The 56121-nt window shown below is 66.7% G+C and carries 52 protein-coding genes and 6 tRNA genes (1 of these 58 running past the window's edge); 14 read left to right on the forward strand and 44 right to left on the reverse strand.

Annotated features, from left to right (window positions below):
* From CYJ22_RS06445 to CYJ22_RS06485, 9 genes are all read right to left on the reverse strand, one after another.
* A partial coding sequence (locus CYJ22_RS06445; protein ID WP_165782131.1) for a peptidoglycan-binding domain-containing protein occupies nt 1-694 on the reverse strand: 694 nt, incomplete at its 3' end.
* Nucleotides 691-1164, reverse strand: a complete 474-nt coding sequence (locus tag CYJ22_RS06450) for a hypothetical protein (RefSeq protein ID WP_101601967.1) — start codon at nt 1162-1164, stop codon at nt 691-693. The genes CYJ22_RS06445 and CYJ22_RS06450, both read right to left, overlap by 4 nt.
* Nucleotides 1165-1333: 169 nt before the next feature.
* Nucleotides 1334-1690 (reverse strand): chorismate mutase, encoded by a 357-nt coding sequence (locus CYJ22_RS06455; protein ID WP_101601969.1) that lies wholly within the window; start codon nt 1688-1690, stop codon nt 1334-1336.
* 45 nt (nt 1691-1735) lie between these two features.
* A complete protein-coding gene (gene clpX / locus CYJ22_RS06460; protein ID WP_101601972.1) occupies nt 1736-2995 on the reverse strand; it encodes an ATP-dependent Clp protease ATP-binding subunit ClpX in 1260 nt (419 codons plus the stop codon).
* A 245-nt stretch (nt 2996-3240) separates the two neighbouring features.
* On the reverse strand, nt 3241-3885 hold the full coding sequence (locus CYJ22_RS06465) for an ATP-dependent Clp protease proteolytic subunit (RefSeq protein WP_003794993.1): 645 nt from the start codon (nt 3883-3885) through the stop codon (nt 3241-3243).
* A complete protein-coding gene (locus CYJ22_RS06470; RefSeq protein ID WP_007590095.1) occupies nt 3885-4496 on the reverse strand; it encodes an ATP-dependent Clp protease proteolytic subunit in 612 nt (203 codons plus the stop codon). Before CYJ22_RS06470 ends, CYJ22_RS06465 begins: the two co-directional genes overlap by 1 nt.
* Before the next feature lie 200 nt (nt 4497-4696).
* Nucleotides 4697-6016, reverse strand: a complete 1320-nt coding sequence (gene tig / locus CYJ22_RS06475) for a trigger factor (RefSeq protein ID WP_101601974.1) — start codon at nt 6014-6016, stop codon at nt 4697-4699.
* A 217-nt stretch (nt 6017-6233) separates the two neighbouring features.
* Nucleotides 6234-6515, reverse strand: coding sequence for an FMN-dependent dehydrogenase (locus CYJ22_RS06480; protein ID WP_101601978.1), 282 nt, complete (start codon nt 6513-6515; stop codon nt 6234-6236).
* A 48-nt stretch (nt 6516-6563) separates the two neighbouring features.
* A tRNA-Pro gene (locus CYJ22_RS06485) sits at nt 6564-6640 on the reverse strand.
* 99 nt (nt 6641-6739) lie between these two features.
* Here CYJ22_RS06485 and CYJ22_RS06490 point away from each other — a divergent pair.
* Nucleotides 6740-6813, forward strand: a tRNA-Gly gene (locus CYJ22_RS06490).
* A gap of 56 nt (nt 6814-6869) precedes the next feature.
* Here CYJ22_RS06490 and CYJ22_RS06495 read toward each other — a convergent pair.
* The 5 genes from CYJ22_RS06495 to CYJ22_RS06515 form a co-directional block, all read right to left on the reverse strand.
* Nucleotides 6870-7928, reverse strand: a complete 1059-nt coding sequence (locus tag CYJ22_RS06495) for an NAD(P)-dependent alcohol dehydrogenase (protein WP_101601980.1) — start codon at nt 7926-7928, stop codon at nt 6870-6872.
* 81 nt (nt 7929-8009) lie between these two features.
* Nucleotides 8010-8085, reverse strand: a tRNA-His gene (locus CYJ22_RS06500).
* A gap of 91 nt (nt 8086-8176) precedes the next feature.
* A complete protein-coding gene (locus CYJ22_RS06505; protein ID WP_101601983.1) occupies nt 8177-9094 on the reverse strand; it encodes an ATP-grasp domain-containing protein in 918 nt (305 codons plus the stop codon).
* A 53-nt stretch (nt 9095-9147) separates the two neighbouring features.
* Nucleotides 9148-10284, reverse strand: coding sequence for a D-alanine--D-alanine ligase family protein (locus CYJ22_RS06510; RefSeq protein WP_101601985.1), 1137 nt, complete (start codon nt 10282-10284; stop codon nt 9148-9150).
* Nucleotides 10285-10334: 50 nt separating this feature from the next.
* The gene (locus tag CYJ22_RS06515) at nt 10335-11354 is read right to left on the reverse strand and encodes an NAD(P)H-dependent glycerol-3-phosphate dehydrogenase (RefSeq protein ID WP_101601987.1); all 1020 of its coding nucleotides are present in this window, start codon (nt 11352-11354) and stop codon (nt 10335-10337) included.
* A gap of 64 nt (nt 11355-11418) precedes the next feature.
* Here CYJ22_RS06515 and CYJ22_RS06520 point away from each other — a divergent pair, with 64 nt between their 5' ends.
* Nucleotides 11419-12063, forward strand: coding sequence for an AMIN-like domain-containing (lipo)protein (locus tag CYJ22_RS06520; RefSeq protein WP_243390469.1), 645 nt, complete (start codon nt 11419-11421; stop codon nt 12061-12063).
* Here CYJ22_RS06520 and CYJ22_RS06525 read toward each other — a convergent pair.
* The 5 genes from CYJ22_RS06525 to leuC all read right to left on the reverse strand — a co-directional run bounded on the left by CYJ22_RS06525 (nt 12060) and on the right by leuC (nt 17335).
* Nucleotides 12060-12833 (reverse strand): lysophospholipid acyltransferase family protein, encoded by a 774-nt coding sequence (locus CYJ22_RS06525; protein WP_101601989.1) that lies wholly within the window; start codon nt 12831-12833, stop codon nt 12060-12062. The genes CYJ22_RS06520 and CYJ22_RS06525 overlap by 4 nt on opposite strands.
* A 50-nt stretch (nt 12834-12883) precedes the next feature.
* Entirely contained in the window at nt 12884-13828 is a 945-nt protein-coding gene (locus CYJ22_RS06530; protein WP_007590124.1) for a diacylglycerol/lipid kinase family protein, read from the reverse strand.
* Between the two features lie 4 nt (nt 13829-13832).
* Complete coding sequence (gene murA, locus CYJ22_RS06535) at nt 13833-15158, reverse strand: UDP-N-acetylglucosamine 1-carboxyvinyltransferase (protein WP_101601991.1); 1326 nt, start codon at nt 15156-15158, stop codon at nt 13833-13835.
* A 68-nt stretch (nt 15159-15226) separates the two neighbouring features.
* The gene (leuD, locus tag CYJ22_RS06540) at nt 15227-15859 is read right to left on the reverse strand and encodes a 3-isopropylmalate dehydratase small subunit (RefSeq protein WP_007590116.1); all 633 of its coding nucleotides are present in this window, start codon (nt 15857-15859) and stop codon (nt 15227-15229) included.
* A 75-nt stretch (nt 15860-15934) separates the two neighbouring features.
* Nucleotides 15935-17335, reverse strand: coding sequence for a 3-isopropylmalate dehydratase large subunit (gene leuC / locus CYJ22_RS06545; RefSeq protein WP_034497144.1), 1401 nt, complete (start codon nt 17333-17335; stop codon nt 15935-15937).
* A 171-nt stretch (nt 17336-17506) separates the two neighbouring features.
* On the opposite strand from leuC, the gene CYJ22_RS06550 reads away from it, so the two are divergent.
* On the forward strand, nt 17507-18244 hold the full coding sequence (locus tag CYJ22_RS06550) for an IclR family transcriptional regulator (protein ID WP_003793025.1): 738 nt from the start codon (nt 17507-17509) through the stop codon (nt 18242-18244).
* Nucleotides 18245-18322: 78 nt separating this feature from the next.
* Here CYJ22_RS06550 and pulA read toward each other — a convergent pair whose 3' ends face one another.
* The 5 genes from pulA to gltX form a co-directional block, all read right to left on the reverse strand.
* A complete protein-coding gene (gene pulA, locus CYJ22_RS06555; protein ID WP_207760519.1) occupies nt 18323-22447 on the reverse strand; it encodes a pullulanase-type alpha-1,6-glucosidase in 4125 nt (1374 codons plus the stop codon).
* Nucleotides 22448-22568: 121 nt separating this feature from the next.
* Nucleotides 22569-22644 (reverse strand) — tRNA-Glu (locus CYJ22_RS06560).
* Nucleotides 22645-22665: 21 nt separating this feature from the next.
* Nucleotides 22666-22738: transfer RNA gene (locus CYJ22_RS06565), tRNA-Glu, on the reverse strand.
* A gap of 26 nt (nt 22739-22764) precedes the next feature.
* Nucleotides 22765-22836 (reverse strand) — tRNA-Gln (locus CYJ22_RS06570).
* A 198-nt stretch (nt 22837-23034) separates the two neighbouring features.
* Complete coding sequence (gene gltX, locus CYJ22_RS06575) at nt 23035-24540, reverse strand: glutamate--tRNA ligase (RefSeq protein ID WP_101601995.1); 1506 nt, start codon at nt 24538-24540, stop codon at nt 23035-23037.
* Between the two features lie 144 nt (nt 24541-24684).
* Here gltX and CYJ22_RS06580 point away from each other — a divergent pair, with 144 nt between their 5' ends.
* The gene (locus CYJ22_RS06580) at nt 24685-25857 is read left to right on the forward strand and encodes a MalY/PatB family protein (RefSeq protein ID WP_101601997.1); all 1173 of its coding nucleotides are present in this window, start codon (nt 24685-24687) and stop codon (nt 25855-25857) included.
* Nucleotides 25858-25944: 87 nt separating this feature from the next.
* On the opposite strand, the gene CYJ22_RS06585 is transcribed toward CYJ22_RS06580, so the two are convergent.
* From CYJ22_RS06585 to CYJ22_RS06600, 4 genes are all read right to left on the reverse strand, one after another.
* Nucleotides 25945-26742 carry a purine-nucleoside phosphorylase gene (locus CYJ22_RS06585; RefSeq protein WP_007589541.1) on the reverse strand — a complete coding sequence of 266 codons (798 nt, stop codon included), beginning with the start codon at nt 26740-26742 and terminating at the stop codon, nt 25945-25947.
* Nucleotides 26739-28184 carry a purine-cytosine permease family protein gene (locus CYJ22_RS06590; protein ID WP_082632882.1) on the reverse strand — a complete coding sequence of 482 codons (1446 nt, stop codon included), beginning with the start codon at nt 28182-28184 and terminating at the stop codon, nt 26739-26741. The genes CYJ22_RS06585 and CYJ22_RS06590 overlap by 4 nt, the downstream gene beginning before the upstream one ends.
* Before the next feature lie 103 nt (nt 28185-28287).
* The gene (locus CYJ22_RS06595; protein ID WP_101601999.1) at nt 28288-29055 is read right to left on the reverse strand and encodes a fumarylacetoacetate hydrolase family protein; all 768 of its coding nucleotides are present in this window, start codon (nt 29053-29055) and stop codon (nt 28288-28290) included.
* 116 nt (nt 29056-29171) lie between these two features.
* Nucleotides 29172-30656, reverse strand: coding sequence for an alanine/glycine:cation symporter family protein (locus tag CYJ22_RS06600; protein ID WP_007589571.1), 1485 nt, complete (start codon nt 30654-30656; stop codon nt 29172-29174).
* 255 nt (nt 30657-30911) lie between these two features.
* Between CYJ22_RS06600 and CYJ22_RS06605 the strand changes: the two genes are divergently transcribed.
* On the forward strand, nt 30912-33665 hold the full coding sequence (locus tag CYJ22_RS06605; RefSeq protein ID WP_101602001.1) for a DEAD/DEAH box helicase: 2754 nt from the start codon (nt 30912-30914) through the stop codon (nt 33663-33665).
* Here the strand turns inward: CYJ22_RS06605 and CYJ22_RS06610 are convergent.
* From CYJ22_RS06610 to CYJ22_RS06645, 8 genes are all read right to left on the reverse strand, one after another.
* The gene (locus tag CYJ22_RS06610) at nt 33646-34269 is read right to left on the reverse strand and encodes a TetR/AcrR family transcriptional regulator (RefSeq protein ID WP_101602003.1); all 624 of its coding nucleotides are present in this window, start codon (nt 34267-34269) and stop codon (nt 33646-33648) included. The genes CYJ22_RS06605 and CYJ22_RS06610 overlap by 20 nt on opposite strands.
* 34 nt (nt 34270-34303) lie before the next feature.
* Complete coding sequence (locus CYJ22_RS06615) at nt 34304-34867, reverse strand: NAD(P)H-dependent oxidoreductase (protein WP_007589486.1); 564 nt, start codon at nt 34865-34867, stop codon at nt 34304-34306.
* Nucleotides 34868-35044: 177 nt separating this feature from the next.
* Nucleotides 35045-35473 (reverse strand): bleomycin resistance protein, encoded by a 429-nt coding sequence (locus CYJ22_RS06620; protein ID WP_007589492.1) that lies wholly within the window; start codon nt 35471-35473, stop codon nt 35045-35047.
* 53 nt (nt 35474-35526) lie between these two features.
* Nucleotides 35527-36210, reverse strand: coding sequence for a Pr6Pr family membrane protein (locus CYJ22_RS06625; RefSeq protein ID WP_034496886.1), 684 nt, complete (start codon nt 36208-36210; stop codon nt 35527-35529).
* Between the two features lie 37 nt (nt 36211-36247).
* The gene (locus tag CYJ22_RS06630) at nt 36248-36553 is read right to left on the reverse strand and encodes a type II toxin-antitoxin system YafQ family toxin (RefSeq protein ID WP_431768515.1); all 306 of its coding nucleotides are present in this window, start codon (nt 36551-36553) and stop codon (nt 36248-36250) included.
* The gene (locus CYJ22_RS06635) at nt 36537-36815 is read right to left on the reverse strand and encodes a type II toxin-antitoxin system RelB/DinJ family antitoxin (RefSeq protein ID WP_034496870.1); all 279 of its coding nucleotides are present in this window, start codon (nt 36813-36815) and stop codon (nt 36537-36539) included. The genes CYJ22_RS06630 and CYJ22_RS06635 overlap by 17 nt, the downstream gene beginning before the upstream one ends.
* A 151-nt stretch (nt 36816-36966) precedes the next feature.
* Nucleotides 36967-37476, reverse strand: a complete 510-nt coding sequence (gene ybaK / locus CYJ22_RS06640) for a Cys-tRNA(Pro) deacylase (RefSeq protein WP_101602005.1) — start codon at nt 37474-37476, stop codon at nt 36967-36969.
* A 19-nt stretch (nt 37477-37495) separates the two neighbouring features.
* Nucleotides 37496-37885 (reverse strand): YccF domain-containing protein, encoded by a 390-nt coding sequence (locus tag CYJ22_RS06645; protein WP_070834543.1) that lies wholly within the window; start codon nt 37883-37885, stop codon nt 37496-37498.
* A gap of 115 nt (nt 37886-38000) precedes the next feature.
* On the opposite strand from CYJ22_RS06645, the gene CYJ22_RS06650 reads away from it, so the two are divergent.
* Both CYJ22_RS06650 and CYJ22_RS06655 read left to right on the forward strand, forming a co-directional pair.
* Nucleotides 38001-38699, forward strand: a complete 699-nt coding sequence (locus tag CYJ22_RS06650; protein ID WP_007589477.1) for a YggS family pyridoxal phosphate-dependent enzyme — start codon at nt 38001-38003, stop codon at nt 38697-38699.
* Nucleotides 38700-38746: 47 nt separating this feature from the next.
* Nucleotides 38747-39367: a MarC family protein gene (locus CYJ22_RS06655; protein WP_101602007.1), complete on the forward strand. Its 621-nt coding sequence runs from the start codon at nt 38747-38749 to the stop codon at nt 39365-39367.
* A 78-nt stretch (nt 39368-39445) separates the two neighbouring features.
* Here CYJ22_RS06655 and CYJ22_RS06660 read toward each other — a convergent pair whose 3' ends face one another.
* Both CYJ22_RS06660 and ilvD read right to left on the reverse strand, forming a co-directional pair.
* Nucleotides 39446-40495 carry a lipoate--protein ligase family protein gene (locus CYJ22_RS06660; RefSeq protein ID WP_101602009.1) on the reverse strand — a complete coding sequence of 350 codons (1050 nt, stop codon included), beginning with the start codon at nt 40493-40495 and terminating at the stop codon, nt 39446-39448.
* A gap of 23 nt (nt 40496-40518) precedes the next feature.
* Complete coding sequence (ilvD, locus tag CYJ22_RS06665; RefSeq protein WP_101602011.1) at nt 40519-42366, reverse strand: dihydroxy-acid dehydratase; 1848 nt, start codon at nt 42364-42366, stop codon at nt 40519-40521.
* A 322-nt stretch (nt 42367-42688) separates the two neighbouring features.
* Here ilvD and CYJ22_RS06670 point away from each other — a divergent pair, with 322 nt between their 5' ends.
* The 6 genes from CYJ22_RS06670 to CYJ22_RS06695 all read left to right on the forward strand — a co-directional run bounded on the left by CYJ22_RS06670 (nt 42689) and on the right by CYJ22_RS06695 (nt 48312).
* Complete coding sequence (locus CYJ22_RS06670; RefSeq protein ID WP_101602013.1) at nt 42689-43882, forward strand: cobalamin-independent methionine synthase II family protein; 1194 nt, start codon at nt 42689-42691, stop codon at nt 43880-43882.
* Nucleotides 43883-44207: 325 nt separating this feature from the next.
* A complete protein-coding gene (locus CYJ22_RS06675) occupies nt 44208-44831 on the forward strand; it encodes a hypothetical protein (protein ID WP_101602015.1) in 624 nt (207 codons plus the stop codon).
* A gap of 24 nt (nt 44832-44855) precedes the next feature.
* On the forward strand, nt 44856-45899 hold the full coding sequence (locus CYJ22_RS06680; protein WP_101602018.1) for a hypothetical protein: 1044 nt from the start codon (nt 44856-44858) through the stop codon (nt 45897-45899).
* Nucleotides 45884-46516, forward strand: coding sequence for an ABC transporter ATP-binding protein (locus tag CYJ22_RS06685; protein WP_101602020.1), 633 nt, complete (start codon nt 45884-45886; stop codon nt 46514-46516). The genes CYJ22_RS06680 and CYJ22_RS06685 overlap by 16 nt, the downstream gene beginning before the upstream one ends.
* Nucleotides 46513-47586: a hypothetical protein gene (locus tag CYJ22_RS06690; RefSeq protein WP_101602022.1), complete on the forward strand. Its 1074-nt coding sequence runs from the start codon at nt 46513-46515 to the stop codon at nt 47584-47586. The genes CYJ22_RS06685 and CYJ22_RS06690 overlap by 4 nt, the downstream gene beginning before the upstream one ends.
* 33 nt (nt 47587-47619) lie before the next feature.
* Nucleotides 47620-48312, forward strand: a complete 693-nt coding sequence (locus CYJ22_RS06695) for a type 1 glutamine amidotransferase (protein WP_101602024.1) — start codon at nt 47620-47622, stop codon at nt 48310-48312.
* A gap of 215 nt (nt 48313-48527) precedes the next feature.
* Here the strand turns inward: CYJ22_RS06695 and manA are convergent, their stop codons facing one another.
* From manA to CYJ22_RS06715, 4 genes are all read right to left on the reverse strand, one after another.
* Nucleotides 48528-49745 (reverse strand): mannose-6-phosphate isomerase, class I, encoded by a 1218-nt coding sequence (gene manA / locus CYJ22_RS06700; protein WP_101602026.1) that lies wholly within the window; start codon nt 49743-49745, stop codon nt 48528-48530.
* 80 nt (nt 49746-49825) lie between these two features.
* The gene (gene cydC / locus CYJ22_RS06705; RefSeq protein WP_101602028.1) at nt 49826-51589 is read right to left on the reverse strand and encodes a thiol reductant ABC exporter subunit CydC; all 1764 of its coding nucleotides are present in this window, start codon (nt 51587-51589) and stop codon (nt 49826-49828) included.
* Nucleotides 51586-53187: an ABC transporter ATP-binding protein/permease gene (locus tag CYJ22_RS06710; protein ID WP_101602031.1), complete on the reverse strand. Its 1602-nt coding sequence runs from the start codon at nt 53185-53187 to the stop codon at nt 51586-51588. Before CYJ22_RS06710 ends, cydC begins: the two co-directional genes overlap by 4 nt.
* Before the next feature lie 161 nt (nt 53188-53348).
* On the reverse strand, nt 53349-54497 hold the full coding sequence (locus tag CYJ22_RS06715; protein ID WP_007589497.1) for a branched-chain amino acid aminotransferase: 1149 nt from the start codon (nt 54495-54497) through the stop codon (nt 53349-53351).
* A gap of 198 nt (nt 54498-54695) precedes the next feature.
* Here CYJ22_RS06715 and CYJ22_RS06720 point away from each other — a divergent pair, with 198 nt between their 5' ends.
* On the forward strand, nt 54696-55193 hold the full coding sequence (locus CYJ22_RS06720; RefSeq protein WP_007589496.1) for a hypothetical protein: 498 nt from the start codon (nt 54696-54698) through the stop codon (nt 55191-55193).
* A 119-nt stretch (nt 55194-55312) separates the two neighbouring features.
* Here CYJ22_RS06720 and CYJ22_RS06725 read toward each other — a convergent pair whose 3' ends face one another.
* Both CYJ22_RS06725 and dnaG read right to left on the reverse strand, forming a co-directional pair.
* Nucleotides 55313-55792, reverse strand: coding sequence for an S-ribosylhomocysteine lyase (locus CYJ22_RS06725; protein WP_101602033.1), 480 nt, complete (start codon nt 55790-55792; stop codon nt 55313-55315).
* A gap of 3 nt (nt 55793-55795) precedes the next feature.
* On the reverse strand, nt 55796-56121 hold the final stretch of the coding sequence (gene dnaG / locus CYJ22_RS06730; protein WP_007589531.1) for a DNA primase. It continues 1648 nt past the right edge of the window; only the last 326 of its 1974 coding nucleotides appear in the window; its start codon lies beyond the right edge, outside the window — the gene reads right to left on this strand; the stop codon is at nt 55796-55798.

Genomic DNA, 56121 nt, shown 5'->3' on the forward strand with positions numbered 1-56121 from the left:
GCAGGCGCACAGTCACGGAGTTTCCGACGACGCCGAGGGCCTGGTCGGAGAGCTTCAGATTCGCGGAGATCACCTGACGCGACGACGAGGCCGTAAACAGTTCCGTCTCCATCGTCGCGTTATCGCCGACGCGGGCTTTGAGTGCTCCGATGCGCAGGTCTTCGGGGGCGAAGAGGACGGTGCCCAGCGGCAACGTACCGTTCTGGGTTAGGGTGAGGGCCTTCTGCCACTTCTTGATGGCCGCAATCGTGTTCCAGTCGAAGTGGGCGTTGGGGGTGGCCTCGAAGTAGCCAAGCTCGGACAGCGCGGTCTCCAGCTGGGTGACGTCCTCGCCGTCGCTCATGCCCTCCTCGAACGCGCGCCAGGCGGGGGTTGCGCCGTGGAGCAGGTAGGTGTTGTTGCCGGCGACCGTGTACACGTGCGATCCCTGGGTGAGGGACGTGCCGGGCGTGGGCAGGGCGGTGACGACGCCTTCGAAGGCGCTCTTGAGGGTGTAGGAGTCGGCGTAGTGGAGGGTTCCCTGGACGGTGGTCTCCCCCACCAGGTCGCCCTTCGTGACGGTCGCCGTCGCACCGTCAAAGGACTGGGGAGCTTGGGCTTCTGCGTCGGTACCGGAGCATGCCGACAGGGTCAGCGCCCCGATCGCGAGGATCGCAAGCGCAGCCGCGGGGCGTGGGGTTTGCGGACGCTTCACTTGGCGGCCCCCGCCTGCTGGAAGCACTTGTTGAGCACGTCCTCGGGGATGTCCTTGACGCTGATGCCTTCGCCGGCCTGCGGGTCCTTGACGTCGTATCCGGCCTCACGCAGGCACTGGGCTGCCTTGACCATGGTTTCACGTGCCGCCGGGTCGTTCGCGATGTTGTCGTCACCGGCAATTCCTGGCATCTTCGCCATGCACTCGTTGATCGCGGCGTCGAAGGCAGGGTTGTGGTCGTTGAGCTGATCGGGCGTCAGGCCGGTGTCGGGCACATCGAAGCCCTTCTCGCGCATGCACTGGGCGAAGAGGAGGTTGGCATCGCCTTCAGCCGCCGAGGCCGGGCTCTTCGAGCTGGACGGAGACGAGGCGGACGAGCTGGACGATCCGGTCGATCCGCATGCGCTGAGGGCCGCTGCCAGGGTGATGGCGATGACGGCAAGGGCGCGCGTCTGTGCGCGATTCTTCATCGAAAACTCCTTGAGGACTGCTTATCGGCAATGGTTCGCACTGCCTGTATAGATTACAGTCCACAACCCTGAAAGCTACCTGAAAACTATCGGGGAGCCTGCGCAGAATTTCATCAGACAACCCTGAGAGTTCACGAGGACGGGGCTCGACACTCCCCCAGCGCGCAGTTTAGAGGCACGAACCCTCGTCGTACTCGGCCTTAATGTCCTCGTGGTGGCGGATGACCTCGCGGACCATGAAACCCAGGAACTTCTCGGCAAAATCGGGGTCGAGGCCGGAGGAAGCCGCCAGGGTACGCAGGCGCTCGACCTGGCGAGCCTCGCGATCCGGGTCGGCGGGAGGCAGGTCGAGGCGGGCCTTGATGTGCCCGACGCGCTGGGTGCATCGGAAACGCTCAGCGAGGATGTGCACGAGGGCAGCGTCGATGTTGTCGATCGTTGCGCGAGCCTCCGCCAGCTCGGCGGGAATGCCGCTCACACCCCGGTCCGCCGAAGCGGCCACCGAGGCCTCGTCACGATGTGCCATTGTTCCCCCCTAAGGTCTCAACTGACCTCAGTGTAGCGGGCGGACTCAGGCGCTGCGCTTGCCTTCCGAGGAGCGTTCCGGGTAGAGCTCGGCGGGGCCGACGCCCTCGACGAGGTCGCGGGTGATGACCACGCGGGCAACGTCGTCGCGACTGGGCAGATCGAACATAAGGTCCGACAGGGTCTGCTCCATGATCGAGGACAGGCCACGGGCGCCCGTCTTGCGCTCGTTGGCGCGCGCAGCGATCGCCAGCAGCGCCTCGTGCGTGAACTCCAGGTCCATGTTGTCCAGCTCGAAGAGGTGCTGGTACTGGCGCACGAGCGAGTTCGACGGCTCGGTGAGGACTCGAACGAGGTCCTCCTCCGTCAGCTCCTTCGTGGAGGTCAGGATGGGCAGGCGGCCGATGAACTCGGGGATCATGCCGAACTTGTGGAGGTCCTCGGCGGACACGGCCTCGTAGAGGTCGCCCATCTCGGAGGTGCTCTTCAGCTCGGAGCCGAAGCCCGTGGAGCGGCGGCCCAGGCGGGCCTTCACGATGTCCTCGATGCCCGCGAAAGCACCGGCGGCGACGAACAGGATGCCGGAGGTGTCGATCTCCAGGAACTGCTGGTGGGGGTGCTTGCGTCCACCCGTGGGAGGCACGGACGCGACCGTGCCCTCGATGATCTTGAGCAGGGCCTGCTGCACGCCCTCACCCGACACGTCGCGGGTGATGGAGGCGTTCTCAGCCTTGCGGCCGATCTTGTCGATCTCGTCGACGTAGATGATGCCCTTTTCGGCCTTCTTAATATCGCCGTCGGCCTCCTGGATGAGGCGCAGGAGGATGTTCTCCACGTCCTCGCCCACGTAGCCGGCCTCGGTCAGAGCAGTCGCGTCCACGATCGCGAAGGGCACGTCGAGGAGACGGGCGAGGCAGCGCGCCAGGTGGGTCTTGCCCGTGCCCGTGGGGCCGAGCAGGAGGATGTTGGACTTGGTACCCAGCATGTCCTCAGCGTTGCCGGCCTCGCGAGAGCGCACGCGCTTGTAGTGGTTGTACACGGCCACCGACAGGGCGCGCTTAGCACGGTCCTGGCCGATCACCCACGTGTTCAAGAATTCGTTGATTTCACGCGGCTTTGGCAGCGGCGTCGTCGACGAGGAGGGCTGCTGTGAACCGAGTTCCTCTTCGATGATCTCGTTGCACAGCTCAATGCACTCGTCGCAGATATACGCGCCGGAGCCACCGATGAGCTTACGCACCTGCTTCTGGCTCTTCCCACAGAAAGAGCACTTGAGCAGTTCCGCGCCATCAGTCAGACGAGCCACGAGACCTCCAAGGTGTTGAACGTTTTGCCGTTCGGTCGGATGCGCTTTCGCACTTACTAGCAAACAACGTAGTGCACGCGGGCCAGTTTTCCGCGTAGCCACGCCTATTGTTATGAAAAGTTCACCCTCAGCCGACAATTGTCAACGCGACAACCGCCTGACCGGTCACATAAACAACGAGGCCGCGGCACCCACCGCACGCACACGCGCGGGGAGGCCACGGCCTCGTCAGTGACGAAAAGACGTCACAGAGCCTTGCGAGACTCCAGCACCTGGTCGATCAGGCCATACTCGGCGGCCTGCGGGGCGGTGAGGATCTTGTCGCGCTCGATGTCGCGGCGCACCTGCTCCACCGGCTTGCCCGAGTGCTTCGAGATGGTGTCCTCGAGCCACGCGCGCATGCGGTCGATCTCGTCGGCGACGATCTGAATGTCCGAGGCCTGTCCCTGCATGCCCTCCATCGCCGGCTGGTGGATGAGGACGCGGGCGTTGGGCAGCGCCAGACGCTTGCCGGGCGAACCTGCGGCCAGCAGCACGGCGGCAGCCGAGGCGGCCTGGCCCAGGCACACCGTCTGAATCTGCGGCTTGATGTACTGCATCGTGTCGTAGATGGCGGTCAGCGCCGTGAAGGAGCCGCCGGGCGAGTTGATGTACATAGTGATCAGCGAATCGGGATCCTGTGACTCCAGGACCAGCAGCTGAGCCATGACGTCGTCCGCGCTGGCGTCGTCCACCTGCACGCCCAGGAACACGATGCGGTCCTCGAACAGCTTCGTGTAGGGGTTCTGACGGCGGAAACCGTAGGCCGTGCGCTCCTCGAAGTCGGGCAGCACGTAGCGGGCCTGGGGCATCTGGCGGGCGACCGCCTCAAAGTAGGGCTGGGTGCTCATCAGTTCTCTCCTCGCGTTCCGATCTCCTGCGGGGTGTCGATCACGCGGTCGACGAAGCCGTACTCGAGGGCTTCCTGCGCCGTGAACCAGTGGTCGCGATCGCCGTCGGCCTCCACCTGCTCGACGGTCTTGCCCGTGCGGGACGCGGTGATGGCAGCGAGTTCCTTCTTCATGCCCAGGATCAGGTCCGCGTTAATGCGGATCTCCGTCGCGGAGCCGCCGGCTCCACCCAGGGGCTGGTGCAGCAGCACGCGGGTGTGGGGCGTGATGTAGCGCTTGCCGGGGGCGCCCGCGGTGAGCAGGAACTGGCCCATCGACGCGGCCAGGCCCATGCCGACCGTCACGACATCCGGCTTGATGTACTGCATCGTGTCGTAGATGGCCATGCCGGCCGTCACCGAGCCGCCAGGCGAGTTGATGTACAGGTAGATGTCGCGGTCTGGATCCTCGGCCGCGAGCAGCAGCAGCTGCGCGCAGATCGCGTTCGCATTGTCATCGCGAACCTCGCCGCCCAGCCAAATAATGCGCTCCTTGAGCAGGCGCTGGTAGACCGAGTCGCCCAGTCCCAGCTGCGAGCCTTCGCCGGCAGCCCCGGTATTGTGCACGCTCACGCGTACCTCCTCGTCTGTTCGCGGGCCCAGTCGGCCCCATTGCTGTCAACCGTACCCGCTGTGCGCCCGCTCGTGCGCGCGCCGGGCCGTCGTTTCGCTGTCGGCACATGCGCCAGACAGATGCACTGAGGGGGTGAGGCTCGCGCCCCACCCCCTCAGCCAAGAGTTAGTCACTCGTCAGCGGGCTCACCCGCCGCGGTTCACTCCTGCTCGTCGGCAACCTCGGTGATGATCTCCGCGCCCTCTTCGGTGGCGGGATCGGTGCCGAAGAACTTGCTCAGGTCGACGTCGGCGCCGTTGGTGTCCTTGACGGTGACGACCTTCAGGGCCTCGATGAGGGCCTTGGAGCGACCCAGGTCGGCCACGACGTTGGCCATCTGCTGGGAGGAGGAGAACAGCTGGTTGATGTCGATGCCGAAGTTCTGCGACATCTGGATCGCGTAGTCGATCAGCTCCTGCTGGGAGACCTGCACGTCGAACTTCTTGCCCAGGGCCTCGGAGAGCAGCTCGGTGCGGATTTCCTTCTCGACGGCCTCGCGGGCTTCCTTCTTGGCCTTGGGCTTGGCGTCCTCGCCGACGCGGTGCTCGACCTGGTGGTCGACCGCGGACTCGGGCAGGACGATCTCGACCTTGTCCAGGAGGAGGTCGATGAGGGCGTCGCGCGCGGCGAGGGCCTGCTGGGACTCCTTGGACTGGGCGGCCTGCTTCTTCAGGTCTTCCTTGAGCTCGTCGATGGTGTCGAACTCGGAGACCATCTGAGCGAAGTCGTCGTCAGCCTTGGGCAGCTCGCGGGTCTTCATAGCCTTGATGGTGATAGTCACCTCGGCCTCTTCGCCCTCGTGCTCGCCACCCTTCAGCTTGGAGGTGAAGGTGACCTCTTCGCCGGCCTTGGTGCCGCGCAGGGCGGTGTCCTGGCCGTCGAGCATGGAGCCGGAGCCGATCTCGTAGGAGACGTCGGAGGCGGAGTCAACCTGCTTGCCGTCGATGGTGGCGACCAGGTCGATGGTCGCGAAGTCGCCGGTCTTGGCCTTGCGGTTGATGGTCTTGAGGGTGGCGAAGCGGCCGCGCAGGTCCTCGAGTTCCTTCTCGACGTCCTCTTCGGTGACCTCGGTGGGCTCGACCTCGACGACGAGCTTCTCGTCGATCTCGGGCAGCTCGAAGTCGGGGACGACGTCAACCTCGGCGGTGAAGACGAGCTGGCCACCCTGCGCGCCAGTCACGTTGGGGATCTCGGTGACGTCGACGGTGGGCTGGGCCAGGGGACGCAGGTCATTCTCGCTGACGGCGTCGGAGTAGTGGCCGGGCAGGACCTGGTTGACGACCTGCTCGATGACGGCGGCGCGGCCGAAGCGCTGGTCGATGATGCGCGGAGGCACGTGGCCCTTACGGAAGCCGGGGATGTTGACCTGTCCGGCGATCTCCTTGTACGCCTTGTCCATTTCGGACTTCAGTTCCTCGTAGGGAACCTCAACGGTCAGACGAACCTTGGTGGGCTCGAGGGTTTCAACGGTGCTCTTCACGTGCGTACGCTCCGTAGTCTACAAATCGGGGGAACGCCCATTTCGGGCGCATAACAACTCGCTTAGTGTACGCCACGACCCCGCTGATGTCCTCATTCGCGGGCAGTAAGTGGGCATATCCACCCCTCTACGGGCGCTTCGAGTGCGCAACGCCACACGGGTGCACTCCGCTCCCCCTCTGGGACGAGGCCGGAGCCGCCCACGCTGCCGGGTGCACTCAGGGGGCGAGGTAGTGGGAGCGCCCTCGCACGACGGCTGCCAGGCGGGCGCGGGGCACGTCGGCGACGAGGCGCACGGCGGCGGTGATCTCGCGGTGAATGGCTCGGGCTTCGGCGTCATCTGTCGCGGTAAAGCGCGCGGTGACGCGAGGCTGGCCGGAGGCGATGGCGATGTCCCAGGATTCGAGCCGGGTGACGGAGCGGGACGCGGCCTCGACTTCTTCGGGGGCCCGTCCGGGTGCCAGAGTCGTGACCGTCATGATGGTGCGATAGGACGGCATGGACTCCCCCGGGTTTGTATGAAAAAACCGCGGCGCTATGGCCGCGGTTGGTCGGGGTGACAGGATTTGAACCTGCGACCCTCTGCTCCCAAAGCAGATGCGCTACCAAGCTGCGCTACACCCCGTTGGACTGGTGTCCGGTGCCCCATCATACGGGAGGCGCGTGTAAATGTCGCGCACGTGGACAATACCCGCTAGGATCTTCGTGTCCCCTTCGGGGGTACGCGGATGTAGCTCAATGGTAGAGCCTCTGCCTTCCAAGCAGATCACGCGGGTTCGATTCCCGTCATCCGCTCCAGAACTGGGAAAGCCCCGGGCCACTCGGCCCGGGGCTTTCCTGTTAGTCGCTCACGCTCACGCAATCTCGGGGAACGTGGAGGTGTCGATGACGTAGCGGTAGCGCACGTGGGAGGCGACGATGTTGTCGTAGGCCTGCGTGATCTCCTCGCCGGTGATCATCTCGACCTGCGGGATGACGCCGTGCGCGGCGCAGAAGTCGAGCATCTCCTGGGTTTCAGCGATGCCGCCGATCTGGGAGCCCGCAAAGGACTTGCCGCCGTTGACGAAGGCGCGCAGGGGCAGAGAGACGGGCTCGGTGGGCAGACCCACGTCGACGAAGACGCCGTAGGGGCGCAGGGCGGCCATGTAGCCGGCGTAGTCGAGGCCGTCGGCGGACACGGTACACAGGATGAGGTCGAAGGAGCCGCGCAGGGACTCGAGCACGCCCTCCTCGCTGGTGGCGTAGAAGTGGTCGGCACCGAAGCGGCGGGCGTCGGCTTCCTTGGAGCGGCCGTGGGAGATGACGGAGACGTCCGCGCCCATGGCCTTGGCGATCTGCACGCCCACGTGTCCGAGGCCGCCCATGCCGAGGATGGCGACGCGCGAGCCGGGGCCAACGTTGTAGTGCTTGAGCGGCGAGTAGGTGGTGATGCCGGCGCACAGGAGGGGCGCGCAGGCGGAGAAGTCGAGGGATTCCGGCACGTGCAGCGCGAAGTCCTCGCGCACCGTGAAGCCGCGCGAGTAGCCGCCGGTCGTCGGGTTGCCCTCGGCGTCGGCGCGGTAGGTCCACAGGGTGCCGGGCGTCGAGGTGCACCACTGCTCGTAGTCGGATTCGCACATCTCGCACGTGCCGCAGGAACCCACCATGCAGCCCACGCCCACGCGGTCGCCCACCTTGAACTTGGTGACGCCGGGGCCGACCTTAGAGACGGTGCCGACGAACTCGTGGCCGGGCACGAGCGGGTAGGACACGGGGCCCCACTCGCCACGGGCGGCGTGGATGTCGGAGTGGCAGATGCCCGCGTAGGCGACGTCGAAGTAGATCTCCCCCTCGCCTGGTTCGCGAATGTCGATCTGCAGGGGGCGGAACTGGGTGGTGGCATCGTCGCAGCCGTATGCGATCACGCTGGGCATGAGAACTCCTTTGTCCGGTCAATTGGGCTGCTACAAGCATACTCCAGAAACAAAAACCCCGGCGCATAAGCGCCGGGGCGGTGGGGTGGCTGACGGGACTCGAACCCGCGACGTCCTGGACCACAACCAGGTGCTCTACCAACTGAACTACAGCCACCATCGCGTCGCCGTGAAGGCAACGGGTAGAGCTTAGCACTACCCACCCGAGCTTGGAAAATCGAGCACTACCCTCACGGCGGTGGCGTGCGTCACCAGTGGGCGCGAGCGGAGATGGCGTCGGCGAAGTTGCCGAGCGCGCCGGGGGTGGCGCCCAGGTAGAGGTCGGCGTCCACGAGGGAGACCTCCATGACCAGGAAGGAGCCCTTGCCGTCGGGGACCAGGTCCACGCGGTTGAAGAGGAACTGCTCGTCGTGGCCCAGGCGCGAGCGGACGTAGCCGTGCAGGACGCGGCGGATCTCCTCGCCCCATTTCCACGCGACGGAGTCGGCGGCCTCGGCGGTCACCACGGCCTCGTGGACGGCAGCATCACTGACCGACGCGGGGTGCAGGGCGGAGCGCTTCTCGACGGCGTGGGACACCAGGCCATTGAAGAAGACGAGCGAGATCTCGCCGTGCAGGTCGATCTCCTCGACGTAGCGCTGGATCATGACCGAGCGGCCCTCGCCCAGCAGGCCCTGGACCTGGCGCATGGCGGCCTGGCGCTGGCGGGTGTCGACGGTCGTGTAGCGACCGATGTCGCGCACGCCAGAGGACACGGCGGGCTTGACGACGAACTCGCCGAAGGCCGGAAAGCGCGTGTGGATCTGATGCTTGGACAGGTTCTGCTCGGGCTCCAGCCAGTTCGTGGGAATCGTGGGCATACCCAGGGCCGCCAGTTCCTTGAGGTAATGCTTATCCGTATTCCAGTTCAGCACGTCCGCAGAGTTCTGCACACGACGCAGCTGCTTCGTCCACTCCAGGAACGCCTGGCGGTCGCTCGCGTAGTCGGACACAGAGCGCACGACGACCATCCCGGCCTCGGACCAGTCGACGTCGGGGTCGTTCCATACCTTGATCTGGGGGTCGCACCCGCGCGCCGCCAGCTCGTCGAGCAGACCTTCCTCGCCTTTGAAGAGGTTGGGCATGGACTTGCAGGTCACCAGGGTGACTTTGGGATGGGCCGTCATAGTTATCTTTCTATCGTGGGAATTAGTTGATTAACGAGGCATTGGCTGGGTTCTCAGCGCAGGCCGAGCGGGCGCTGAGCGGCCTCGGTCAGCAGTTCGGTCAGCAGCTCCGGGTAGGACAGGCCTGCGGCGGCCCACATCTGCGGGTACATCGAGATGGGCGTGAAACCGGGCATCGTGTTCACTTCGTTGATGATGACGGTGTCGCTGGCCTCGTCGAGGAAGAAGTCGACGCGCGCCAGGCCCTCGCACTCGAGGGCGTCGAAGGCACGCCACGCGGTCTCGCGGATGCGATCGGCGTATTCGGGGGCGACGTCGGCCGGGCAGGACAGGCCGACCACGTCGTCCACGTACTTGTGCTCGTAGTCGTAGAACTCGCCCTCGGGGACGACGATCTCGCCCAGGGGCGCGGTGCCGCTGCGCCAGTCGGAGCGCGAGCCGAGGACGCCGCACTCGACCTCGCGGCCGGAGATGGAGGCCTCGACGATGATGCGCGGGTCGTGGTTCGCGGCCTCCTTGATGGCCACGGGCAGTTCCTCGCGGCAGGTGACGCGCGAGATACCGACCGAGGAACCTGCGCGGCAGGGCTTGACGAAGACGGGGAAGCCGAGGCGCTCGATGCGGTCCATGCAGGCGGTGGCGTCGGCGTCCCACTGGCGGGCGGTGACCAGCTCCCACTGGCCCACGTCGATGCCGGCGGCGGCCAGGACGGTCTTGGTGAGGTGCTTGTCCATGGACACGGCCGAGGAGGTGACGCCGCAGCCCACGTAGCGCACGCCGGCCATCTCGAAGAGCCCCTGGATGGTGCCGTCCTCGCCGTAGGGGCCGTGCAGGAGCGGGAACACGATGTCCACGTGACCCAGGTCCTCCACGCCAATGACCCGTGAGTCCGGGGCATCCGGGTCGCCCTCGTAGGTGAGCTCGACGAGGTTGCCCTCGCCAGGGGTGAGCGCGACACGGGTCGATCCGGCGGTGACGGACTGGCCCTTCCCATCCTTGAATTCCAACGCCGACGGGTCATCGGCGACGCGCACCCACTGGCCGTCGCGCGTGATACCCAGCGGGATCACGTCCCACTTGGTGCGGTCGATAGCGGTCAGGATACCGGCGGCCGTCGAGCACGAGATCTCATGCTCGGAGGAGCGTCCACCGAAGACGATGAGGACGCGAGGACGAGAAATTGCGGTCATGGGTCCAAGACTACCGCGCGGGAGGCTTTTCACGCCCACGTGCGCGGCGTTTAGACCAGCTCGATCTTCCAGCCGTCCATCTTCTGCGGGCGTGCGAGCAGCATGCGACCCATGTCCTCGATGCTGGCGCGTCCCTCGACGACCTCGACGACGGCGCCCGTAATCGGCATGTCGACGCCGACGGAGGCCGCGACCTGGAGGATCGGCGAGGCCGAGGCGACGCCCTCGACGACGCCCGGGGACAGGGCCAGGGCCTCGGCCAGTCCCATGCCGGAGCCCAGGCGGTGGCCGAGGGAGAAGTTGCGCGACAGGCGCGAGGAGCAGGTGGCCACGAGGTCGCCGATGCCGGACAGTCCCGCGAAGGTTGCGGGGTCGGCGCCGAGCGCGGTGCCCAGGCGCGTCATTTCCGCCAGGCCGCGGGTGATGAGGGTCGAGCGCGTGTTGATGCCCAGGCCCATGCCCTCGGCGGCGCCGATCGCGACCGCGATGACGTTCTTGGTGGCGCCCGCCATCTCCGTGCCCACGACGTCGGTGGACACGTAGGGGCGGAAGTAGGAATTGTGGCAGGCCTTCGCGATCTCCTTGGCCAGCTCCACGTCGGTTGCAGCCACGACCGTGGCCGTGGGCTGGCGCTCCGCGATCTCGCGCGAGAGGTTCGGGCCGGACAGGACGGCGATACGGCTACTCGGCACGCCCGAGGCCTCGGCGATGATCTCGTCGACGCGCTTGAGGGAGCCGAGCTCCAGGCCCTTGGCCAGGGACAGCAGGGCGACGTCGGGGGCGAAGGACTCGCGCGCGGCGCTCAGGGTGGCACGCACGGCCTTCACGGGCACGGCCACGACGACGAGCTCGCGGCCGGCGACGGCCTCGGCAATGTCCGTGGTCGCGCTGATGCGCTCCGACAGGGCGATCCCCGGAAGGTAGGTGGGGTTCTCTCCCCCATTGATGAACGCAATCGTGTCGGCGTTACGCCCCCACATCGTCACGCTCACGCCCGCGTCGGCGAGCACCTGCGCGAACGTCGTTCCCCACGCGCCCGTTCCCAGGACCGCTGCTGTTGTCATACTCATCGAGACCTCCCTGTCGAGGCCATTCTACTAGGATCGAAACAACCGACCCGCACCAGGAGGAACTGTGTCTCACCGTCGAGCCCTCGCCGCGAGCGCGGCCGCTTCCCTACTCGTGTTGGGTGCGTGCGCGCCCGGAGCCCCAACGGACACGCCTCAGTCAGCCGCGGCCTCGCCGAGCTCCTCCTCCCCCACGGCGTCTCCGACCGCGAGCGCGGCGCCGGAGGCCACTCCGACGTCCGAGCCCGGTCTGGACGCAACCAAGCCGATCAACGCCGACAACTGGATGTCGAGCGTGGAGGGGTTACCTCCGGTGCGCTCGGATGACCCGGCGAAGGCCCTGGCACTGACGGGAATTCGCGCGGCGACGCACGACGGTTTCACGCGGGTCGTGCTCGAGTTTTCGGGCGAGGGTACGCCGGGGGTGTGGCGTGCGGCCTGGACGGATGAGGCCGTGGAACAGGGCCGTGGCCTGCCCATCCAGGTCGACGGCGAGGCGGTCCTGGATCTGGTCATCGACGGCACGCCGATGACGGCGACCGAGACTCCCTACCCGGGCGGGACTCACACGCGTGCGGGTGACCTGGACGTCGTCTCGGACGGCACCTTCGAGGACAACACGCACGTCGTCATCGGGTCGCCGACCTCGCGCCAATTCCAGATCGGATTCTTGTCCAACCCGGTGCGCATGGTGATCGATATCCGCGATTAACCCTTCTTGCGGGCCTTCTTCGCCTTCTTGGCCTTCTTCGCGAGCTCTTCTTCCCACCAGGGGCCGGCCTGCGTGGTGGGGTCCCACACCTGCTCGGGGACGGGCAGTCCGCGCAGCTTGCCCACGCCCGCGCGCACGGCGTCGCTAATGCGCTTGGTCGCCTCGTTAACAGCCTCGTGATCCTCCGACCCTGCGGGGCTCATGAGGTCTGACAGGTCGACGGGCTCGCCGAAGTGGTAGGCGACGGGACGCCCCGGGCGCATGTCAATGCCCTTGGCGTTGTAGGGAGCCATGATGTCCTGCGGTCCCCACTGCGAGACGGGAATGACGGGCACGCCCGTGTCAAGGGCCAGGCGGGCGGCACCCGACTTGAATTCCATCGGCCACTGGTCGGGGTCACGCGTGAGAGTGCCCTCCGGGAAGATGCCGACAACCTCGCCGGCTTTCAGGGCCTCGCGGGTGGGTGCAAGGACGGCCGAGGGGTTGGAGTCGCGGTTGACGGGGATCAGCCCCATGCCCTTGATGATCCAGCCGAACACCGGCACGGAGAACATCGACTTCTTCGCCAGGAAGCGCACGGCGGTGTCGCGCTTCATGAAGTACCAGCACAGGCACAGCGGGTCCACGTTGGACAGGTGGTTGGGCACCAGGAGAAAGCCACCCTCGGCGGGCAGGTTCTCTTCGCCCGTCACGGTGAACTTGATCCAGGGCGTCATGATGGGCGTCAGCACGCCCTTCGCGAAGGTGTAAAAGCCGGAGACAGCACTCATGGCTTCATTCTACGGGGACCGCTCCGTCGGCGCGCTGGCCCACACGGACCTCACACCAGGACAGACACGACCCCGGGGGCGACATCGACGGTGAAGGGGATCGAGGCGATGCGGTCACCATCCGCCATGGCGATCATGCCGGCGGGGGCAGCGAAGGAAACGACGCGGGCGCTCTCCACCTCAATGGCCGGGTGTGCCTTCGCGCGTCCGGCGACGACGCGGGCAAGCACCGGCAGGGCGCGAGACAGCGACAGGGGGCCGACGTGGCACACCTCGAGGACGCCGTCACTCATGTCGGAGGATTCCACCAGGGTGATGCCGCCGCCGAAACGTCCGGAGTTGGACACCGAGGCGATCCACCCGCTCATGTTGCGCTCGACCCCGTCCACGGTCGCCACAATCTCGGTGGGTTCGTGCGAGGCCAGGGCCGCGAAGGCGCCATACCCGTAGGCCAGCGGACCCGAGGTGAGAGAGGATTCGTTCGCGAGAATGTTCGCTCGTGCGTCCAGGCCGATCGAGACGATGCCGAGAGCCAGTCGCACGCCCTCGCGCGAACGCACCCACATGCCGTCCAAGGGACGCACCCGGGAGGCCAGCCAGTCCGAGGAGTCCGCCCCGGCCTCGTCGGAAGAAAAGCCCAGCGGAGCCAGGGAACGCGCGCGCACCAGCGGGTCCGTGCCGATCCCCAGCGCGCGACACAGGTCGTTGCCGCGACCGCCCGGCATGGGAACGAAGATCGCGTCGGACTCGTGACACCCGCGCGCCACGGCGCCCAGGTACCCGTCCCCGCCCAGGGCCGCGACGAAGGATCCGGACGCGACCTCGCCGGCAATCGCCGCAGGGTCGTCGCCGGGCGTCGTCAGGCGAACCGCGACCTCCCAACCGCCGCCGCGCAGGATGCGCACGATGCGCGGCCCCAGACGCACGCTGCGCCCGCCCGCCGACATCGACGAGACGAGCAACAAAATGCTGCGGCGCACGCCCGATGCGGCCATGATCTCAGGCGTCCAGGTAGCGCACGCGAGCATCCAGCTGGTGGAGCTTGCGCGTGAAGTGCTCGTAGCCGCGCGAAATCACGTCGATACCCGACACGGTGGACGTGCCCGACGCCGCGAGAGCCGCAATCAGGTGGGAGAAACCGCCGCGCAGGTCCGGAACCTCGATATCCGCGCTGTGCAGCGGGGTCGGGCCCGAGATGACCGCCGAGTGGTAGTAGTTCTTCTGACCAAAGCGGCAGGGCGTCCCACCCAGGCACTCGCGGTAGACCTGGATGTTCGCGCCCATCTTGCGCAGTGCCTCGGTGAAGCCGAAACGGTTCTCGTACACGGTCTCGTGCACGATCGACAGGCCCTCGGCCTGGGTGAGTGCCACGACGAGGGGCTGCTGCCAGTCCGTCATGAAGCCCGGGTGCACGGCCGTCTCCAGGGCGATCGAGTGCAGCGGCTCGCCCGGGTGGTAGAAACGGATGCCGTCGGCGTCGATATCGAAGGCACCGCCCACCTTGCGGAAGGTGTTGAGGAACGTCGTCATGTCGGGCTGATGAGCGCCGCGCACGTAGATGTCGCCGCGGGTAGCCAGGGCTGCCGCGGCCCACGAGGCCGCCTCGATGCGGTCCGGCAGAGCCGTGTGGCGGTAGCCGCTGAGCTTGGCGACGCCCTCGATGCGGATCGTACGATCCGTGTCCACCGAGATGATCGCACCCATCTTCTGCAGGACGTTGATGAGGTCGAGGATCTCCGGCTCGATTGCCGCGCCCTTCAGGGTCGTGATGCCCTCGTTACGCACGGCCGTGAGCAGCGTCTGCTCGGTCGCGCCCACGGACGGGAAAGGCAGCTCGATGATCGCGCCGTGCAGGCCGGAGGCGGGGCGCTTGATGTGCACGCCGTCGGGCTGCTTGTCGACGATCGCGCCGAACTTGCGCAGCGTCTCCAGGTGGAAGTCGATGGGACGCCCACCGATCGCGCAGCCGCCCAGCTCAGGAATAAAAGCCTCGCCCAGCTGGTGCAGCAGCGGGCCGCAGAACAGGATCGGGATGCGCGAGGCGCCCGCGAGCGTATCGATGTCAGAGCGCGAGGCAATCTTGACGTTGGAGGGATCCATGCGCAGCGTGCCGCGATCCTGATCGAAATCGATCTGGACGCCGTGCAGGCTCAGCAGGTCCGAGACCACGTCCGTGTCGCGGATGAGCGGCACGTTATAGAGCTCGGAGGGGGTGTCCGCAAGCAGCGACGCAACCATCGCTTTGGGGACGAAGTTTTTCGCTCCGCGCACCGTGATTTCACCGCGCAGCGGATGGCCGCCCTCAACCTGAAGGATCGATGACATGAGTGCTCCTCACTATGACGTAACTGGCCCCTACTCTAGCTAGGTAGGGGCCAGTATGCGCAGTGCTTTCAGTCGCGAGCGGACACAACTTCTTCCTTGGGCAAGAATTTCGCCGGGAGCGTGCGCGGCTTGAAGGACGGGCGCGCGGCCTCGTAAGCCGCGATCTCGTCCTCATGACGCAGAGTCAGGGCGATGTCGTCCAGGCCCTCCATGAGGGTCCAGCGCACGTAGTCGTCAATCTGGAAGGTGCCCGAGATCGCACCGGCGCGCCACGTCTTGTCCTCGAGGGAGACGGTGATCTCGGTGCCAGGCTCGGCCTCGAGGAGCTTCCACAGAGACTCGCAGTCCTCCTGGGAGATGATGCCGGTGACCAGGCCCTGCTTGCCGGAGTTTCCGCGGAAAATATCGGCGAACTTGGGGGCCAGGACGACGCGGAAGCCGTAGTCCTTGAGCGCCCACACGGCATGCTCACGCGAGGAACCGGTGCCGAAGTCGGGGCCCGCGATCAGGACGGAGCCGTTCTTGTACGCGTCCTGGTTGAGGACGAACTCCGGGTCGCCACGCCAGGCGGCGAAGAGGGCGTCCTCGAAGCCCGTGCGGGTCACGCGCTTGAGGTAGACGGCGGGGATGATCTGGTCGGTGTCGACGTTGGAGCGGCGCAGCGGGACGCCGATGCCGGTGTGGGTGATGAACTTTTCCATGGGTGGTTGAGTCTTTTCTTCCGTGGGGGACGAGGCCGGGGCCCTCCCCCGCTGTCGGGTGGCGGTGGGCGGGCCTCAGAGGTCGGCCGGGGAGGACAGGGTGCCGCGCACGGCGGTGGCGGCCGCGACCAGCGGGGACACCAGGTGCGTGCGGCTGCCCTTGCCCTGGCGGCCTTCGAAGTTGCGGTTGGAGGTGGAGGCCGAACGGTCTCCCGCGTTCATCGTGTCGGGGTTCATGCCCAGGCACATGGAGCAACCGGCGTTACGCCATTCGGCGCCAAAGTCGGTGAAAATCTTGTCGAGGCCCTCGGCCTCGGCCTGGAGGCGCACGCGGGCGGAGCCGGGCACGACCATGACGCGCACGCCCTCGGCCTTGCGGCGGCCCTTGAAGATGCCGGCTGCGGCGCGCAGGTCTTCGATGCGGCCGTTGGTGCAGCTGCCGATGAAGACGGTGTTCACGGCGATGTCGCGCATCGGGGTGCCGGCCTTGAGGTCCATGTACTCCAGGGCGCGCTCAGCGGCCGCGCGGGCAGTCTCGTCGGTGAAGTCCTCGGGGGCGGGGACGCTCGCGGACAGCGGCACGCCCTGGCCCGGGTTGGTGCCCCAGGTGACGAAGGGCTCGATGTCGGCGGCCTCGAGGATGACCTCGGCGTCGAAGACGGCGTCCTCGTCGGAGGCCAGCGAGGACCAGTATTCGACGGCGCGATCCCAGTCCTCGCCCTCAGGGGCGTGGGGGCGGCCCTTGATGTAGTCGAAGGTCGTCTGATCGGGCGCGATCATGCCGGCACGGGCACCGGCCTCGATCGACATGTTGCAAATCGTCATGCGGCCCTCCATGGAGAGCTCGCGGATGGCCTGGCCGCGGTACTCCAGGACGTAGCCCTGGCCGCCGCCGGTACCAATCTTGGCGATGACGGCGAGGATGATGTCCTTGGCCGTCGACCCCTCGGGAAGGGAACCGTTGACGGTGATCGCCATGGTCTTGAAGGGGGCCATCGGCAGCGTCTGGGTGGCGAGCACGTGCTCGACCTGGCTGGTGCCAATGCCGAAGGCCAGCGCGCCGAACGCGCCGTGGGTGGAGGTGTGGGAGTCACCGCACACGATCGTCATGCCGGGCTGGGTGAGGCCCAGCTGGGGGCCAACCACGTGGACGATGCCCTGGTCGGCGTCGCCCAGGGAGTGCAGGCGCACGCCGAACTCCTCGGCGTTCTTGCGCAGGGTGTCAATCTGGGTGCGGCTGGTGATGTCCGCGATCGGCTGGTCGATGTTGACCGTGGGCGTGTTGTGGTCCTCGGTCGCGATCGTCAGGTCGGGGCGACGCACCTGGCGTCCGGCGAGGCGCAGGCCCTCGAATGCCTGGGGGCTCGTCACCTCGTGCACGAGGTGGAGGTCGATGTAGAGCAGGTCGGGGGCGCCGTTTTCCCCCTTGGACACGATGTGGTCGCGCCACACCTTTTCTGCCATCGTTCCGCTCATTGTTCCTCCTCTGATCCCCACTTTGGAGACACGGTGTCATTCATGCTTCGCCATCAATGGAACCGCCTTATCCGCCATGCGACCCGCTGATCTCACGTCTCGGACGCCGCTTTGACCTGTTTCACTATCCGACAATTTGCCATCTCAAAAGCTGAGATATTAAATAGTTGTATGGAAGAGCAAACATCCAGTGGCGTTGGCGTTCTCGATAAGGCTGCGTTGGTTCTCAGCGCTCTCGAGGCGGGACCCGCCACCCTCGCCCAACTCGTTTCCAGCACGGGGCTTGCTCGCCCCACCGCCCATCGACTGGCCGTCGCTCTCGAATATCACCGCATGGTCGCCCGCGACATGCAGGGACGTTTTATCCTCGGCCCCCGCCTCCAGGAACTCTCCTCCGCCGCCGGCGAAGACCGCCTCCTCCAGGCCTCCATGCCGGTCCTCCAGGCTCTTCGCGACCACACGAAGGAATCCTCCCAGCTCTTCCGCCGCCAGGGCGACTACCGCGTGTGCGTGGCCGCCTCCGAACGCGAGATGGGCCTGCGCGACTCGATCCCCGTGGGCGCCACGCTCTCCATGAGCGCCGGCTCCGCCGCCCAGGTCCTGCTGGCCTGGGAGGAGCCCGACCGCCTGCACCGCGGCCTGTACGGCGCCTCCTTCAACGCCACCATGCTCTCCGAGGTGCGCCGCCGTGGCTGGGCACAGTCCGTGGGTGAGCGCGAGCCGGGCGTCGCCTCCGTGTCCGCCCCCGTGCGCGGCCCCTCTGGCCGCGTCCTGGCCGCCCTGTCCATCTCCGGCCCCATCGAGCGCATGGGTCGCCAGCCCGGACGCCAGCACGGCCCCTCCGTCATGGCGGCCGCCAACAGGCTCACGGAGTTCCTCTCCACCGTCGAGGACGCCGCCGACCTGTAAGGCGCGACCTGAGACAAGATAAACGGGTGGGCCGGGACGATTGAATCGTCCCGGCCCACCCGTTTGCGCAGCGATCCGCTAGGCGACCCAGCGGCCCGAACCATCAAAGGTGTAGGCGGTGCCGCCGATAACGACACGTCCAGTCGCCATGGCACCCGACGGGTGGCAGAAGTACCAGCTGCCGCCGTCCTTCACCCATCCGATTGCCATCTGGCCGGATTCCGTGAGGTAGTACCACTGACCACCCACGACGGCCCAGCCGGTGGCCATCGAGCCATCGCTGTTCAGGTAGAACCAGGCGCCGCCCAGGTTCACCCAGCCACTCGCCATCGCACCACTGGCGTTCAGGTAGTACCAGGTGTCGCCGTCCTTCAGCCAGCCGGTGGCCATGGCTCCGGTGTCGGGATCCAGGTAGTACCAGGTGCCGCCGACGGCGGTCCAGCCGGTCGCCATCGCGCCGGACGGGGCGTAGTAGCGCCACGCGCCGTCCTCGACCTGCCAGCCGGTCTTCATCCAACCATTCGCATCGAAGGAGTACGTGACACCGTCACGGACAACACGCTCGTTGGCCGGGTAGGTCCCATCCGGGTAGCGAAGCCACCAACGACCATCACCCGAGGCAACCCACTGCGCGGCAGCCGGATCCGGCTCCGGGGTGACGGTGGGATCAATGCGATCGCCCGCGGCCTGCGTGAAGACGGCGACCGTGCGAGCGGGAACCGTGACGGAGCCCGTCTTCGCGTCGAAGGACGCGCCCTTGACGGTCTCATCCGAGCCGTTCGCCTGGGCCTCGTGCAGCTTGAAGACGCGACCCGACAGGCCCTCGACCGCGGTGGTCACGGACTCCCCCGTCGCGTTGAAGACGACGAGAGCACCGTCGAGCTTCGCGTCGATGTCATTCCCGGCCCCAGCCTCGTCGTTGATGAGCATGACGATCGTGCCGTCCACGGCGCCCTCACCCGAGTTGGGGAAGGTCACCTTGGAGCGGACCAGATCCGCGCTGCCCAGCGTGAACAGGCGCGAGGAGGAACGCACGCGCAGGAAGTCCATCGCGATTTCCGAGGAGGTGTCGATCTGCTCCGGGGTCGGCTTCAGATCGGGGTTCTCCAGCAGCGGGCGCATGTGATCCCAGGCCGCGCCATTCTTCGACTTCACCGGCAGGCCACGGCCAAAACCGTTGTCGCGCATCGACCAGTCGATCGCGTTGAAGTGATCTCCGGAGTTGTAGGAGTCGCGGTCCAGGGACTTCGAGCGCAGCATCTCCGTGCCCGAGGCCCAGAAGGAAGGCGACTGCGACAGGGCCACGGAGGCCTGGCTGATCAGCGACATGCGCACGCGGTGATCCATTGGAGCATCCGCCGGCATCTTGTAGGTGACCAGGTCGAAGAGCGTCTCGTTGTCGTGGGCATCTACGTAGTTGACGTTCTCGGCGGGCTGGGAGGCGAACCCGGCGCCCTGGCCGTTGTAGTCCAGCTGCGCGCCCGACACGGTCTTACCGTCGTAGGTGGTGAGCGTGTAGTCCTTCAGGTTGCCCGCCAGGCCCAGCTTCACGAGGTCCACACGGTGCAGATAATCGGCGCGACGATCCGCCTCGGAGCGGGTATCAAGACCGTTGAAGTCCGAGAACGCACCCGAGCCAAAGCCCTGCAGCACGCGGTGGTCCTCGTCGAAGGGGCCGCCACCGTGCACGGCGTCGCGCAGGCGGTCATTGAACGCACCAATGCCGGTGCCATCCAGCTGTCCCTGCGTGGCCTGGGTGAACAGCGCGTTGTTCGCGACCTCACCGAAGTTCCAGCCCTCGCCGTAGATGTACAGGCGCGAGCCGTCCACGCCGTCCTTCTCCAGGGTGAGGGAGGACAGGGCCGCCTTCGCGCGCTTCATCTCCTCAGCCGGGTGGTGGCCCATGAGGTCGAAGCGGAAACCGTCGACGTGGTAGTACTTCGCCCAGTGGATCATCGAGTCGATCATGAGGTGCTCGCTCATCGCGTTTTCCGTCGCGACGTTGGAGCAGCAGGTCGAGGTCTCGACACCGCCGGTGGCGTTCAGGCGCTGGTAGTAGCCGGGCACGACGCGGTCAAGCACGGAGTGGGCGGACTGACCCGCCGCGGGCGTGTGGTTGTAGACCTGGTCGAGGACGACCTGCATGCCGATCGAGTGCAGACCACCCACCATGGAGCGGAATTCACGCACACGCCCACCGCCGTTCTGCTGAGACGAGGTCGCATAGGAGCCCTCGGGGGCCATCCAGTGCAGCGGGTCGTAGCCCCAGTTGTAGGCGTCCTGGTCGGCCACGGCCGCAACCGCCGCCTGCTGCTCCTCGGACGCCGGGCCGGCATTCTCGGGGATCGCGGGCGTCTTCTGGTCTGCGCGCTTCTCGGGGATGGTCGCGATGTCGAAAGTGGGCAGCAGGTGCACCGTGTTCATGCCGGCGCGCGACAGCTCGGCCAGGTGGCGCATGCCGTTGGACTGGAACTGCGTGAAGGCCATGTAGGTGCCGCGCATGTCCTCGGGCACCGACGTGTCTGCGGCGGAGAAGTCGCGCACGTGCAGCTCGTAGATGGAGCGCTGGGCGTCATCTGCGATGACGGGGGCCTTCGAGTCCGTCCACAGCGAGGGGGCGATCGACGGATTGTCCATGTTGACAGCCACGGAGCGCGTGGAGTCAACGGTCAGGGCCACCGAGTAGGGGTCGGTGACGAGGTTCGTCTCAACCTTGCCCGTCTCAGGCACGTAGACGCTGACCTCCCACAGGTACTGGGCGCCCTCGTGGATGTCGCCGGCGGCGTTGTCCACGCTCCAGCGACCGTCCTCGCCGCGCACGGCGGCGGTACGCAGGCCGTCCCCCTGCACGTCGGCGTCGGAGCCGCGCGGGGTCGAAGTGTTCCACGACAGCAGGGTCACGTTCTTAGCGGTCGGCGCCCACAGCGCGAACGTCGGGTTACCCGCCTCGTTCCAGCCCACGCCGTACGAGGCCTGGGTGGCCTTCGCCGCGTAGAGCGAGTCGAGGACGGGTGCGATCTGCACGCCGGTGAAGGCGTTGATGCTCTCCCCCGACTTCTGGGCGACCGCGATCTGGCCGGTGAGGGCCTCGCGGGCTCCGGCCTCGTCGAGGGAGGCCTTCAGGGCGATGTATCCGTTGAGGTTCGGGTGGGCCGCGGTCACCTCGGCGGGCAGGTCGCCCGCGACGGTCAGGGCGCTCGTCGAAGCGCCGGTGACGGCGCCATCCGCCAGGCCGGCGCCGCCCTCGGGGGCGGTCACCAGCTCATAGGAGAGCTTCGCGGAACCGTCGAGAACCTGCGCGCGAGTCACACCCTCGGGCAGCAGCGAGGTCGGCCACGCGAGAATGTTCGAGGTCACCCAGTAGGCGCGCTGCTCGCCAGCGCCCGCGACCGGGGCGTCAGCGCTCGCGATGTTGACCTTGTGCGTCTGAGAATCGTAGGTGAAGGTCACGAGCTTGTTCGCTTTCGTCGCAAACTGGTAGTTGGCACCGCCGATGGCGCCATCTTGCCCGTAATTCTCGTTGTCGGACCCGCCGATGGCAACCTTGAACTCGTAGTTGCCCTCAGGCAGCGCGGTGGTGGCGTAGGTGTAGGTCCCGTCCCCCACCGGCTCCATGAGGGGTGCCAGGCATGCGGGCTTCCAGTTATCAGTGCAGCCCAAGGACTTCTGGAAGGAACCCGGCAGCGTCACCATCTGGTCGGTCGCGGTGTTCCACACGCGGTGCGTCGCGCGGTTGTAGAAGAAGGTGACGGACGTCGTTTCGCTCAGGGTGTAGGAGATGTTTGCCCCTCCCGCAGCGCCCCCGGCACCAAACGACGTGTCCCACGAGCCGCCCTCGGCGACCTTGTACTGGTAGTCGCCGGCCGGCAGCGTGAACGTGGCGCTGTACACGCCCGTCGCGTCGCGCGTGAGCGCAGCCTTATCGCAGCCGGGCGCCCAGTCGGCGTCGCATCCCATCGCCATGTTGTGGTTACCGGGGATTGTCACCAGCACGTCGGCGGCGGCGCCGGCAGCTCCCGCGTCGGCAGCAGTCGCATCGTTACCCAGGTTTGACGTTCCTGTCTCGGGCGCGGCCCACGCGGCTGGAAGTACACCTCCCATCAGCGCGATAGCAGCGCCAACGCCCAGCGTTCGGCGCAGCATTGTCCTATTGAGTCGGTATGTCACGACAGACTCCCTCGTCCAAAAGCGGTCCCCTCCCATGGGGGCTGCTCCTAGGTTAGACACACTGCAACGGTTCCGAAACTTTTCTGCAAAGCACAAGCGAAAACGCGGACCGAGTGGTTAACAAAAAACCTCGCCACCGCTCAGGTGACGAGGTCATTGGTACCCCCAACCGGATTTGAACCGGTGTTAACGCCGTGAGAGGGCGTCGTCCTAGGCCGCTAGACGATGGGGGCCTTGATTCACTTATGAATCCGTACCCCCAACCGGATTTGAACCGGTGTTAACGCCGTGAGAGGGCGTCGTCCTAGGCCGCTAGACGATGGGGGCCTTGCTGAAACTTACGCTTCAGACCGCTGGGGTACCAGGACTCGAACCTAGAATGGCTGAACCAGAATCAGCTGTGTTGCCAATTACACCATACCCCATTGGGTATCACCTGCTTCGCTTTCACGTCGCTGGCGACAGGAGATAACTGTAGCGGACCGACGCCCTCATGCCAAATCGAAGGCTAGTGGTCCCGATCACCCACCACCTCTCCCCCACGAAGGAAACACCTCCAGGCACGACGAAGCCCCGACCTCGTCCCTCAAACAGGGCGACGAGGCCGGGGCTGGTCGCAGAGATCAGGCCAGGGAGGCGCGCAGGGCGCGCAGGCGGGTCAGCGAGGAATCGCGGCCCAGGATCTCCATGGACTCGAACAGCGGCGGGGAGACCTGACGGCCGGTCACGGCGACGCGCAGCGGGCCGAAGGCCAGGCGGGGCTTGACGCCCATCTCGTCGACGATGCGTGCGCGCAGCGACTCCTCGAGCGCCGCGGTCGTGAACTCGGTCAGACCCTCGACAGTCTCGATAGCGGCGTCCAGGACGTCCACGGCGTTGTCCTTCAGCTTGGAGACGGCCTTCTCATCCATCTCCAGGGCGTCGTCGGCAACGAAGAGGAAGCCGAGCATGCCCGTGGCCTCGCCGAGGAGCTGGATACGCGTCTGGATGAGCGGCGCGGCCTCAGTGAGGATCTCGCGCTCACGATCGGTCAGCGCCTCAAAGGAGTCGGCCGAGACGACCTCATCGCGGTGCAGGAAGGGCACCAGGCGGTTGCGGAAGTCCTTGCCGTCCAGCAGACGGATCTGCTCAGCGTTGATCGCGATGGCCTTCTTCTGGTCGAAGCGCGCCGGGTTCGGGTTCACGTCCGAGATATCGAAGGCGCGCGCCATCTCCTCCATGGAGAAGATGTCGCGGTCCGCGGCAATCGACCAGCCCAGGAGGGCCAGGTAGTTGTTGAGGCCCTCGGGGATCATGCCGGCAGCCTTGTGCAGCAGCAGATTCGATTCGGGGTCGCGCTTAGACAGCTTCTTATTGCCCTCGCCCATGACGTAGGGCAGGTGGCCGAAGCGCGGCATGAACTTGGCGACGCCGATGGCCTCAAGCGCGCGGTACAGGACGATCTGGCGGGGCGTCGAGGAGAGCAGGTCCTCGCCGCGCAGCACGTGGGTGATCTCCATGAGCGCGTCGTCGATCGGGTTCACCAGCGTGTAGAGCGGGTGGCCGTTGGCACGCACGATGACATAGTCCGGCACCGAGCCGGCCTTGAAGGTGATCTCACCGCGGATCAGGTCCGTGAACGTGATGTCCTCGTCGGGCATGCGCAGGCGCAGGACGGGCTGGCGGCCCTCGGCGCGGAAGGCGGCGATCTGCTCCTCCGTCAGGTTACGGTCGAAGCCGTCGTAGCCGAGCTTGGGATCCTCACCCTTGGCGCGGTGACGCTCCTCGATCTCCTCGGGGGTCGAGTATGACTCGTAGGCGTACCCGGCCTCGAGCAGGCGGGCGGCCACGTCACGGTAGATGTCCATGCGCTCGCTCTGGCGGTAGGGGCCGTGCGGGCCTCCCTTACCGACGCCCTCGTCCCAATCGAGGCCCAGCCACTGCAGGGACTCGATGATCTGGTCGAAGGACTCCTGGGAATCGCGGGCGGCATCCGTGTCTTCGATGCGGAAGACGAAGGTTCCTCCCGTGTGACGGGCGTAGGCCCAGTTGAACAGGCACGTGCGGACCATACCGACGTGAGGGGTTCCTGTGGGCGAGGGGCAGAAGCGGACGCGAACGTCGGCACCGGTGGCAGTTGTTTCACTCATGATTCCTCCATCCTACTCCAGCGGTGGCTGTTGCATTTGCTTGATGGGTGGGCGCGCTGCGACGCGCGCCGGGGGCGCGGATAGGCTGGTTGCATCACCGGGATCGGCCCGCGCCGCATCCACCGACTCATCCAGGAGGACACCGTGTCCGTTCGTCTCTTTTCCGACTCCCACCTCTACCGCACCGGCTCCCTGAAGTGGACCGGTATCACGACCGCGAGCGGTGAGCCGACGATCGGCGCGTGGGTGGCGGAAATGGACTTCGGGACGGCCCCGGAGGTGGCCGACGCGATGAAGGGCGCGATCGACGACGGCCTGCTCGGCTACCAGCCGACCTGGCTGGAGCCGCGCATCGCGGGCGCGACCGCCGAGTTCCAGAAGCGCCGCTTCGGCTGGGACGTGGACGCCTCCCATGTGCGCCTCGTGGCCTCGGTCCTGCCCGCCCTCGAAGCGACGATTGAGCACCTGGTGCGCCCGGGCGCGCCGATCATCGTGCCCACCCCCGCCTACATGCCTTTCCTGACGATCCCGGGCAAGTTCGACCACCCCGTCATCGAGGTTCCCTCGCTGCGCGGCACGCGTGCCGGCGGACGAGGTTGGGCGCTCGACCTGGAGGGGATCCGCGCGGGGCTCGAGGCCGGGGCCGGCCTCGTCATCCTGTGCAACCCGTGGAACCCGGTCGGCCGAGTCCTGCGCGAGGACGAGCTTCGCGCCCTGCACGACGTGATCCGCGAGTACGACGCGCTCGTGTTCTCCGACGAGATCCACTCCTCCCTCGTGCTGGATGAGTCGATTCCTTTCGTTTCCTACGCGTCGCTTGGCCCCTCGTTCGCATCCCACACGGTGACCGCGACCGCCGCGTCGAAGGGCTGGAACATTGCAGGCCTGCCCTCCGCGCAGGTGATCCTGCCCGACGAGGCGCTGCGCGAGCGCTGGGACGTGTTCGCCGCCGACGTGCGCCACGATGCCAACGTCATCGGCACGGTCGGCGCGATCGCCGCCTACGAGCGGGGCGATGCCTGGCAGCGCGAGGTCAAGGACCTGATCCGCTCGAACGTGGACCTGGTCGAGCGCGCGCTGGCCGACACCCCGATCAACTTCGTGCGCCCCGAGGGCACGTACCTGACCTGGTGGGGCTTCGAAGGCGTGGACCTGGGCCCCCTCTCCCCCGCCGCGACGCTGCGCGAGCGCGCCCGCATCGCCGCCAACGAGGGCCGCACCCTGGGCGCCGACTACGCCTCGTGGGCGCGCATCAACCTGGCATGCGCCCCCGACGTGGCCTCGCGGATCGTGGAGAGGGTCCTCGGCCTGCTCTGATCTTCATCTCACGCGAGACGAGGCCGTGGCCGGGAGATGGGTCACCATCTCCCGGCCACGGCCTCGCGTGTGTCTGATTCTGTGCGCTTATGCTCCCAGGGCCGCCTCGATACCAGCGACCACGGTCTGGCGCGCCGCCGAGGCAGCCTCGACAACAGCAGTCGGATCCGTCGGGGCGTCGGCAAAGGACAGGTCGGAGACGACCGACATGCCGGCGACGCGCACGCCCAGGGCATGCAGCGTGATGGCCTCCATGACGGTCGACATGCCCACGCAGTCCACGCCCAGGCTCGCGAGGATGCGGGTCTCGGCCATGGTCTGGTACTCGGGGCCGCGCAGGATCGCGTAAGTACCCTCGCGCTGGCACACCCCGCGCAGCCCCTGCGTCATCTGGGCATCCCACACTGCCGACACGTCCAGGAAGAGCGGCCCATCGAAGGGCGAGGTGCCACTGAAGTTCACGTGGTCGGTGATCGCCATGACGTCGCCTAGGTTCCAGGGCTTCAGGCAGCCGTTCGCGTTCGTGAGGACCGCGCGGCTGATCCCCGCCGCAACGGCACCGCGGGCCAGGGCCGTGACGGGGCGGGCGCCCAGCCCCTCGTAGAGGTGCGTGCGGCCCGTGGCCACGAGGACCACTCCCCCGCACGCCTCGTAGGCGCGCAGCTCGCCACCATGCCCGTCCGCAACCGGCGCGACGACGCCAGGGATATCGCCCAGCGGCACGGTGGCCACGGGGGCTCCCCAGGCCTCGTCGAGAGCCTCGGCCAAGCCGGACCCAAGCACTACGAGCGCATCCGGGCGTCCCGCAAGAGAGGTGAGGACCCGGGCGCCGGCCACGGCCTCGTCGTCGAGGAGAGCGGTGGTGAAGCGCGGGTCGACGCTCACTGCTCGTCCTCGCCCGCGCCCTCGGCATAGGTGCGCGAGGGCAGCTTCTCCTGCGCGCGCACGCGGCCCGCGCTGGTCGCCCAGTAGCCGACGAAACCGACGACCATCGCCAGGAGGATGCCAATGTTGGCGCCCGCCCAATCACCCTCGCGGCCGCCCAGGGGGCCGAGGAGGTAGCCCTGCCAGGACAGCCAGGAGGCGCTCGCGTTGACGACGAGGCCCCAGCCCACCAGCGAGCCGACGATCAGGGAGGCGACCGCACCCCAGTTCACCGAGCCGTAGCGGCCCGAAGGAGTGAAGAGCGAAGGCTCGTCGTAGTCCTTGCGGCGCAGCGCGATGTCCGCCAGCATGACGCCGCCCCACGCGGCAATGACGACGCCAAGGGTCGTGAGGAACGCCGTGAAGGGGGTCAGGAAGGAGTCCGCGAAGAACACGACGACGATCGTGCCGACCGTCATGATCGTGCCGTCAATCGCGGTGGCGACCGGACGCGAGACGGGCACGCCCGTGGCCAGCAGCGACAGGCCCGAGGAGTAGATGTCCATGACGATGCCGCCGATAAGGCCCAGAATCGCAACCAGCGCGAAGGGGATGAGGAACCAGGTGGGCAGCAGCGTGGTGAGCGCGCCGATCGGGTCGCCGCCGATGGCCTCGGAGAGGGACTCATCGGCTGAGCCAACCAGGAGGATGCCGAAGAAGACGAGGATGACCGTGGGCAGCGCCGCGCCCACCGTCGTCCAGCCGACCACGCCCTTCGTCGAGGCGGCGCGCGGCAGGTAGCGCGAGTAGTCAGCAGCCGCGTTAATCCAGCCGAAGCCGAAGCCCACGAGGAGCATGCAGCCCGCACCCAGGACCGCCGTCAGGGGCGCCGAGGGGCGCGAGGAGAGGACCGCGAAGTCGATCGTCGGCGCGACCAGGACCAGGTAGACGATCGTCAGGGCCGCGGTGGCCCAGGTGATCCACGTCTGGACCTTCATGATCGCCTCGAAACCGAGGATGCCCGAGCCCGCCGCCAGCACGACGACGAGGATCAATGCGATGATCTGGGCGACGACGTGGTTGGTGAAGCCGAGCGCCCCCATCACCGTGGCCGTGGCCTGGACGGCCATGATCGCCAGGAAGGTCTCCCAGCCCACCGTCAGGATCCACGAGATCGCAGCGGAAATACGGTTGCCGTTAAAGCCGAAGGCCGCGCGCGACAGGACCAGCGTCGGGGCGGAGCCGCGCTTACCGGCGATGGCGATGAGGCCGCAGACCAGGAAGGACAGGGCCACGCCGACGACGGACACGACGACCGCCTGGGCGAGGGAAAGCCCGAAGCCGAGGACCCAGGAGCCCCACGAGATACCCAGGACCGAAATGTTCGCCGCGAACCACGGCATGAACAGGTCGGAGGGTTTTCCCTTGCGATCGGATTCGGGGATGACGTCCAGGCCGGCCATTTCGACGGCCAGCGCGCCCGATGACTGGGGTTCGCTCACGGTGTGCTCCTATGCGACGGAGATATTGTCAGAACGACGTAATCCTATCACACAGGTCACACAGTTAGGCTCGGACAACGGGATTCGTCAGTCTTCCAATCCCCTCGATCTCGATTTCCACGCGATCACCGGCGTGAACGATCTCGGCACCCGCGGGCGCGCCCGTGGCGATCACGTCGCCGGGCAGCAGCGTCATCTGATGAGACACGTAGGACACCAGCTCGAAGGGGTTCCAGATCATGTGCGCGGTCGAGGAGTCCTGAGCGATCTCACCGTTCAGGTACGAGCGAATCGCCAGGTTGGTCACGTCAAGGGCGGGGTCGACCGTGATCCACGGGCCCAGCGGGCACGCTGAGTCGAAAGACTTTCCGCGCGACCAGGGGCCGCCCGTCATCGCGTCGCGGGCGGTGGCATCGTTGGCGATCGTGTAGCCGAGGATCATCTGCGGCGCGTCCTCGACGCTCACGTCCTTAGCCAGGGACTTGATGACGATCGCGAGCTCACCCTCGAAGGCCACCGCGTTCGACCAGGCGGGGATCACGATCGGGTCGTCGGGGCCCACAACAGAGGTGTTGGCCTTCAGGAAAATCGGCGGCTCGGGGCGCTCATCAGCCGGAATCGGGGTGTCCGAGTAGTTGTCGCCAATGCCCACAACCTTCGAGCGCGGGATCACCGGGGAGAGCAGGCGCACCTCGTCCAGCTCGTAGATCTGGCCGGAGGGTTCCACGGGCGAAAACAGCGGGTCACCCTTGAGCCCCACGATCCTCGTCGAGCCCTCCTCAAGGGCGCCGTAGACCGGGCTCGTACCATCGGAAAAACGTGCGATTCTCATGCCGGTAGCCTAACGCAGCCTCGCGTGCGCCGCGGCGAGCAGCGCCGACAGACACGACGCCGGGTGCGCGAGGCACGAGACGTGCCCGGCACACCCGGCGAGGTGGTCAGCAGCTATTACTTCTTCTTCTGCTTGGGGCGCTTCCACACACCACCCGGAACATCGCCGGGCAGCAGCGGGTTCTTCTCACCCACGAAGACGGGCTCGGCGACGCCATCGCGACGCTGGGCCTCGTAGTCGCGCAGCGCGCCCAGCACCCAGCGGGCCAGGAAGACCAGGGCCACCAGGTTCGTGATCGTCATGACCGCCATCGCGATGTCAACGGCGTTCCACACGACGTCCAGGGTCAGCAGGGCACCGATCGTTGCCGAGGCCACGCACACGACGCGCACGGTCCAGCTCGCCCAGCGGGCATCCCCGAAGACGAAGGACATGTTCGTGTCGGAGTAGACGTAGGCGGCGATAATCGAGGAGTAGGCCAGGACGAAGATGAGGATCGCCATGGGGACGATCGTCCACGCGCCCAGCTCGTGGGCCACGGCCAGGGTCGTCAGGTTCGAGGGGTTCACGTCCGCGCCGCCCCACACCTTCTCGCCTGCGATGAGGATGACGAAGGCGGTCGCAGTGCACACGACGATCGTGTCGATGAAGACGCCCAGGGACTGGATGAGGCCCTGGCGCACCGGGTGGGACACGGTCGCGGTCGCGGCGGCGTTAGGAGCGGTGCCCTGGCCGGCCTCGTTGGAGAAGAGGCCACGCTTGGTGCCGTTGATCATCGCGGCGATGATGCCGCCGCCCAGGCCGCCGACGGTGGCGTCGATGGAGAACGCGGAGGTGAAGATCTGACCCAGAACGGTGCCGAACTGCGTGATGTTCATGAGGCAGACGATGGCGACCATGATGACGTAGACGGTCGCCATGATCGGGGCCATCCACTCGGTGACGCGGGCGACGGTGCGGATACCGCCGAAGATGACCATCGCAGAGAAGACGAAGATGAGGCCTGCGACCGTGAGCTGCGCAGCCGAGAAGCCGCCCGCGCCGGGCAGGGGCTGCTTAGCGGCCTCACCGAAGGCGCTCGTGAGCGTGCCCGCGATGGCGTTGGACTGCACGGAGGTGATGACGATGCCGCAGGTGACGACCGTGATGACGGCGAAGACGTTGGCCAGGACGCGGTTCTTCATACCGCGCTTGATGTAGTAGGCCGGGCCGCCGCGGAAGGAGCCGTCGGAGTGCTTGACCTTGAAGATCTGGGCCAGCGTCGCCTCGAAGAACGCGGTCGCCATGCCCACCAGGGCCACGACCCACATCCAGAAGATCGCGCCCGGGCCGCCGAACATGAGCGCCGCAGCCACGCCGAACACGTTTCCGATACCCACGCGCGCGGCCAGCGAGATCGCGAACGCCTGGAACGAGGAGATGCCGCCGTCGGCTCCCTTGCGCGAGCCGAGGACCGTGCGCACCATCTCCGGGAACAGGCGCAGCTGCACGCCGCGGGAGACGACCGTCAGGACGAGGCCCACGCCGATCAGGATGACAATCGTCAGGTGCATCGTGATCCAGTCAGCAATCTGCTGCTCGATCTGGGCAATGTGTTCCACAGGAGCCTCCCGGGGTGTCAAAAGACGAGGCCGGGTGAAGTGCGCCGAGCCTCGCGCGCTGTCGCGGGACGCACCCGCGCGTTGTAATGGGACCCGTTCATCTTGCCACAGGGCTCCTCACCCGGCAGGCGACGTCTCGCCACGCGCACGCCCGCGCTGTTTCCGGACGAGGCGCCCCGGCCTCGTCGATGAGCTGCGGGAAGAGCCCGGCGGTGCGGGGACGCAGACGTGGGCGCACTCTGGGACAATGGGAGCATGAGCGCGACTTTGAACGAGATCCTGGACGACCTGGAGGACGAGGGCCGTCTGGGCGACGACGATGCCCTGTACGAGGCCTTCGTGTCCTGGGCCGAGGGCACCGGGCGTCCGCTCTACCCCCACCAGGAGGAGGCCCTGGTGGAGATCCTCGCGGGCAACCACGTGATCGCTGCGACCCCCACGGGGTCGGGCAAGTCGATGATCGCGCTCGCCGCGCACTTCACGTCGATGGCGCACGGTGGCCGCTCCTACTACACGGCGCCACTCAAGGCCCTGGTGTCGGAGAAGTTCTTTGACCTCGTGTCCCTGTTCGGCGCGGACAACGTCGGCATGGTGACCGGCGACGTGTCTCTCAACGCCGACGCGCCCATTATCTGCTGCACCGCCGAGATCCTTGCGAACCAGTCGCTGCGCGAGGGGCCGACGCTGGACGCGGACATGATCGTCATGGACGAGTTCCACTTCTATGGGGATCGTCAGCGCGGCTGGGCGTGGCAGGTGCCGCTCCTGGAGCTGAGGACCCCGCAGGTGGTCGCGATGAGCGCGACGTTGGGCGACACGACGCGTTTCGAGCGCGCGTGGAAGGAACGCACCGGGCGCGACGTGTCCCTCATCGACGACGCGGAACGCCCCGTGCCCCTCGAGTTTGAGTACGTCGTGGACCGCCTGCCCGACACGGTGGAGCGGCTGCTGGGCGAAGGCCGTTGGCCCGTCTACATCGTGCACTTCTCCCAGCGCGACGCGGTTGCTACCGCGCAGTCTTTCGACCGTTCCTCGCTGATTTCTCCCGAGCAGAAGAAGGCGATCGCCGCGCAGCTGGCGGGCGTGTCGTTTACGAAGGGCTTCGGGCAGACCCTGAAGTCGCTGCTCGCGCAGGGCATCGGCGTGCACCACGCGGGCATGCTGCCTCGCTACCGCCGCCTCGTCGAGCGCCTCACGCAGGCGGGCCTGCTACCGATCGTGTGCGGCACGGACACCTTGGGCGTGGGTATCAACGTCCCGATCCGCACGGTGCTGATGACGTCGCTCGTGAAGTACGACGGTCGGCGCATGCGCCACGTGAGCGCGCGCGAGTTCCACCAGATCGCGGGCCGCGCCGGCCGCGCCGGCTTCGACACGGTCGGTTTCGTGCGCGTCCTGGCCCCCGAGCACAAGGTCGATGCCGCCCGTGAGCGCGCACGCCTGAGCGCCGCGCAGGAGGCCGCACGCGACGCCCGCGAGGCCAAGCGCGCGGCGAAGAAGTCCGCGAAAAAGCGCAAGGGGCCAGGCGAGGGCGAGATCTCGTGGACGCGCTCGACGTTCGAGCGCCTCGTGGATGCGGCTCCCGAGCAGCTCACGAGCCGTTTCGAGATGACGCACGCGATGGTCCTCAACGTGCTGGCCGGTGCTCCTGCGGCCGGGCGCGACCCGGGCGAGCACCTCGTGTGGCTGGCGCGCAACAACGACGATCCGCCCACGGATCGCAACCCGCACCTGCGCCGCCTGGGTGAGATCTACACGTCGATGAAGCAGGCGGGCGTCGTCGAGCACGTGTCTTCTGCGCAGGCCTCGGCGTCGGGTGAGCCTCGCCTGCGTGCGGCCACGGACCTGCCGGATGACTTCGCACTTAACCAGCCGCTCTCCCCCTTCGCGCTGGCCGCACTCGATCTGTTGGATCCGGAGTCCCCGACCTTCGCCCTGGACGTCGTGTCGGTCATCGAGTCGGTCCTGGAGGATCCGCGCCCGCTCCTGTTCGCGCAGGAGAAGGCGGCACGGGCCGAGGCCGTGGCAGCGATGAAGGCGCAGGGCATGGAGTACGACGAGCGCATGGCCGCCCTGGAGGAGGTCACGTGGCCGCGCCCGCTGGCCGATCTGTTGGGCGACGCGTTCGCGGTGTATCTGCACGCGAACCCGTGGATCGAGGATCAGGAGATTTCCCCGAAGTCGGTCGTGCGCGAGATGATCGAGAACGCGCTGACATTCACGGGGATCGTGGGCCGCTACGACGTGGGCCGCTCCGAGGGCATTGTGCTGCGCTACCTGACGGACGCGTACCGCGCGCTGCGCCAGATCGTGCCGGACGAGCTGATGACGGACGAGCTGCGGTCGATCATTGCGTGGCTGTCGGCGCTGATCCGCGCGGTTGACTCCTCGCTGCTGGACGAGTGGGAGGCGATGTCCACGGGCCAGGCCCTCTCCCCCGCGTCCGAGGGCGACGGCACGGAGGGCGCGGAGCTGGCGTTTGGCGCGCGGGAGGACGGGACCGTTCCCTTCAGCGCGAACCGTCACGCGTTCCGCACGGCGATCCGCTCGGCCCTGTTCGAGCGCGTGGAGGCGATGAGCCGCGACAACGTCGAGGCCTTGGCGCGCCTGGACGAGGCCTCACGCACCCCGGTGGTCGCCCCGTGGGGCGAGGACGAGTGGGACGCGGTGCTTGAGCGCTACTGGGCGGAGCACGAGTGGATCGGCATCGATCAGCGTGCGCGCGCCCTGTCGCTGTGTTCCCTAAACGAGGCCCCGACCCGCGAGGACGTGCTGGAGCTGGCTCCCGCTGTGGTTTCGTCGGATGTCGAGCGCGCCCAGGTGGCGCGCATCGAGGCGATCGCGGACGCGGTGGATCAGGCTGCGGCGGGCACGTTCTGGCTGGCTACGCAGATCCTGTTCGACTCGGAGGAGGACATGGACTGGCGCATCGTCGCCCTCGTGGACGTGCCCGCCTCGGACGAGGCGAACCGCGTTGCCCTGGCCACGGTCACCGTCGGGGCGCGGTAGATCCTTCATCATTCGAGGAACCAGGCGCGTCATGCAGTGAATACATAGCCTCCGCGCGTCCTTTCCCGAGAAATCCAAGGATCTCATCCGACAAGACTCTTTCGCCTTCCCACAGACGCAGCGACAGCACGAGGTTCATCAACAAACCGTGGGAGAGGAAGAGCCTAGCCTGTTCAGCATCCATCCCGACGTCTTCTCGCAGGACGCGGTACACACGTGCAAAGCTATCGCGGGAGAGCTGCCCGAAGCGCGGATCGGATCCCATCATGAATAGGCGCATGATCATCATGAACATGTCGTGGTCTTTCACGATCTCCGCGTACATGTCCCCCAGCAATTCCCGACGTTCAACGTCGGTAGAATCCGCCGCTACGGGTGCCTCAGCAAAACGTCGACACAGCTGCTCAACAACATACGTAGCAGCTTCCTCGAAAAGTGTTTCCTTCGACCGGAAGAAACGCACGACATACGCCTGGCTGACGCCTGCCTCGCGCGCGATCGAGTCCGTCGTGGCCGCAGCGTAGCCAACCCGCGCAAACACACGGACGGCAGCCTCCAGCATGAGTGCCTTGCGTTCATTGGCTGGCATACGCGTCGCGGCCATACCTGGACCTCCCAATTTCGGTGATACGGACAGTCTATCCGCGCGCGTAAGCTCGAACTGTCTCGACAAACGCAGCGCGGTAAGCAGGAGTATCAACTTCCTGCTCAATGCGGCCAAGCATCAGAGCTTTGGTCAGGCGAATCCCCACGAAGCCCAGGACCATACTCTTCCACCGCCAGATTGGACCACCGAAGATTCGGTAGATAAACGAAGGAGCACGGGATGTGACGATGAGTGCCGCGGTCTTATCTTTCAGTAAGCCCTGGCTCTTACCGTCGACGTATTGGTACCCAAATCCCGGCGTGAGAGTGCGATCAAGGAAACCTTTCAAAATCGCGGGTTCAGCAGACCACCAAATCGGGAAGCTGAACACGAGGTGATCGGCCCAGGCTATGTCCTCCTGATACCGCTTGGGACCACTTTCGTCCTCCATGTGCTGGCGGTATCCGTAGCGCAGAACGGGATCAAAATCCTCCGTCGCCAGATCGATCATACGCACGTCATGCCCAGCGCTGCGCGCCTCATCAGCGTAAGTCGTTGCGAGTTCATGCGAGTAGCTTCCCGCGTCAGGACTGCCCTGAATGACAAGAATCTTCATATTTTCCCCTTTGTTGTAATTGATTGATTACAACTGTAGTGCAGAGACCCCACCCACACAACATAAGAGGTCTCAAAGAGCTGAGAGTTACACCCGGAGAGGAGCAGTAGCACCCTCTCACCTCAAGAGGGGCAGCCACCATTCCGACTTAGGATCGATATTGCCCCGCCGTCCAAGTTATCCTCGCAGAGCGGGTCTCTCACCGATTTCCTGCTGGAGGCGCAGCAGGTAACCGTCGGGATCCTGGACTAGGAACTGGCGGACGCCGATTTCAATATCTCCCGCCCGATACCACTTCTCTTCGGGTTCGACGAAGATCGGCCACCCTGCCTCGGCCATGCGGTGCCATGCACTGTCCAGCTCTTCGGTCTGAACCTCGAGGTTGATCCCGCGGCCAAGCGGCAGATCAAGGGGACCGGTTGCCCACGTCCTCCCGCGGTCGATCTGGTCGAGCATCAGGTGCGCGTTACCCAGGACGAGATAGCCGAATCCTTCCTCAGGCCGCTCATAGCGAAGGGAAAAACCGACGAGGTCGCACCAAAAACGGCGCGATGCCTCGTAATCGGTGACGGTAAGTTCAGGAACAAGCCCGGGTTCGTTGCTCATAGCCTCACTCTAGCGGCCTCGGACGAGACCGTGTCCGGGAGATGCGCAGACCGTCAGCGCCGCGAGGCCTTGCGGATCAGCCAATCGGCACCCGCGAAGAGCGCCATGAAGACCAGGGCGCCGATCAAGATCGCCACGATGTTGATCGCGACCTGCGCGTAGCCGATGCGCCACACGTTGACGAAGCCGTAGGGGTACTGGTGCGTGAAGGAGCCGCGCACGAGCGTGTACGCCACCCACGCGACCGGGATCAGCAGGGCGCGCCCCAGCGTCGCCCACGTGATGCCACCGCGCGGCCCCGCGAGCGCGGCCGTGCCCACGAAGGCGGCCGGGACGACGATGTGCTGCAGCGGGTTGGTGACGAGCGCGAAGCCGGAGAGAACCTCGTAGGGACCAATCAGCGTCGCGTAGACGATCGCGGTCACCGTGATCATCATGAGCGCGCACAGGTGCGTGGCCCTCCCCCACGCCCCGACGCAGCCTCGGCGCGCGAGGAGGGTCGAGATGATCGCAACCATGATGTTGGACAGCTCGGTGAAGTAGGACAGGCAGTTGATGAGGCGCTCGGGAGCACCCGCCCAGCCATGGGGGGCACCCGCGAAGAGGCCCTCCTCGACGTAGGTCGGCGCAGCGTAGCCATCAAAGGCCGTGATAATAAGAGTGGCGGCGACGCCCGCCCACGCGAGGGCGGCAACCACCCAGTAGGCGGCGCGCCCGCGACCGCTCAGTTCAGTCATGTCAACCATAGGATCTCGACTCTCACGGAAACAGCAGCTATTGAAACAGGTCCGAGTGGGAACCCGTACGAATTGCGGTCACAACGCAGATCTCTGGCTCATCCAGATAGATCAACAGCCAATCCGGCCGAATATGACATTCACGGAACCCCGCATAGTCCCCGGTCAAGAGATGATCCCTCCGCTGGGGAGGCAACACTTCGCCCGTAAGAATGAGATCAATGACCGCTTCGAGCTCCTTGATAGGGAGCCCTCGTTTGCGGGCCCTTTTGAGATCCTTCTTGAATTGACTGGTCATCACGAGGGCACGCTGGCCCCGCTGAGGCTCACTCATCATCGACATCCGCGAACGCTTGTGCCGCGGACGCGTAACGGGTAGCGGCAACACGCCCTGCGGCGATGTCGCGAGCCTCGCGCATAGCTAGCTCGGTTTCAGCGTTGAAGCGGGGCTGGCGCAAGTCAAAGGGTAAGCCACCCTCCATGATGGACTTGTGCAAGAAAACATTCACAGCGTCGGTGAGGTTCATGCCGAACTGGGCATACACCCTCTCAGCTTCTTCCTTCACGCTTGGATCAACGCGCATGTTAAGCGTCGCCGTTTTCATATCGCCACACCTTTCAGACGAATGTACGACTTTTATTATACAACGCACCACAGATGTATGACATATGCCTGCGCGCGCAGACACCGACATGATTTCCGCGATGAAGTCGGCATGGTGAAACGGCCGAGGCGGAGTTCAAATCCGGCCAGGGTCAGACCTGCGCCAGGTCCGTGACCTCAGCATCCGTCAGCTCGACGAGGTCGAGGGGGCTCAGTTCGACGCTGAGGCCTCGGCGCCCGCCCGAGACGATCATGGTCTCGTGGTCCAGGCAGGAAGAGTCGATGAACAGCCGGTGCGCAGTGGTCTGCCCGAGCGGGCTGATGCCGCCCACGACGTAGCCGGTGCGGCGCTGTGCGACGGCAGGGTCGGCCATGGCGGCGCTCTTGGCACCTGCGGCCTTGGCGATCAGTTTCATGGACAGGTGTGCCAGCGCGGGCACGCAGCCGACGACGAACTCGCCGGTGGGTTCCAGGCGCACCATGAGGGTCTTGAAAGCCTGGGTGGGGTCGATGCCCAGCTTCTCGACGGTTTCCTCCCCAAACGCCCGGGCGGCCGGGTCGTGCTCGTACTCGTGAACGGTAAAAGCAACGCCGGCCGCCGTGAGCGCCTCGATGGCGCGGGTGGGGCCACCGCCGTGATCCTTGCTGTGTTTACGAGCCATAACCCCAGTGTAGGACGCGTCAGAGGATGGACGCGGTCGGGTCGTCGATGACGGCCTTGCCGAAGGGGAAGCAGGTGATCGGGATCATCTTGAGGTTGGCGATAGCCAGCGGGATGCCGACGATAGTGACGGCCTGCGCGGCGGCGGTGGTGATGTGGCCGATGGCGAGCCACAGACCCGCGACCAGGAACCACACGATGTTCATGAGGCCAGAGCCCGCGCCCACGCCCGGCTTGTCGATGACGCGCTTGCCAAACGGCCACAGCACGTAACCGGCGATGCGGAAGCAGGCCACGCCCGCGGGGATCGTGACGACGAAGATGCAGGCGACGACACCCGCAAGGAGGTATCCCAGGAAGAGCGGGAGCCCTCCGAAGAGGAACCAGATGATGTTGAGCAGGGTACGCATGGCGTGTCCTTTCCTTGATCTGTGAACATTCTAGTCTGCCACGACTCCTCGCTCAGATTCCCCTGAGTCGCCCCTGATTGGCCCCTGAAAGTTACTCCGCGCGTACCATGAGGGCATGAGTATTCCCGAGGCCATCGCCGCTGCCCGCGACCGCATCGACCGCGCGACATCCGCGTGCGGCCGCACCGATTCGGTGCACCTGGAGCTGGCGGTCAAGACGCGCACGCCCGAGGAATGCCGCGAAGCCGCCGCCGCCCTGAGCGAGGCGGGCCTACCTATCCTGCTCGGCCACAACCGCGTGCAGGAGGCGCGTGCGACGGTGGAGGCGATCCGCGAGGTACCCGGCGCACGCATTCACCTGATTGGGCCTCTGCAGTCCAACAAGATCAACCACGCGCTGGCCTGCGTGGACGCGATCGAGTCGCTCGACTCCCCCGCGCTGGCCTCGAAGATCGACGCGCGGGCGACCGGCACGCTCCCGGTGTTCGTCGAGGTGAACGTCTCGGGCGAGGCCACGAAGCACGGCTGCGCCCCCTCCGACGTCGCCGCACTGATCGACGCGGTCGAGACCTCGGCCCACCTGCAGCTCGTGGGCTTCATGACGGTGGGCCTGAACTCCCCCGTTGAGGCCGACGTGCGCGCCGCCTACGCGCAGCTGCGCGGCATCAGGGACGAGGCAGCGGCGCGCCTGGGCATCGAAGAATCCGACCTCGCGCTGTCGATGGGCATGAGCCGCGACCTGGAGTGGGCTATCGCCGAGGGGGCGACGATCGTGCGCCTGGGAACGGCTGTTTTCGGAGCCCGCCGCCTCTGACGAGACCGCTCAACCCCGCCCGCGTCACACCCGTTAGGATTGAGGGCATGATGAGCGTTCTTGCTGGACTATCAGCGTCGATCCTGGCACTCGCACCGATCACCAACCCGATCGGAGGTCTCGCCGCCTTCGCGGGCCTGACCGCGTCCGACGATCCGGCGGCAGTGCGCTCCCAGGCATGGAAGACCGGCATCTACGTGTTCGCGATCCTGACGGCCTTTGCTGTCTGCGGCTCGCTCATCATGCGCTTCTTCGGCTTCGACCTGCCCTCCCTGCAGATCGCCGGCGGCCTCGTCGTCGCGCACTCGGGTTTCTCGATGCTGGAAAACAAGCGCCGCTCCACCAACGAGGAGGACCAGCACGCGACGGCCAAGGCGGATGTGTCTTTCTCCCCCATGGCGCTGCCCCTCATCGCAGGACCCGGCTCGATCGGCGTCGTCATCGCGTTGGCCGCCCGCAATACGGCCATCGGATTCCACGTCGGCGTCGTCCTAGGAATTGCGGTGACAGCCGCCGCCATCGCGGTGCTGCTGCGCTACGGAACGCCCTGGATCGACAAGCTCGGAGCTACCGGCGTCGGCGCGATCGTGCGAATTATGGGCTTCCTTATCCTCGTCATCGGCGTCGAACTCATCATCCACGGGGTGCGCGCACTTCAGCTCTTCTAAGACCGCCCGCTGTTAAACGCGAAAGCCCGCCCCGGCCTCGTCGAAACGACGCCGAAGCGGGCCACGAATAAGGGGCACTCAGGGGATGCGGTGCACCCACTCCTCGCGCGCGAACTTCGTCTCGCAGCGCTTGCGTGCGACCTCGAGGTCCGCCTCGGTGATGGTGCCGACGCTCGCGTTGTACTTCTCCTTGAAGTGATCGAAGAACACCTGCAGGATCTCTTCGCGCGCCATGCCGGTCTGGGAGCGCATGGGATCCACGCGCTTGACGGCGCTGCGGGTGCCCTTGTCGCGGATCTTCTCCATGCCGATGCGCAGGACTTCGTTCATCTTGATGGCGTCGATGTCGTAGGCCATGGTCACGTGGTGGACCATGTAGCCGTTGGCCCAGCGCTTCTGCGCGGCGCCGCCGATCTTGCCGAACTCGGAGGCGATGTCGTTGAGCGGCACGTACTTGGCCTTGATGCCCAGCTTTTCGAGGACCTCCATGACCCACTGATCGAGGTACGGGTAGGCCTGCTCGAAGCTCATTCCCTCCACGAGGGCGGTGGGGATGACAAGCGAGTAGGTGATGCAGTTGCCGGGCTCCATGAACATGGCGCCGCCACCGGTGACGCGCCGCGACACGGTGATGCCGTATCGATCCACGCCGTCCTGTTGGATTTCGTTTTGGTAGGACTGGAAGGAGCCGATGACGACCTGGGGGCCGTTCCACTCCCACAGGCGCATGAAGGGCTTGCGGCGCCCCGCGGCCACGTCTTCGACCAGGGTTTCGTCCATGGCGACGTTGATCATCGGGTCGACGACGGGGCCGTGGATGACGTCGAAGTCGATGTCGTCCCACGACAGGGCGGCGCCCAGCGCGCGGCGTACGGCGATGCCGACGGCCTCGGGGGTCACGCCCATGAGGGTGTCTCCCTCGTGGAGGGCGGCCTCCACGCGCGCGGCCAGATCCTTCGCGCTCGACGAGGCCGGGGCCCCTTCGAGGGACGCGGTGATCCGGGTGAGCGCGTCGTCGGGGTCGAGGAAGAAGTCACCGGACACGCTCACGCGCGCGAGGCGATCCTCCTCCACGTCGGTGTCGACGACGACGAGCTTTCCTCCGGGGACTTTGTATTCTCCATGCATGCCCACGATTGTAGGCGCTTCGCTCACGCCCAGTCGGGCAGGACGCGCACGCCGCCCTTGTCGGCGGATGCGGCGAGCATGCCGTAGACGCGCAGGGCGTCGGAGACTTGGCGGGCGCGAGGCTTAGAGGGCTTCCACGGGGCGGCGCCCTTTTCGGCGCGGCGGCGCTCGAGTTCCTCGTCGCTCACGTTGGCGCGCAGGACGCGGTTGTTGACGTCGATTTCGATCTCGTCGCCGGTGCGCACGAGGCCGATCGCGCCGCCGGCCGCGGCCTCGGGCGAGATGTGACCGATGGAGATGCCGGACGTGCCGCCGGAGAAGCGGCCGTCGGTGATGAGGGCGCACTTCTTGCCCAGGCCCAGGCCCTTGAGGTAGGAGGTCGGGTAGAGCATTTCCTGCATGCCGGGGCCGCCCTTGGGGCCCTCGTACTGGATGACGACGACGTCGCCTTCCTTAACTTGCTTGCTGAGGATGGCCTCGACGGCTTCCTCCTGGGATTCGACGACGAAGGCCTTGCCGACGAAGTGGAAGAGGGACTCGTCGATGCCGGCGGACTTGATGATCGCGCCGTTGGCGGCGATGTTGCCGTAGAGGACCGCGAGGCCGCCGTCCTTCGTGTAGGCGTGCTCGACGGAGCGGATGCAGCCGGCCTCGGAGTCGGTGTCGAGGGACTCGAAGAGGTTGGCGGTCGAGAATGCCTGGGTGGTGCGCACGCCGCCGGGGGCGGCGAGGAAGCGGTGCTTGGCCTCGTCGGTGGCGCTCCCGCTGCGCACGTCCCAGGCGCCCAGCCAGTCGGCGAGGTTGTCGGAGTGGACGGAGCGGACGTCGCGGTTGAGCAGGCCGGCGCGGTCAAGCTCGCCGAGCAGGGCGGGGATGCCGCCGGCGCGGTGGACGTGCTCGATGTGGTAGGTCGTGGAGTTGGGGGCCACCTTGCACAGGCAGGGCACGCGGCGCGAGATCGCGTCGATATCGTCGAGCGTGAAGTCGACACCGGCCTCGTTGGCGATGGCGAGGATGTGCAGGACGGTGTTGGTGGAACCGCCCATGGCCACGTCCAGGCTCATGGCGTTCTCGAAGGCGGCCTTGGTGGCGATGGAACGCGGCAGGACCGAGTCGTCCTCGTTGTCATAGTAGGCGCGGCACATGTCGACGATGCGCGTGCCGGCCTCGGTGAAGAGCTTCTTGCGTTCGATCTGGGTGGCGAGGGTGGTGCCGTTGCCGGGCAGGGCCAGGCCGATGGCCTCGTTGAGGCAGTTCATGGAGTTCGCGGTGAACATGCCTGCGCAGGAGCCGCAGGTGGGGCACGCGTTGGCTTCGATGCTGGCCAGCTGGTTGTCGCTGACGGAGTCGTCAACGGCCATGACCATGGCGTCGATGAGGTCGAGGCGGTGCTCGACGACGCCTTCGACGGCAGCGCCAGATTCCATGGGGCCGCCGGACACGAAGATGGTCGGGATGTTCAGGCGCATGGCGGCCAGGAGCATGCCGGGGGTGATCTTGTCGCAGTTGGAGATGCACACGAGGGCGTCGGCGCGGTGCGCGTTGACCATGGTTTCGACGCAGTCGGCGATGAGGTCGCGGCTGGGCAGGGAGTAGAGCATACCGTCGTGGCCCATGGCGATGCCGTCGTCGACGGCGATCGTGTTGAATTCCTTGGCGACGCCGCCGGCTGCTTCGATGGCTCCGGCGACGAGGTCACCCATGTTCTTGAGGTGCACGTGGCCGGGCACGAACTGGGTGAAGGAGTTGGCGATGGCGATGATCGGCTTGCCGAAGTCGCCGTCCGTCATGCCGGTGGCGCGCCACAGGGCGCGAGCTCCGGCCATGTTGCGGCCTTGGGTGGATGTTGCCGAGCGCAGCGGGCGACTCATGATGTGCCTTTCTTTTGCCTTGTAATGACTCAACAGTAGGAGCGTGAGCGCTGCGTTTCCGTGCGGGTTTCGTCTCATGGACGAGGCCGGGGCTGGGTGGGGGCGGTTTTCGCGCGGTATTTCGGGGGCTGTAGCGAGTGGGTCGCCGTGTCAGTGGATGGACGCTTGTGGGCGTGATTGCAAGGAAAACGCAAGGGGTGCGTGCGTGAATTAGTGTCTGGCCAGATGAGTGGTTGATCGCATTGGTCATGCTTCGGACATTCGGCCTCGTTCTCGACACGCGAAACGTAGGCTGAGGGCACAGTGAAGAGAAAGGACTGCGATGACCATTCGCACCACTCATGTTGGTTCCCTGCCCCGTACCCCCGAGCTGCTTAAGGCAAACGCCGCGCACCGCGAGGGTTCCCTGAGCGACGCTGATTTCACCTCTGTGCTGCAGGCTGAGGTTGATGGCGTTGTGAAGCGTCAGGCTGAGATTGGCCTGGATATCGTCAACGACGGCGAGTACGGCCACGCGATGCTCGACACGGTTGATTACGGCGCGTGGTGGACGTATTCCTTCTCGCGTTTTGGCGGTCTGTCGTTTGAGAACTCGGGTGGCTTTGAGCTGCGTCCCCCGGCTGGCCGCGATGGCCGCCTGGCTTTCTCGTCGTTTGCTGAGCGCCGCGACTGGCAGCGTTTCGCGGACGCGTACGGTGACCCGGAGTCGGGTATTCAGATCGTGAGCGACAACAAGGTCTTGTTCCCGGCGATCGTGGACGAGCTGACCTACATCGGTGCTGAGGCCGTGGAGCGCGATATCGCGGGCGTGAAGCACGCGCTGGAGGCTGTGGGGAAGCCCGTGTCGGATGGTTTCGTGGCGGCGATTTCGCCGGGTTCGGCGGCTCGCGTGGGCAACGCGTTCTACGAGGATGACGAGGCCGTGGTGTGGGCGTGCGCGGACGTGCTGCGCGAGGAGTACAAGCGCATTACGGACGCGGGCCTGACGGTGCAGATTGACGCGCCGGATATCGCGGAGGGCTGGGATCAGATGAACCCTGAGCCGTCCGTTGAGGATTACCGCGCGTTCTCTCGCGTGCGTATCGACGCGCTGAACCACGCGCTGGAGGGCATTGACCCGTCTCTGGTGCGTTTCCACGTGTGCTGGGGTTCGTGGCACGGCCCGCACACGACGGATATTGCGTTCAAGGACATCGTGGATCTGGCCCTGCTGGTCAACGCGAACGGACTGACGTTCGAGGCGGCGAATGCTCGCCACGCGCACGAGTGGACGATCTGGCGCGACATCGAACTGCCTGAGGGCAAGTACCTGATCCCGGGCGTGGTGTCGCACTCGACGAACGTTGTGGAGCACCCGGAGCTGGTGGCTCAGCGTATCCGCCAGTTCGCGGACATTGTGGGCGATGAGCGTGTCGTGGCGTCGACGGACTGTGGCCTGGGCGGCCGCATCTACCCGTCGATCGCGCGGGCGAAGCTGGAGGCTCTTACCGAGGGCGCTCGTCTCGCATCGAAGTGATCGCCTGATTGCTGGCCTGGGGCGCGCGGGGTGGATGAGGATCCACCCCGCGCGCTTTTCCCAGGGTTTTCTCAGCCAAAGCTCCCCGTTCTTTGAGCTTGGCGTCACACAATGAATTGTGTGTTGCAGCCCCCGTTTCCGGGTCGGCTTGCCGCGGTGGGGATCGCACGCCGCGTCGGGTTCCGGGATTGGGGGCTGCGGCGCGTTTGGGGTCATCTGATCATCCCCATCTCAATTCATTTCTCCGTCATGCAGAAAACAGAGCCCTTTCTTCGTTATTCTGGAAGTAAGCACCCATTGTCGAGGCTGTTCGAGGGAGAACATCATGGGAGCAAACACCAGGGAGGGCACGTACTCCATCCGTTCGCGCGTTGGTTTGCTCGCTGCCGCTCTTGTCATCGTCGCCACGGCTTGTGGCTGCCAACAGACCACGCCCGCGGCGGAGGGGCCGTGGGCGGCCGACATTGAGCAGGCGCGCAATGAGTGGGCGTCCAACGAGTTCGTTCAATCTGTCCTGGCCGACTCTGCCATCAGCGAGGCCGAACTCCAGGACATGCGTCAGCGCGTGCTGAGCTGCCTGACAGACAAGGGCGTCACCGGCGCATCGTTCAGCCCGAGCGGCGGGTTGAGCGTCCCCGATCAGCCGGTCGGCTCCTCCATATCTGAGGAACAGCAAGAAGAATTCGTCCACGCCTGTTCCATCGAAGCCGGTCAGCCGATCATCGAGGCGCTCGAGTTCGACATGCGAGTCAACCCGGACCACCTGGATATCAACGAGGTGTACACGCAGTGTTTGATCCGCAACAAGGCGGTTGAGCCGTCCTTCACGGCCCAAGAGCTCGCGCGCGCTCGCGAGAGCGGAACGCCTCTCGCAAGCACGTTGCCTTTCATTGACCCAGCTCAGGGGCCCGACATTTGGAAACGATGCGTCGAAGACCCCAGCAAATGACCACAACCACCCTCAGGAGTTGAGATGGCATCTTCTCGCCGCTGGCTCGCCCTCACCGCGTTTGTCGCTCTCATCGCCGGTGCGGGTGGGGTCAGCGCGGGTATTCTCATCGCCTCGCCGCCCACCCCGGCCTCGTTGGCATCGTCATCTGCTCCGTCGACGATCCCGGTCACCACCCGCGAGTTCACCGATACGCGCTCCCTCACCCTCACAATTCCCCCGGCCTCGCCTCACGAACTTACCTCCCCCGTCGCCGGGCGCATCACGGCCCTCCAGGCAGCGACGGGAACTCCCATCACGTCAGGTTCCATTCCCTGCGAGATTGATGGCCTTCCCCTTCTTGCCTTAGCCCTGTCCACTCCTCTCTATCAGGACGTGGTGGACGGAGCGACCGGACCAGACATTGCGGCCCTGAACGCTGAGCTTGCGCGGCTCGGATATGGGGCTCCCGCGGAGTCTCAGCGGGTGACGGCCGCCACGCGCGCGGCCCTGGCCTCGGCGATGGGTGTGAGCGACGGAGCCGGAGGTGTCCCCTCCCGCATCGAGGCCTCTCACGTCCTGTGGATTCCCGCGCCGACCGTCACCCCCTCGTCGGTTCCCGTTCGCCTGGGCGACAGCGTCGATACGAGCACTGTTCTCCTCGCCCTTGAGGACTCCCGCGACGCTTTGCGCCTCTCCGTGCCTCCGGACGCCTATCCCGCGGACCACGTCATCACCCTGGGGGACACGGACTACCCCGTTCCCGCTGACGGCGTCATCACCGACCCCACACTGACGGCGACGATCCTATCCTCCAGCGAATACGCGACTTTCGTCCGTTCCGCCCCGAGCGGCGATGGACCCGTTCAGCTGCCAGTCTCCTGGAAGCTCTCCTCCCCCATCACCGTCACGGTCGTCCCGCCGGCCTCAGTGATCGGAGACGCGACGAACGCGTGCGTCTTTGCAAGCGGCGCGCCGATCCCCGTCTCTATCGTTTCTTCCCAGCTTGGCCGAACCTACGTCCTGCCAACGACCCCGCTCTCCGCCGTCGACACCGCCGTCGAGGGACGCTCATGTCCGTCGAACTAGACAACGTCGGGCACAAGTTCGCCGCAACCCCGTGGCTCTTTCGCCATCTGAGCGCACGCTGCGAGGACGGTGCCCTCACCGCCATCATCGGCCCGTCCGGTTCTGGCAAATCAACCCTGCTGTCGCTGATCGCGGGATGGGACGCTCCAGCCGAGGGAACGATCACCGTCCCCCGTCCGTCTGGTGAGCAGAACCCCCGCATTGCGTGGGTCTTCCAGAACCCGTTCGGCGTCCGCGCGCGTAGCGCGATCGACCACGTCGCGCTGCCCCTGCTGGCCCGCGGCATGAGTCGGGCGCAGGCCGATGTCGAGGCGAACCGGCTCCTTGATGCCTTCAACCTGGCACATCTCGCGGAGCGCTCTTTTCGTGATCTGTCCGGCGGCGAGGCTCAGCGTGTGCTCCTCGCGCGCGGGCTCGCATGCTCCCCCACCCTGCTCCTCGTGGATGAACCGACCGCGCAGCTTGATCAGTCCACGGCTCGCGATATCGCCTCCACGCTCGGCTCGCTGCGCGAGGACGGGGTGAGCGTCGTGATCGCGACGCACGATCCGTCAATTCGCGCGCAGTGCGACGCCGTCATTGACCTCGCCCGCTTCCAGGAGGAGGAACAGCGATGAGCACACTCTCGTGGCGAGCACTCCTGTCCGAAGCGTGGAGGGACTGCCTGAGCGGGACGGCCCGCGTCGGGATTCTGACTGTTCTGGCCACCGCCCTGGTCGGAGGCGCGATCTGCGCCGATGCGTTCTCGCTTCGTTCCGTCAGCGTTGAGGCTGCCTCTTTCCGTGTCCACCTGGGATCGGTGCGCGTCCTCCAAGCGCAAGGCAGCATCGACGGGGCCACTTGCGATGCGCTGTCGCGAATCCCTGGGGTGCGTGCAGGAGCCGTTCGCTCGGTCGAATCCGGCTTGTCCCCGCTCGCCCTTCCTGCCTCGTCGCTACCTCTGTATGAGGTCACGCCCGGGACCGTCTCTCTCCTGGGGACAACAACGGCCGATCCGACGGGAATTCTGCTCCCTGAGCAGGTAGCTGAGGATCTCGGCACCACTCAAGGAGCCCTTCTCCCCCTCGCACACGGGCAGACCGAGGTGGCGGGCACCTACCCGTGGGACGAGAACGACGGGCGCCGCCCCGGCTATGCCTACGCGGCTCTCGCCCCCGTGCCCGCAATGGGGACCTTCGATGAGTGCTGGTACGAATCCTGGCCGCACAGCGACGACGTCGATGCCCTGGTGCGCTCAACCCTCGTTGGAAGCGACGATCAGAACGCCCAGGTCCTGGCCATGAACCCTACGCGCGGGACGACCTTCGACGCGGCGGGGCGACTGCGACAGAGGCCGACCTGGTGGGCGTGGATCGCCGCGAGCGCAATCGGTGCCGTGCTGGGGGCCGCTGCCACATGGTGGCGTCGCCTCGAGATCGCCTCGGCTCTGCACGCTGGGCTCCGCACGTCGGATACGACGGTCCTCCAACTGTTCGAGGCTGTGGCATGGGTGGGCGGCGCATGCGTCCTCACCTCCGGCATATGCCTCACAATCCTGAGCGGAGCGGCGCCCGGGGATCGCTCCGATCTCATCCGTTTGGTCGCAGCCGAGGGCATCTGCGCCGCGTCGTGGACACTCATTGGTGTCGTGATTGCCTCCATGACGATCCGCGAGCACCAGCTGTTCACGTTCTTTAAGGGCCGATAGGTACCGGCGCGTGATCGCGACTACAATTGATGTATGAACATCCTCGTGATTCAAAACGACCCGATCGTCCCGGTGGGTCAGCTGTCCGCCTTCCTCGGCGGTCACGAGGTGGTGCGCGCCTGGGAGGACCCGCAGCGTCTCCAGGACCTGGCGGCCGCTCCCCTGCCGGGTGCCCTCATCCTTCTGGGTGGCCGGGCCAGCGCCTACGACGACGAAGCATGGCCGTGGCTGGAAGCCGAACGCGAGTTGCTGCGCCGCTGCGTCGCCGCACAGATTCGAGTGCTCGGAATTTGCCTGGGCGCCCAGCTGATCGCCGCGACCTTCGGTGGGCGTGTCAGTGTAGCCGACCCGGCGGGCCCCGAATATGGCGTCATCTGCCTGGCCTGGGGTACGAATGACCAGGCGGGCGGCGGCGGAGCCGTTCCCCTGCGCATGGCCCTGGCCTCGACCCACACGGTGTTCGCCGACCACGGCGACGCCATCGTGGAGCTCCCCCACGGCGCGCGCGAGTGGGCGCGCTCAGACAAGTACACGCAGATTTTCTCCTACGGCACCGCCCTGGGCGTGCAGTTCCACCCGGAGGTCACGCGCGAGACCGCGACCGTGTGGGCAGTCAACAACGAGGACGTCGACACCGAGGACATCGTCGCCGGCTACAACGCCCACGAGGGCGAGCTGGCCTCCACCTGCAAGACCCTGGCCGACTGGGTCTCCGGCGTCTTCTAAGGCGCAAACAGAATCGCAGTGCGGGCACCCCCACGCGGTACCCACACTGCGATTGACAATCGGGCCTCGTCGCAGCGAGCGGAGATGAGGCCCTGCTCCTATTTTAGAGGAAAACGGCGCGCCTACAAGGCTTTTCCAGGAACCAAGACCACCACGTGGGACGACTTGACAACGCTCCCATTTACGGCCTCGTCACGGCGCGCGACGTACCCCGGTCAGGGGGCCGCGACCTGCACAAACGAGCCGGTGCCGTACGCCCACATGCGACGCTCGGCGGCCGAGACAAACACGGCCTGGCCGCGGCTCAGTTCCACGCTGTCCCCGCCCTGCTCCTCGCTCACGTGCAGGGTGACCGACCCGGAGGTCGCGATGACGATGCGCGGGCCCTCGCCGGGCACGGCGACCTCGTCCACGCGGGACGTGTGCTTGCCGGGTGCCAGCGTCGTCACCGACAGCTCGAACTCCTGGGCAGGTGCCAGAAAACGGTCCGTCGTCGCCGAGGGGTGCTCGGGTGCCACGCGCACGGGCGGCAGCGCCGAAAACTCGGTGATTTCGACGAGCTGGGCGGAGTCCACGTACTTGCCGGTCAGGCCTGCGCGCACGACGTTGTCGGAGGAGGCCATGACCTCGATGCCCAGGCCTGACTGGTAGGCGTGGATCTGGCGCGGCGGAATGTAGACGGCCTCGCCCGGGCGCAGGGACACCGGGTTCATGAGGAAGGCGACGATGATACCCGGGTCGCCCGGGTGCTTCTCCCCCAGGACGCTCACAAGCTCGTCCGTGCGCGGCGAGGGGGACGTGTCCGACGCGAGGCGGGAGCGGCACGCGGCCACGAACTCTTCGACGCGCTCGGGGGTCGCCGGGGAGTCCTCGTCGAAGAGCCACGTGGCCAGGGAGCGCAGGCCCCCGCGCACGGTGGACAGCTTGAGGCGGTAACGCAGGCGGTCCGCGAGCTCACCCTCCAGGCCGACGAGGAGCTGGCGGGCCTTGCGCGGCACGCGGAAGCCCACGAGCGCGCTGAACTCGGTGAGCGCGTAGATCATCTCGGGCTTGTGGTTCATATCCCGGTAGACGCGGTGCGTGTCCGTTCGCTCAATGCCTAGGACCTCCTCGCGCAGGTAGCCCTCGCGCGCGATCTCCTTCGTCGGATGCACCTGCAGGCTCAGGGTCTGCGCGGGGGCGATAATCTTGGCCAGGTACGGCAGGGTCGGGCCAAACGCGTAGAGCAGGCCTCCGCCGAGGGCTCGCTTGGGGTCCTCGCCGATGTGCTCGGCGAGGGTCTGCCCGCCCGTCAGCAGCGTCGGTCCGTCCGGGTGGGCGCCGAACCACACCTCGGACACCGGGTCGTCCCCGGCGGCGGCCCCCAGGAACTCGGGGATCGCGTTCGTGGAGCCCCACGCGTCAGCTTTCGTCCAGCCGATCAGTCTTTCCATAGGTCGAATCCTATCGGTATCGGGCACGTCAACACGCGAGGGACGAGGCCGTGGCCCCATCCCCCGCGCGCTCGCGTCTGTCAGGCGCTGGGTTGATCGGTGGTTTCGCGCGCCTCAAGGGCGGCGAGGGCACCTCCGCGCGCGTGCAGCTCGGCGTAGGTGCCGGTCTCCACGACGCGGCCCGCGTCCATGACGATGATCTGGTCGGCGTCGCGCACGGCGCTGATGCGGTGGGCGATCTCGACGATGGTGCGGCCCTTCGCGACGCGCGCGATGCCCTCACGCACGCGCGCCTCGGTGGCCGGGTCGACCTGGCTCGTGGCCTCGTCGAAGACGTAGATCGGGGCGTCGCGCAGGAGCGCGCGGGCCAGGGCCAGGCGCTGACGCTGGCCGCCCGAGAGACGCTCGCCCATGTCGCCAACAGCGGTATCCAGGCCGTCCTTTTCCGTGGCCAGCCAGTCGGTGAGGTCCACGGCCTCCAGCGCACGCTCCAGGTCGGCCTCGCTCGCGTCGGGCGCGGCAAGCAGCAGGTTGGCGCGCAGCGTGTCGTTGAACAGGTAGGGGCGCTGGGGCGCGGAGGCGACCGTCGCACGCAGGTCGCGCAGGGACACCTCGGCCACGTTCGTGCCACCGATCGTGACGGTGCCCGAGGCCGGGTCCCACGTGCGGGTCAGCAGCGAGGCCAGCGTCGACTTGCCCGAGCCGGAGGCGCCCACGATGGCGGTGCGCTTGCCGGCGGGGATGTGGATGCTCACGCCGTCCAGGACCGTGGGGGCAGGCGCGGGCGCGTCCTCGTCCGTCGGGTAGGCGAAGGTCACGTCGGTGAACTCAATGTCGCCGGGGGTCAGCGGCTTGGGGTCGGCCGGGTCGGCGACGGCGGGCGCGCGATCGGTGATCGCGAAGACGCGGGCGGCCGACGCGAAGGCCTGGTCCAGGTCCGCGGCGAACTCCTCGACCGCGAGGACCGGGCCGAAGGAGCCCATCGCGATGCCGAGGGCGAGGCCCGCCTGGGGCAGCGTCAGCGTTTCGGCGAGCACGTTCGAACCCGCGACCATGGCGACCGTGACGATGCCGAGGGCGACGGCGGCCTGGTTGAGGCCTCGGCGCAGCGCGATCCAGCGGCCCTGGGTGCCCAGGCCCGAGGAGATACGCTTTTCGATGGCGCTCATCTCGGCCTCGCGACGTTCCTCCGCCCCAAAGGCGAGGACCTCACGCACGCCCTGCACCGAATCGGTCACGTGGGCCGCGATCGCGCCCCGGGCCTCGCGCAGCTCACGCGCCGCACGCGCGGTCGAGCCGGAACCCAGGAAGGGAATGACCGCGCCGACGATCAGCAGGAAGGGCGCCAGCACGGCGGCCAGCGTCCAGGACACGGCGGTGCCCATCCATACGACCGACAGGATCGGGACGATGACGGCCGTCGTGACGGGGGCGAGCGTGTGGGCGAAGAAGACCTCGACGCGGTCGATATCCTTCGTCACGCGGTTCATGATGTCGCCCGAATCCAGGCGATCCGTGCCCGCGGGAGCCTGGGGCTCAAGCTGGTCGTAGAAGTAGTTGCGCAGCATCGCCAGGGAGTGGAAGGCCACGAAGTGACCGGCGAACTGCTCGAGATAGCGGGCCAGGCCCTTGAGGAGGCTCAGGCCGATGGCGCAGCAGATGATCAGCGCGATGCTCCAGGCGCTCTTCCCCGACGCCAGGCCGGCGACAGCCCAGCCACCCAGGGCGAACAGGGCGATGCCGATCATGAGGAAGACGATGCGGGCGGCGATGGAGGCCGCGAGGGGCGGCAGGACGCGCCGCGTGATCGACAGGAGTCGAAGAGACAGTTGCCTGCGGGTCATCGGATCGTTCCTTCCTGCAGGGTCGCGACGCGGTCGGCGCCCTTGATGGTGGCGTCTCGGTGAGAAATCGTCAGGGTCGTGCGCCCAGCACACACGGTCTCCAGCGACGCGAGGATCTCGCGCTCGGAGGCCAGGTCCACGTGGGCGGTTGGCTCGTCCAGGATCATGATCGACGCATTCTTCAGGAAGGCACGGGCGATCGCGATGCGCTGGGCCTCGCCGCCGGACACGGCCAGGCCTCGGGCACCCACGCGGGCGTCGAGGCCGCCCGGCAGGGTGTCGACGAACTCGCCCAGGTGCGCGGCACGCAGGGCCTCGATGAGCTGGTCGTCCGTGGCCGCGGGAGAGGCCAGGAGCAGGTTGTCGCGCAGCGTGCCGGAGAACAGGTAGGTGCTCTGCTCGACGACCGCGGTCTGGGCGCGCACCCACGACAGAGGCGCGCTGGCCAGGTCAACGCCGTTGAGGCTCACGCGGCCTCGCGTGGGACGCAGGAAGCCCTGCAGCAGCGCCGAGATCGTAGACTTGCCGGCGCCCGAGGGGCCAGCGAGCGCGACGTGCTCGCCCTGGGTGAGGGTCAGGTTCGCACCCTGCAGGACCGGGGTGTCCTCGGTGTAGGAGAAGGAGACACCGCTGAGCCGGATCTCGCCGCGCTGGGGCAGGATCGCCGGGGCCTTGACACCCTTGGCGTCCGTGACCGGTGGGTTCTGCTTGATGAACTTCTTGATCTCCTTGTTGGCCGCGATGCCGCCCATGCCGATGTAGAAGAACTGGCCGATGCGGTCCAGCGGGTCGAGCATGATCGAGGACAGCAGCACGAGGGAGATGCCCTCTCCGACACTGATCGCGCCCTGCTGGTAGCGGATGAGGGCCAGCGCGATCGCGCCGGTGATCATGCCGAGGGAGAAGACGGAGTCAATGACCAGGAGGATCAGCTGGTTGCCGGCCAGGTAGCTCATGACCTTCGAGCGCACCTCTTCGGCGGCCTCGGCCAGGCGCTTGCCCATGTCTTTGCCGGCGTTCATGAGGGCCAGGTCGCCCAGGCCCTGGATGGCGTCGAGCTCCTTGGCGGCGAGCTGGCGCGAGGCGTGGCGGTAGCGCGAGGACACCGGCTTGAATGCCTTGCGGAAGCCCATGACGCAGATCGGGACCAGCGGGATCGCGATCGCGAGGAAGCCGCCCGAGGCCGGGTCAATCGTCATGGCAACGAGAATGACGACGAGGATCGGAGTCGTCAGCGACGCGATCATGGGGGCCAGGAAGATGCCCTTGTAGGCGGCGACGCGCTCGACGCCGTCGGTGGCGGAGTTGACGACGCGGCCCGCGCGCTCGCTGGTGCGCTGCGAGGGCCCGAGGGCGAAGACCTGTCGGATCATCGAGTGGCGCAGCGCGGGTTCCATCTGGTTCATCTGGGCGGCTCCCAGGGCACTCACCGCCCAAGCGAACACGCCCGATCCCAGGGCCCCCAGCACGCCGATCCACCACGTCGACCAGGCATTGTGTCCCGCAATGTCATCGATGCCCCAGCCGATCGCCAGGTAGGCGGCGGCCAGGCAGAGGGCCGCTGCCCACGAGCAGACGACCACGATCGCGCGTTTCATTGTGCTCCTATCAACATGACACACACGAGTACACAACCAAGGATAGCCTTAGTTAGGTTCTGACACCACTGTCACTTTGGGGCAATTTCGCATCGTGACCGCGTAAAGAAACCACGGCCTCGTACAATCGACGAGGCCGTGGCTCCCTCAAGCGATCATGCTCAGACCAGGCGGTACGTCCAGCCGTAGGGATCCTCGGCGCGACCCCACTGGATGTCGGTCAGGTGCTTGTGGATCTCGCGGGTCTTCTCCCCGACCTCGATCTCCACGTCGAAGTCGTCGCCAGCCAGGCGCGTGATCGGGGTGACCACGGCGGCCGTGCCACAGGCGAAGACCTCGGCGACAGCGCCCGAGCGGATGCCATCCACGACCTCGGACAGGGCGATCTTCTCCTCACGAACATCGACGCCCTGGTCGCGCAGCATGCGCAGGATCGCGCTGCGCGTGCCACCCTCGAGGATGACGCCGGTGAGCTCGGGGGTGCGGATGGTTCCATCAGCCATGACGACGAACATGTTCATGCCGCCCAGCTCCTCGAGGTACTTGCCCTCGTAGGTGTCCAGGAAGCAGACCTGGGAGAAGCCCTTGGCCTCGGCCTGGATCTGGGGCAGCAGGGAGGCTGCGTAGTTGCCGCCCGCCTTGGCGCTGCCGGTGCCGCCGGGGCCGGCGCGGTGGTACTCGCGTTCCACCCAGATGGCCACGCCCGACAGGCCGCCCTTGAAGTAGGGGCCCGACGGCGAGCCGATGACGTAGTAGTCGACGACGCCGGCGGGGTGGACGCCCACGAACTCCTCGGAGGCGAACATGAAGGGACGCAGGTAGAGGGAAGAACCGTCGACCTCGGGAACCCACTTGACGTCCGCGCGCACGTAGTCCACGAGGGAGGCCACGAAGTCCTCGCGGCTCAGCTCGGGCAGGGCCAGGCGGCGGGCCGAGTGGTTCAGGCGCGCGGCGTTGTAGCCGGGGCGGAAGGTCCACACGGAGCCGTCCTCGCGCTTGTAGGCCTTGATGCCCTCGAACACGGACTGGCAGTAGTGGAAGACGGAGGCGCCGGGGGTCAGCTCGAGCGGGCCGTAGGGGATGACGCCGCGGTCATCCCAGCCGCCCTCGCGGGTCCAGCGCATGTGGGCCATGTGGTCCGTGAACTTCTTGCCGAAGGCCAGGGTCGACATGATCTCGTTGTACTCCTCCGGCGTCGCCGGGTGAGCGTTGGGGGTCAGGGGGAAACGACCGGCCAGCTCGTCGGCGGCGGGAAGTACCAGGTCGCCGGCAGCCTCAAGTTCCGTGGGGGTGTGCTGCGTCGATGCCATGAGGTCTCCTGTCGTGGTTTTTCACAAATATGAAGCCAGAATATGCCCGCCGTCCGCAATGTGGCCGATTGATTTCGGCATGTGACCCACTCCCCCGCCCCCTGTGGACGTTCTCACCCCGTCACCCCTCACCCATCGCAGTCCCGATTCCTGCGACCTGTCACCGCACACACCAGCCCGACAGGATACGATCAACGCATGACGACTCTGCCTGACGCCCTTGCCTCCGCCCTGCCCTCCCGCGAGCGCCGCTCCCCCGGCCTGGAGCTCGAGGACGGGCGCTGGATGGTGGCCGCGAAGTCGGGCCTGTACGTCTTCGGTGCCGAGGCCTCGTCCGGCGAGGGGGAGCCCACCCCCGAGGTGTTCCCCTGGTACGACGTGGCGCGGGCGCGCTGGGAGGCCGAGGGCTCGCTCTTCGCCCTGGAGTGGGTGGATCCGGCCCGCCCGGCCCTGGCGGGGCGCGGGAAGGGCGATCCGGAGGATTTCATGCGTCATACAAGCGAGTTCGTGAACCGCTCGATCGTCCTGCACTCCCAGGTGGAAGTCGGCAACGGCACGACGGTGACGGCGTGGGTGCGCCGCGGCGAGGACGGGCTTTTCTCCGTGCTGACGGCCGACGGGCCGCTGGATGCCGACGGGCAGCGAGAGGCGGACGCCCTGGAGGCCCGCGTGCGCGACGCGGTCGGTCTCGACTGATCGACGAGGCCGGGGCTCCCCCCTCGGGGCACGCTCCCCCTCGCATGCATCCTTAGACGACAACGGGACCCATCCTCACCGGATGGGTCCCGCTTCCGTATCCAGGCGAACGCCCGGAATCAGTGAATGACGTCGACGCGCTCGAAGGCGTCCAGGGAGAAGCCCTGCTCAAGGATCGCACGGCTCCACTCGCGGGCGCTGAACAGCGAGTGGTCGCGGTAGTTGCCACACGAGTACGCGTCGGTGCCGGGCACGTCCTCCCAGGTGACCTCCTCGGCGATCGCGTGCAGGGAGGAGGCCAGCGCCTGCGTCACCTCGCGCACCGAGGGGGTACCCCACATGATCAGGTGGAAGCCCGTGCGGCAGCCGAACGGCGAGCAGTCGATGACGCCGTCGATGCGGTCGCGCAGCAGGGAAGCCAGCAGGTGCTCGATCGTGTGCAGGCCCGAGGTCGGGATCTCCCCGGCGTTGGGCTGGAGTAGACGCACGTCGAAGTTCGAAATCTGGTCGCCCTTCGGGCCGGACTCCACGTTGATGAGGCGCACGTAGGGCGCCTTCACTGCGGTGTGGTCCAGGGTAAAGCTCTCAACTTCAGCCATCGGTTAGTCCCTTTCGGTGTAGTTTTGCCGGCGTTGCTCCAGGCGCATAAGCTCCCGGAACGTCTCGGAGTAGGTGGGGTCGTCCTCGCTCAAGCGCGACAGGGCCGCGCGGGCCTCGCCGAGCTTGCGAGTCAGGTCCATGCGCACCATCGCGGCCACCACGCCGCGGCAGTACGAGCGCACGTCCGCCTCGCCCGCGACGGGCAGAGGCGCGACGGCCAGCTGGGTGACGGCGGGGCCGATGAACTCGCCGGCAGTCTCGAGAACCACCTGGACGAAGTGGCGCGAGGCCGCAAGCGTCGCGTTCTCGCCCGGGCCGAAGTGGGCCT

This window comes from Schaalia odontolytica (assembly GCF_002847525.1).
Taxonomy (GTDB): domain Bacteria; phylum Actinomycetota; class Actinomycetes; order Actinomycetales; family Actinomycetaceae; genus Pauljensenia; species Pauljensenia odontolytica_B.

Coding starts and splice junctions, on each gene's coding strand:
- CYJ22_RS06450 (WP_101601967.1), bottom strand. CDS start 1,164: ATGAAGAATCGCGCACAGACGCGCGCCCTTGCCGTCATCGCCATCACC.
- CYJ22_RS06455 (WP_101601969.1), bottom strand. CDS start 1,690: ATGGCACATCGTGACGAGGCCTCGGTGGCCGCTTCGGCGGACCGGGGT.
- CYJ22_RS06465 (WP_003794993.1), bottom strand. CDS start 3,885: ATGAGCACCCAGCCCTACTTTGAGGCGGTCGCCCGCCAGATGCCCCAG.
- CYJ22_RS06480 (WP_101601978.1), bottom strand. CDS start 6,515: ATGCCGTCCTATCGCACCATCATGACGGTCACGACTCTGGCACCCGGA.
- CYJ22_RS06495 (WP_101601980.1), bottom strand. CDS start 7,928: ATGCCCAGCGTGATCGCATACGGCTGCGACGATGCCACCACCCAGTTC.
- CYJ22_RS06505 (WP_101601983.1), bottom strand. CDS start 9,094: ATGACGGCCCATCCCAAAGTCACCCTGGTGACCTGCAAGTCCATGCCC.
- CYJ22_RS06510 (WP_101601985.1), bottom strand. CDS start 10,284: ATGACCGCAATTTCTCGTCCTCGCGTCCTCATCGTCTTCGGTGGACGC.
- CYJ22_RS06515 (WP_101601987.1), bottom strand. CDS start 11,354: ATGAGTATGACAACAGCAGCGGTCCTGGGAACGGGCGCGTGGGGAACG.
- CYJ22_RS06525 (WP_101601989.1), bottom strand. CDS start 12,833: ATGAGTGCTGTCTCCGGCTTTTACACCTTCGCGAAGGGCGTGCTGACG.
- CYJ22_RS06530 (WP_007590124.1), bottom strand. CDS start 13,828: ATGGCCGCATCGGGCGTGCGCCGCAGCATTTTGTTGCTCGTCTCGTCG.
- murA (WP_101601991.1), bottom strand. CDS start 15,158: ATGTCATCGATCCTTCAGGTTGAGGGCGGCCATCCGCTGCGCGGTGAA.
- leuD (WP_007590116.1), bottom strand. CDS start 15,859: ATGGAAAAGTTCATCACCCACACCGGCATCGGCGTCCCGCTGCGCCGC.
- leuC (WP_034497144.1), bottom strand. CDS start 17,335: ATGAGCGGAACGATGGCAGAAAAGGTGTGGCGCGACCACATCGTGTCC.
- CYJ22_RS06550 (WP_003793025.1), top strand. CDS start 17,507: ATGGAAGAGCAAACATCCAGTGGCGTTGGCGTTCTCGATAAGGCTGCG.
- pulA (WP_207760519.1), bottom strand. CDS start 22,447: ATGGGAGGGGACCGCTTTTGGACGAGGGAGTCTGTCGTGACATACCGA.
- gltX (WP_101601995.1), bottom strand. CDS start 24,540: ATGAGTGAAACAACTGCCACCGGTGCCGACGTTCGCGTCCGCTTCTGC.
- CYJ22_RS06590 (WP_082632882.1), bottom strand. CDS start 28,184: ATGGCCGGCCTGGACGTCATCCCCGAATCCGATCGCAAGGGAAAACCC.
- CYJ22_RS06595 (WP_101601999.1), bottom strand. CDS start 29,055: ATGAGAATCGCACGTTTTTCCGATGGTACGAGCCCGGTCTACGGCGCC.
- CYJ22_RS06605 (WP_101602001.1), top strand. CDS start 30,912: ATGAGCGCGACTTTGAACGAGATCCTGGACGACCTGGAGGACGAGGGC.
- CYJ22_RS06610 (WP_101602003.1), bottom strand. CDS start 34,269: ATGGCCGCGACGCGTATGCCAGCCAATGAACGCAAGGCACTCATGCTG.
- CYJ22_RS06615 (WP_007589486.1), bottom strand. CDS start 34,867: ATGAAGATTCTTGTCATTCAGGGCAGTCCTGACGCGGGAAGCTACTCG.
- CYJ22_RS06620 (WP_007589492.1), bottom strand. CDS start 35,473: ATGAGCAACGAACCCGGGCTTGTTCCTGAACTTACCGTCACCGATTAC.
- CYJ22_RS06625 (WP_034496886.1), bottom strand. CDS start 36,210: ATGACTGAACTGAGCGGTCGCGGGCGCGCCGCCTACTGGGTGGTTGCC.
- CYJ22_RS06630 (WP_431768515.1), bottom strand. CDS start 36,553: ATGTCGATGATGAGTGAGCCTCAGCGGGGCCAGCGTGCCCTCGTGATG.
- CYJ22_RS06635 (WP_034496870.1), bottom strand. CDS start 36,815: ATGAAAACGGCGACGCTTAACATGCGCGTTGATCCAAGCGTGAAGGAA.
- ybaK (WP_101602005.1), bottom strand. CDS start 37,476: ATGGCTCGTAAACACAGCAAGGATCACGGCGGTGGCCCCACCCGCGCC.
- CYJ22_RS06645 (WP_070834543.1), bottom strand. CDS start 37,885: ATGCGTACCCTGCTCAACATCATCTGGTTCCTCTTCGGAGGGCTCCCG.
- CYJ22_RS06650 (WP_007589477.1), top strand. CDS start 38,001: ATGAGTATTCCCGAGGCCATCGCCGCTGCCCGCGACCGCATCGACCGC.
- CYJ22_RS06655 (WP_101602007.1), top strand. CDS start 38,747: ATGATGAGCGTTCTTGCTGGACTATCAGCGTCGATCCTGGCACTCGCA.
- CYJ22_RS06660 (WP_101602009.1), bottom strand. CDS start 40,495: ATGCATGGAGAATACAAAGTCCCCGGAGGAAAGCTCGTCGTCGTCGAC.
- ilvD (WP_101602011.1), bottom strand. CDS start 42,366: ATGAGTCGCCCGCTGCGCTCGGCAACATCCACCCAAGGCCGCAACATG.
- CYJ22_RS06670 (WP_101602013.1), top strand. CDS start 42,689: ATGACCATTCGCACCACTCATGTTGGTTCCCTGCCCCGTACCCCCGAG.
- CYJ22_RS06675 (WP_101602015.1), top strand. CDS start 44,208: ATGGGAGCAAACACCAGGGAGGGCACGTACTCCATCCGTTCGCGCGTT.
- CYJ22_RS06680 (WP_101602018.1), top strand. CDS start 44,856: ATGGCATCTTCTCGCCGCTGGCTCGCCCTCACCGCGTTTGTCGCTCTC.
- CYJ22_RS06685 (WP_101602020.1), top strand. CDS start 45,884: ATGTCCGTCGAACTAGACAACGTCGGGCACAAGTTCGCCGCAACCCCG.
- CYJ22_RS06690 (WP_101602022.1), top strand. CDS start 46,513: ATGAGCACACTCTCGTGGCGAGCACTCCTGTCCGAAGCGTGGAGGGAC.
- CYJ22_RS06695 (WP_101602024.1), top strand. CDS start 47,620: ATGAACATCCTCGTGATTCAAAACGACCCGATCGTCCCGGTGGGTCAG.
- manA (WP_101602026.1), bottom strand. CDS start 49,745: ATGGAAAGACTGATCGGCTGGACGAAAGCTGACGCGTGGGGCTCCACG.
- cydC (WP_101602028.1), bottom strand. CDS start 51,589: ATGACCCGCAGGCAACTGTCTCTTCGACTCCTGTCGATCACGCGGCGC.
- CYJ22_RS06710 (WP_101602031.1), bottom strand. CDS start 53,187: ATGAAACGCGCGATCGTGGTCGTCTGCTCGTGGGCAGCGGCCCTCTGC.
- CYJ22_RS06715 (WP_007589497.1), bottom strand. CDS start 54,497: ATGGCATCGACGCAGCACACCCCCACGGAACTTGAGGCTGCCGGCGAC.
- CYJ22_RS06720 (WP_007589496.1), top strand. CDS start 54,696: ATGACGACTCTGCCTGACGCCCTTGCCTCCGCCCTGCCCTCCCGCGAG.
- CYJ22_RS06725 (WP_101602033.1), bottom strand. CDS start 55,792: ATGGCTGAAGTTGAGAGCTTTACCCTGGACCACACCGCAGTGAAGGCG.